This is a genomic window from Labilibacter marinus (assembly GCF_001659685.2).
GTDB classification, from domain to species: domain Bacteria; phylum Bacteroidota; class Bacteroidia; order Bacteroidales; family Marinilabiliaceae; genus Saccharicrinis; species Saccharicrinis marinus.
This window is the reverse complement of the sequence record NZ_LXYE02000024.1, coordinates 57,672-115,342: the sequence shown is the minus strand read 5'-3', so window position 1 is coordinate 115,342 and position 57,671 is coordinate 57,672. Positions and strand designations below refer to the sequence as shown.

Sequence of the window (57,671 nt, the reverse complement as noted above, 5' to 3'; positions counted from 1 at the left end):
TCATTCGACCAAAACGCGGATCACGAACAATATCTGCTTCTGGGGAATGGGTTAAATGCAATCCTCTTAAACGTGCTTCGCGACCTACAGCATCATACACTTGCTTAACCAACTCACGATTATAGGTAGCTGCCATATTTATTGGACGACCAAAACTAGTACATCCTTCTGCATCAACGCCGTTGTAAGACTCAGTTACAAAGAAGGCAGGAATACCTAACCTACTGTTTTCTATAATATGTTTCTGTAACTGATTATTTAATATGGCTGATCGTGTAGGCGTATAATGTTCGCCAGGGTTTTTTATGCCTCCAATTCCCGTTTCTAGTTTTTTAGCTACTTTCTTCGACAGCTCCAACTCATCTTTATCATTCAGTTCAACCCCTAATTGCGCATGAAACATACGCATCTGAGCTACTTTCTCTTCTAAGGTCATCCGTGCCAGCAAATCTTCTACTCTATCCTTAATCTTTGCATCTTTTTGTTTGTAGACATCTCCTTTAGGTGAAGTACTACAAGCGCTCACGATTAGCACCAGTATAAATAATACGATTGAATTTTTGATCATGATTATTAAATTATGTTGTTTTTTAATATGTTTTATATGCACAATTGTTCTTATTTCCCTTCAGTATATTATTGTTATAAATTAGCTCATCTCCTTCACCTATGTACATATTTCTTAATTCTCCTTGGCTATTTTCTGTAATCACAGCAAAGCTTCCTTTAAAAGAGATATTTTTTAAAGAATCTTGGAATACTTCACCCTTTGATTGAGTGATGATATATTGAACTATATCTTCCGTAGGTATAGAGCTTGTAACTTTTAAGCCTTTATAAATACCGTTTTGTTCCAACTTCTCTACTGATTGTATACTTGGATTCTTTTCTTTCTGGTTAAATGGCTCGAATACCACTACAAATGGATTAGTCCAAGCTTCTCCTTCTTTTCGAATAATTAAAGTTGGCGTATCCAAGTTATCGTAAGGAGATGGCGCTTGAAAAGTGTGAGGTGCATTCACCGTTGTATATTCACGATTCTCAAAACCAGGCACAAACAGTTGCATATAAATTGAACCTTGTTTCAATTGTTTCACATTGAATCGAGCTTCTATATCGTGTGCGTATTTATTAGATGTTTTAACATCCTTGAAAAAATGCCAACCAGGATGACGAAATTTATCGCGTTTCCATTCGTCATTTGCATTATCCATATATCTATTGGGCGTTGCCTTAAATTGTAAATCTTGATTCTTTATTGTTAAAGCATCACCAATGTTATGGTATAGATAATCGTGATACTGATTAGGCAGGCTTGACTTAGAGCGAAATACATCTACATAATAACCAGTGGTTGGTGAGGTTCTAATTAATGAAAGAGTACGTTCTTGCGTAGCCTCCGCTTTGTCCCCTTTATCGTCTATAAAACTAGTTTGGGTAAATGAGTAGTTTGGAGAAACCCCTTCATTCCCTACTTGAGGTTCCATTGAAATTAACTCAACCGAATTGATACCTAAGTTAGACCAACCACCTTCTCCTTGAGAACTTCCGTTTACTATCACGGTATTGTGTGCTGCATAAAGACGGGAATAATTTTCATGAATATCCAACCCGTATTTTCCTCGGCCATTATCAACGCCTAATACTTCACCTTCGCCATATAATTCAATATTCATCCCTTCAGCATGGGCATGAACCATATGTGCTCCTCCAACAAAACACATCAATCCATCCTGAACTTTATTAGATGTATTGATATTTCTTTGTAAAAAGACTCCCGCATGATATACACGCTCGGTACGATTTAATGAAAATGACTTTACATCACCCTCTATTTCGTTATCATACCAAAACACAGACTCCATATTTTTACGTTGATATCCTTTCTCCTTCTTGGCACGATTTATCAATGGACCAAAAGTTTCCCTTACCTCTACTAAGCCATTTAATTCAGCCAAAGCATAAGAATCTTCATAACTATAATAAGGCGCACTACCAAAGCGTTTACCATCACCCCATCTGATCAACTCATCATTTGGATAAACCAGAAAATCTAGACATGGCAATGCGTAAAGCACATTAGAATATTTATCTCCTAAGCGTAAGTTTGCATCATATCTATCCAATACGAGCATTAATTTTATAATTATGGATGTTGAGTGATTTAGATATTGTGAAGTTTCTGGCCAGATATCCCCTTTCTCTTTAAAATTGGCGGCCATTACATCTAAGGCATCCTGATGGCGAGGTACACTTTGATATAAGAAGAACCTTAACAAGCTATCACGCTCAGCTTCATCTTCCATCGCTAAGGCGTTATAAACCATATTAGGGGCTTCTAATACGGAATGATTTGAACCGGCATGTCCGTAATTAATGGTAATATCAGCATAAGTTCTAAAAACTTGTTGCGCGTCTTCAATTGAGAAATCAACCTCTTGCTTTTTACCAAAATCATATGCCTTTGCACCATCTTTGATATATTCTGCTACAAAATCGTACACTAAAGGAACTTTATTTCCTAATACCCGCACTTCGCGAAAACCATCATCAGGAAAAAGCCAGCCTCCACGACCATGCCAATCAGAAACCTGATGTTGCTGCACTCCTTGGATATAAGTATGTAAAATATCGACTGCACACTGCGCATATCTCTTATCCTCACTTACAAAATAGGCCATTCCACAATCAACACCTAATTGTAAAAACTTCTCTAGAACAGCAGCAGTAGCCCATTCTTCCTTTGTTGCATTATCTAAATTTTTATGAACACCATCAACAATATGATATACTTGCTTAAATGGTGGAGTTTTTCCGTCTTTGGCTTTCTCCTTATCAAAGGGTAACTTATTTAAAAAAGCATGTGGGTTTTCTTGATGTAATTGTACATCTTTCTCAATTCGATTAATCAAATTAGCATATATCGACTTTGCCCACTCTTGGGTTTCTATTTTTTCAATTACTTGCGCTCTTTCGTTAGAAGTAACCAATATAAAAGGACGTCTTTTTACATTCGTTTTTTGCTTAGCCTCACACGAAAAAAGCAGTATTCCTAACACCAATAAAATGATGATATGAGCACTTACATTGTTTTTAAAAAAGCACGCCTTTAGCATAGATTTCGAATTTAGAATCTAAGTAACTGCAAAAACGAGCGCCTTTATGTTACCCTATCTTCATATTTTTGAACAAATGCTTCATACTTGAACATATACTTCACAATGGTATTATTTTTCAATCAATACCTATTAAATGACACACCAAAAGCATAACTAGCTCGAAGGTTTCGTATATAGAAAAACTTGTTTAAGAGCAGGTGTTACAGAAGATGTATAAGCTAATTAACCTAAACTCCAAGGAACGTTTAAGTATTCTGATGAAGTATTGTTTTATAAATTAACCCTCATTATAAAACAGAGATGAACGCCCTAAATTGATTACCTTTTTTTAATCTTTTATTGAGTAATAGAGTGAAAAGATAGACCATAATCATTAAAAGAAACCATTATGTTTTTACTAAAAAGTTTACTAATCGAAAGAATTATTTCTTAACTAACCTAGTGGTACTTGCTCCTATTTCCAAGAAATAAAATCCGGCGGGATAATTACTTAAGTCTATCATATTTGTCTCATCTGCAGCAATAACTACACCTTCCATATTATAGACCTTAAATTGTACACATTCTGACAATTGAAATACACCATTTTCCGAAGGATTAGGGTAAACCTTAATTTTATTGATTAATAAATCATCATTAACACCTGTAATACTAGTCTCTAACAAGCCTTTCCCATCACTATCTGCATTCAGTGTATTATTTTCATAAGTAAGCTGCTGGCCAGATCCAATATATAAGGTAATGTCTACATTACTTCCCTTCTTTGCTTTTCGTACTATTGCAAACCTTCCTTGAAAACTAATATTATCATTTGTTAAATGAATAGAAGCATCAGCGTCATCATTAGATAAAACATAATCCGTTATCGTTGTATCATCTACCCTAGAAACCACCTTTACGCCTACAACTTTATTATTTAGCTCCAACATTTCCGTTGACCGTATAGTACTTGTATTATTTCCTGATGGCTCATAAATGGCAACAAATGGTTCATCCCAAGCCTCGCCAGATTTACGCATTACAAATATTTGCGTTTTTTTACTGTCATACCCATTACTTACAAAACGTGATTCTGGAGCTAATGCTGTAGAGTACTCTCTACTTAATGAAGCAGGAACATTTACGTGTAAATACTTATTGCTTTCATTTAGGTCAAAACGAGCAATCACACTACCCGACGTTTCTGCAGAAGTCCTGGCATCCGTAAACCAACGCCATCCTGGCTGCTTTCTATCATCACCAATATCATTCTGATACCTGTTAGGTGTAGATGTTAATGATAATTCTAAATTTCCTTCTTTAAGCGTCAAGGCGTCTCCTAATCCATGAAATAGATAATCATGAAAAGAATTGACACCTTTTGACTTAGATCTAAATACATCCACATAATACCCCGAAGTTTCACTCGTTCGAACAATACTATTAGTACGTTGCTGATCGCAATTATTGAAACTATCATCTAAATATTGACTCGAGAAACTAAAGTTTGGCGAAATTGGATTCTCATAAGCTTTAGGTTCGCATGCCTCCAATACTATCTCATCCACTATATTTTGCCAAGTAGAATTACCATCAGTTTTCTCTCCTCTTTTAGAAACTCCATTCACAATAACCGTATTGTGAGCTGCGTGAGATACTGCATATTGCTCATGAATATCTGTACCATAAGTATTACTACCATACTCTGGCCCTATAACATATCCTGCACCATAAAGCTCCATATCGATACCACTTGCGTGCGAATGAACATATGTAGCTCCACCTGTATAATACATTAGGCCATGATCTTCATTATTGCCTTGTACATAATTCCGCTGCATAACCAAACCTGCATATTTTGCTGTGATAGTACTATACAAAGGAATATCCGAAGCATCAACCTCATCAGGAATATCGACACCCCACAATAACTGTAAGGGATTATCCCACTCTAAACTCTGAGTCTCAACCACCGGGTTATATCCTCCTGTTTGGTCATAAAGTTTTTTAAGTGTAGAGAAAGCTTTCTGTTTGTAATCGCTTAAATTTAATCGATCACTAATAGCTAATACCGAACGAATCATAAAATCCGTTTCAGACTCATCTCTATGGCCATCTCCATATGATATTTGTCTACCATTCGGATATTTATAATTTTCGAAAATAAAAATCCCATCTAACAAATGAAGATTTTCTTTTATCACATTTAATTCAGGCTTGTAACGATCAATCACATTGAGGCCTATTAATACCCTATTATGGGTAGCTTTCGCATACCCTACAGATTCAGGCCACATACCCTCTTCTTCAGTAAAATTATCAATCATCCAGGTTATAGCATCTTGCTTAGTATCGCCATTCCATAAACGATTAAAATAACTTTCCCTTTCTGCATTATCTGAAATACATAACACATTATATAAAGCCCCCGTAAGCTCTAATACAGAATGGTTGGATTTTAATCCACCTACTTTCAGCACACTTTCAGATAACATTTTAAATGTCTTTTGAGCGGCTTCAAAATCAAAATCTACGGATGTGATAACTCCACTCTCCAGTTTATTAACTTGGGTACCTTCTTTAACAAGGAATGGTTGAATAAAATCGTAGACTATACCTATTTTGGGATAATGCTCACGAGTAGAAATCATCCAATTAAAATTTGGAGTATAAAATTGTAATGTTAGTGGATCTTCATTCTCGAGCCTTTTCACATAGTGATATAATATGTCTCCAGCTATTTGCGCATAATCCTCGTCTTCGGTTAGGTAATATAAAATAGCACACTCTGCTGCTTTATTCAAAACTTCACGATGCTCTGTTCTATCTCCAGGAATAAGTGGAATATCGGACAATATATTCTGAGGACTTGTGCCATGGCTGTCTTTACTATCTGCCTGACGACTTATAAGCTGAGCATGCATGCTTGTCGCCCAATCGTGGTTGGCAATATTTTCCAGTATTTTTTGTTTGTCAGATGTATTTACCCATATATGAGGATGTGTAAGAACAAACTCAGGTTCTGCTTCTTCGAAATGAGCAGTAATCGTTTTACTACTATTTAATTCAATCCCAACAGGATTTGCAGTAGATTCTCCAATTAACGCTTCATTTTCAGACCAAGAAACAAATTTATATCCTTCTTCAGGTATAGCTTTTAAACTAATCAAGTCGCCCTTAAGGTTACTTCCCCCTCTATTCGGAATTTGCTCCACGACTCCGTTTTGGGCATTTACAGTAAGCGTAACATCTTCAAGGCTTTCCTCTGCAGCAGGTAACTCCCCATCGATTGGAATAAGCTCAAAGTAATCCACAAAATGGCTATTACTTCTATTTATTTTAAACCCGAAAGTATGCCTACCTTCAGTAAGCTCAACTATTTTGGTATCAAAAAAATCTTGCCATTCCGAAACACCAACGGGAAGTGTACTTTGTGCAGCCCTTTTAGATCCTCCCATATAAACCCCGTCGAGCCAATAGCGAATATTACCCAACTCTGTTAGTTTTTTATGGTGATAATTAACCTTGAATTTACCTCCTCCTGCACCAACATAAATATTGTAATTCAGCACTATCTCATTAACCAACTCCGAAACGTAAGTAATATTGTCGCCCGCTGAAATAATAGCAGGTCTAATTGAAGTATCTTCTGTTCCATCATCTGCTATTTTATGTGATTTGGTGACATCAAACCATTCTGCTTCAATTTTACTTGTTTCGTACCTGTTGGTTGATATAAGAATAATATCGCCTGGTGAGTATTGTGCATAGCAGAAAAGATCATTTAATATTACTATCCAAAGCACCAACAATATTTTTTTATTAAAGAATTTCATCAAGCCTATTTTAAGAGATATTTATTACCATCTGCTTTCAGTTCTTAAAATTAGTATTTACACCATTTATACAACTTAAGCTATACACCAATCAGCTGAACCTAAACATCATTTTTGAACACATGTATCAAACTGAACTATTTGATATATTTTTTTTAACCAATCGCGAACAATGCAATATCAAGCAAGCAGTTAATCAAACCAATTCATTTAAGAATTAGTAATGTTCTATTTCAGTAAATAAGTATTAAGTAGATTCGGAAAATTTATGAAATTATCCACCAAAGAGTAGACCTTTCTAACTATAATAACGACAGCTATATATCCATTATCATTACTTCAATTCTTCGCAATAATTATACGGATATATGATTCTATCCATAAAACTCATATTTTCATGAACCTTGTTAGAAACTGAAACGAAGTCAGTTTGATAGATAGATTTTGCAATACCAAAACAAGCTGGTTTCATTTTGTCCTCGATGGCCTGAACAGATCCTCCTCCTTTGATTTGTTTCCAAGTCCATTCTTTATTACACTCTACGTATGGTTTTAAAAAATATAGTGCTTTTTTTATACCTCTCCCATCATCACTTATATAATTCAACAAATCTATACCAACAATACTTCCCATTTCTGCCACCATCATTAAACCACGCATATTCATGGTACAATAGTTTACCGATTTGGTTCTTTTTAACTCATTGGGCAAACTACCATCCATAGCAATCTGCGCTTCTATACGCTTAGTTTTAAATGCCTCCAAGGTTTGTATTGCATCCTTCGTTTTTTCTAAATACAACTGAATACCAATCAGCTGATGATCGTACCAAACCGCATGGTTGTTTTTAGTATTCCCTTCTCTTATTCCAAGTGCACTGTTTTGCAACCAATATAAATAGGAGGTAAACCAATCTTTTACACTTTTTACATAAACATCATCAACTAGGTCGTTTTGCTCCATCATTTCCATGGCAGTAACTACAGCATTAATACCTTCAAACTCAATAATACCAAATTCCCTACCTGTATTTCTACCCGGAACACCTTGCCCATAATTCACATTTGGATTCATCATTGTTTGTTCATCGATAAACCAAACTTGAATTAAACTTTTCACTTTATTCGCATATTGCATATCTTCACTTAAATAGTATGCAAATGATAGATACTTGATATTATTAAACAAGGTTGAGAGCCTTTGTTGGTCGGTATTATTACCTCTAGTTTTGGGGTTAATTAATCCATCTTTTCTAATCCAGGGTAAACCATCCTTTTTGCTTGAGTCAGGCCACCAATAAGGAGCCAAACTTAAATAATCATGTATATCTCCACTTGGAGGCAACTGAGTTTTATTAACAACAGGATTGGCCTTGGCCAAAAGGGCTTTATTCGCATGGGTAATTAAGGAATTATAAGCATTCAAATAATATGGATCTTTAGCTTGAATACGATTTTTCACAAAATCTAATCTAGTTCTATTTTGATAGATAAATTCACCTGCACTTGCAACTACTTGGTGATTCACAGCAAGAAGTACAAACCCCAAAATCAATATTATCATCTTAGTTGAAGATGAAGAAGTATTTTTTTCGACCATAATATAAACATGATTAAATATATAATAAAAAGATCTCTTTAACTTAAAGAAAGGAGTTTTCTATTAAGCTAAAAATTAAAGAAAACGTTAAAAAAAGGAAGACTTCGATAGAAATCTTCCTTTTGCAATAATTGATACATGTAGATTCCTTCACAATTACTTTATCCGCTTTTTAAGTTAAAATTTATTTTTTAATCTTAGTCCTCACATTAAAATTTAAAATCATTAATTACCTAAAAGTAGTTTGTAAAACGCTGAAACTAAATTATATTAAAAGGGCTAAAAAAAGCAGAACTTATTCTTCATTTAGTATAAAAAACACCCTATTCTTGAACTTATAAATCACAATGATTTTTTTCTTATATATATATACATTACAAACAATTAATTATAAAAGCATTGAAAAACAGTTATCGTAAATACCTTTTGGTTTTTGAACAAGATAAAGAATGGGGCTTCTATGTAAATGATTTAGGAAGTACCAAAATTGATAAAGGAGAAGTATATCCCTCTCAAGGCCACCCTGGCAACTATATGTTTACATGGGATGAAGGAAGGACTTTGAATGAATTTCATCTTGTTTTGGTGACGGATGGAGAAGGCATCTTTGAAAGTAAGGAGTCTGGTGTTAAAAAGATAGGAGCTGGTGATGGCTTTTTGTTATTTCCTGGTGTATGGCATCGATATAAACCCCTTAAAAAATCAGGATGGACCGAACGCTGGATTGGATTTTCAGGAAAAATTGCGAAACAATTTATTACGAATGGTTTCTTTAATGCGCAAAACCCGTTGATAAAAAAATGTAATACAACAGTTATATTAAATCACTTTGATGCACTCTATACCTTGTTTGACAATGAGCCCTTTGGTTATCAAAGGTTAGGCTCGGGCATTTGTATTCAACTCATGGCTGAATTATATAATATACAACAAAGCAGTCATAATAACGACCACTTAAATTCTTTGATTTCCAACGCCAAACATCTGATGTATAAAAATATAAATGGCCATATTGACTTAAAACGGATGGCTTCAGAATTAGGTGTTAGTTATTCTAAATTTCGGCTCGACTTCAAAAAGCAAACAGGTATATCGCCACTTCAGTATCACCTATCTATAAAGATAGAAAAGTCCAAAGACTTGCTTTTATCTACTCATAAAACACAAAAGGAAATTGCATTTATACTAGGCTTTGAATCTGATTATTATTTCAATAGAGTATTTAAACAAAAAATGGGCATTACGCCCAAACAATTTAGAAAAACCAAAATACTAAAACCCTAACAGCGCAGAGGAAGCTGTTAGGAAGTATTTCTCTATATTTTAAATTCTTATTTCCAAACTTTTATAGAATCATTCCTATCCCAGTGATATCCCCAAGCTTTCATATATTCAGCACCTTCCAAGAATTCATCGCCACGTTCATCTAACATCTTTTGTAACTTTTCCTCTAAATCAGCTTGCACTTCCTTATATTCTGGGTTACCAACTAAGTTGTTCAGCTGATAAGTATCATTCGGATTATCGTATAACAACCATGGTCCATTTAAATCTTTGGCATAGGTGTATTTTTCCGTCCTAATGCCTCTAAACTCTCTACCTCCTGCCTTATAACTCCATTGATGAAAAGGCACTGGGCAAGTAATAAACGCACCATTAACGTTTAGTTCTTCTTTGCCTAATAGTTGCCCTGTATAATCAATACCCTCAACTGATGTTGGAATAGGTAAATTACATAAACCCAGTAAAGTTGGCATAATATCAGGATAAGAAAACATTTTTCTTAATTGCTCTCCGCCCTTAAATTTTGCAGGATATTTAAGCATAAACGGAACTAAAATAGATTCTTCCCAAGGCTTTTGTTTTTTTGTTTGTGCATGAGAGTGAATCATATCACCATGATCTGAGGTAAAAACAAAGATGGTATTCTCATCCAAACCTAGGCTTTTTATTTCTGTTTGTAACTCAGCCACACAGTAATCCAGAGCAGACATATGTGCATAATACCCTCTCAAAGCATCCTTTGCTTTTTCAGCCTTTTCTTGCGGTACATTTGGGCGTAATCTTATATCCATGTCCTTATACATTTCTTTAAACTTTTTAGGGGCTGAATTATATGGTGCATGAGGAGGACCGTATGACAAGAACAAGATAAATGGATTATCTTTATTGGCTTGCATATATTTTTTTGCATCCATGGTTTGTGCTATAGCATCATACCCATTCCATTTATGCTTATAATCTAGCTCATCAAAATACACTGAGTTGTTATAATTGTGTGTACATTCATGCACTTTCCAATAATCAAAACCTTGACGCCTATCCGATGGTACTGGTAGATTACGACCTACATTATTACTCACACCCGGAGCATGCCCATTTATATGCCATTTACCAATATAAGCTGTTTTATACCCATTTTCTTTATATACCTCGGCAATACATATTTCTTCGGAACGCAGAGGTTTATCATTATAAAACACTCCATGACTTAAAGGATATTTGCCAGTCATTAATGAAGCACGTGCAGGTCCACAAACAGGAATATTTGAAATAGCATTAGTAAACACGATAGCCTCATTTGCTAAAATATCTAAAGCTGGTGTTTTAACTTGATCATTCCCCATAAAACCTAAATCTTGAGCTCTCCACTGATCGGTTAAAACAAATACTACATTAGGTTTCTTTTCTTCTTGACAACTACTTAATGCAATTATGCAAAGCAGTAACATGGCAAGCCATTTATACGTCTTCATTTGTTTAAATTTATTTTTATTTGTCAAATGGAACACCCAAAGAAATTCAATCATTGCCCCGTGTGCCACACATTACTATTACGAAAAAAAAAGCCGCTATGTAAAACATAACGGCTTTGATACTATTTCTTATACATTTTGTATATCTCAGCCCCTGCACTTAGGAAAGCTCCAGTACCATAAACCTCTGTTTTATCCACCCAAGCTTTACCAGGAGCAGCTCCAATGGGCTGTACATATCCCAACATCCCATCTTCGTTTACATAGCTTACCAGCGCACTCCAAGCCTTTTTAACAGCTGGTTCATATTTCTCTTTATCTAATATACCTTGGTTAATTCCCCAAGCTAAACCGAAAGCATAAAATGCAGTACCACTAGTTTCTGGAGTTGGATAAAACTCATCTCCCAATAAACTCATGGCCCAATGTCCTTTTTCAGTTTGAATCTCAAGCAATTTAGCCGACATTTTTTTGAAGATCTTTAGGAAATACTTGTATTCCTTAGATGCAGGATCAAGCTCTTCCATAACATTTACAAGTCCAGCAAGAACCCATCCATTACCACGACCCCAGAAAATTTTCGTTCCGTTATCTAACTTACCCATGTAACTTTGATCTCGGTAGTAAAGTTTTTCTTTCTTGTCAAATAAAAAATCTGTTGTGGCTTTAAACTCTTTCATCATAAAGTCAAGGTACATTTTATCCCCTGTTTCCTTGTACAACTTAGCCCAAACTGGAGGTGACATAAATAAGGCATCACACCAACTCCAACGATCGTGCTTATAATTTTTGTTTCCAACCCAATGTAAGGATGTTTGAGCAGGATGAAATTTGATATATCTTAAAGCCTCTTTTGTAGGAGCAATCATTTTTTTATCTCCATACTTACGATATAACTCAATATACATTTGCCCCACTGTATGATCATCAGCATGGTACATACGCTCATGTAGTTTCCAATCGTTTTCTATAGCTATATTTTTCATCCACTCCCAGTAGGTATCATCATCTGCTAAGTCGGCCCATTTAACCATACCCACATACAAAGCTCCGTTAGTCCAAGCTAAAGGATGATGTGGCTCTTTTCTGCCACTATATGTATCACCAAAATGTTCTATTTGCCAATCGGCAACTCTTTTCATCTCCTTCTTTACTTCCTCGGGCTTAATATCCTGAGCAAAAGATGGTAAGGCAATACATATTGCTATTGCCACCATAATAAATTTCAACATTCTCATTTTATTCCTTTTATAATGAATGATTTATTTTAAAATGACTATTTATTATACTTTATTAAATACTTACCTGAACCAAGTTTCAAAGCTCCATTGACTAAATCAATATTATTTTTCTTTTTATACTCCACCCAATTAATACCATTAATACTTAATGTTTCTAGCTCATTAGCAGTTAGAGTTAATTTTGCCTTAGTATTAAATGGCACTGTTAATTGCATTGAAAATTGAGAGTCATCTATATTCCAATTATTATTAATATTTCCATAAGGTGTTGGAACACTTACTGTCGTTTGTGTAATTTCTTTCTGAAACACAGGATTTACATCAAACTCCTTGTATCCTACTGCTTCATAACTTGTTTTTATACCCCCCAATGATTCGAAGAAATAAGCGGCAAATCCGCTATGCATAGGATGATTTAAGGAATTACTTAAGCCCTCCATATCTTCCCAGAAAAACTGACGCTCAGGCCAGGTAGTAAAACCATAATTCATTACATAGGTTTGACTTGGGAAAGTTGGCGTAGTTAATATCTGATGTGCTAAATCTGCCTTGTCATATTTATTTAATACCGTATATATATAACGATTACCATGTATACCCACAGCGTGATGCACTCCTTTTACCGCAACGATATTATACGATAAACCATCCACCACAGTTTGAATCTTCTCTTTTGGAACCATACCAAACTGTAGTGCCATAACAGTAGCTGTTTGGCTACCATACCAACTATGTGGTGTCATTGGAATTGCTTTTAAATATTCTTTATTAAAAGCTATGAAAAGTTCTTCCTGCTCAGCTTCCATCTTTGCCTCAAATGCTTCATCCTTATTCATTACGGCAAAAGCCTTCATAATACCTAAGATATCATAGAAATAGGCATTTGCAGAAACAACCGGATGGCATTCCATGGCAAGTGGATTTCTTTTTCTATCCCAACGCGGAGGACACCAATCGCCCATACCATTATCTATAATTCCTTTTTCGTTTTTGAAAGTAAGATAGTAGTTGGTCAGTTCCTTCATATCATCATAATACTCTACTACGATACTTGAGTCTCCATAATAGATATAGTTATACCATGGTAAATACATGGTAGCCACACCCCAATCCAACTTGGCAATAGAAGATGTACGTTTACCTGGAGCAATCATGGTTGGAACGCGAAATTTCTCGCCGGACTTATTATTTCCGTTTACTGTTTTAAATTGAGTGCGGATATCTTCCATATACTTTTTATAAAAATTACCTAAGTCGTAATTATATAAAGCATATTCGCAAAAGGCATGAGCATCACCCAACCAACCACATTTTTCACGATGCGGACAATCTTCCGGTATACCATGCAAATTATCTATAATAGTCCATTTACTTATGGTATCCATTTTATTGTATAATGGATCTGAACAGCTAAAACTTCCTGTCTGTTCCACATCGGTAGCAACTAAAACAGCTCTAATCATATCTGCATCAGGTTTTGTAGATACTCCTGTAATTTCGGCATATCGGAAACCATGATAAGAGAATTTTGGCTCCCAACTTTCAAGGCCATTTCCTTTACATATATAAGTATACAACTGAGGCATACCATTGGCACCGCCACCTGTTGAACCCGGGTAAATATCATCACCCAGTTGCGTTAACGCTTCTGTTGGTTTAATGTTAATTACTTTCCCTTTTTTCTCTTTCACATTAATTTTAACCCAGCCAGCAATATTCTGACCAAAATCAACCACCCAATTACCTTTAACTGATTTAAATACCCGCTGTGGTTCAAATTCCTTAAGTTTACGGATAGTAGGCATTTGATTTGCGCTTACCTTATTTAAGTTTGGAGAAATGATTTTTACCGACGTCCATTTTTTATCATTATAATCAACTGTATTCCATCCGTTTATTTCGAATCGAGCGTCATAAGTATCGCCACCATAAACATTATCAAAAACGATAGGACCTGTTGAGTTCTTCCAATTTTCATTAGAATAAAATTCAGCTTCTGTATTATCTTCGTAAGTAAGTTTAATGAGTATACGAGCTGTTGGAGCTCCGTATGAAAGATCTCTTTCTGATTCAGGATCTCTTTTCCATGAAATTGATTGACCGTAGAAACCATTACCCAAAATAACACCGACCGCATTTTCTCCTGTTTTAATTTGATCAGTTACATCGTATGTAATGTAATAGGCTTGTTTGTCGTAATTTGAAGGCGCAGGATCCAATACATGGTCACCCGTTTTCTTACCATTAATATATAATTCGTAATAACCCAATCCGCATATATATGCACGGGCACTCTTTACCTTTTTCTCAGCATTCATCATACCTCTGAAATATCCGACTGCCTGACTCGTTACTTTAACCGATGGCTTATTGTGCCCTGCATTATAATCACGAAATCTATATTCTGAGGTACGGGTATCATTACTCAAAGTTATCCATTTTGAGTTGCCCCAATCTGAATCGACTAATAATCCCATTTCAAAACTATTAACAGGAGACCAGTTTGATTCTATTCCACTTTCATCCCAAATTTTAACTTTCCAATAATACTTTTTCAGGGTATGCAACTTAGCCCCTTGATATCTTACAAAAGCAGATTGCGAACTATTTACTTTACTTGAGTTCCACAAGTCAGCCTCATTTTGTTGCAAAAGCTCTTTTTCAGAAGCAACCAATACTTGATAAGCTGTTTGCGAGCGATTAAAACCTTCGGACTTAACTACCCATGAGAATAACGGAGACTGATTGTCAATGGCAATCGGATTACTTTGCGAATTGCATGTCAAAGATTTAAATTCAAGAGATTGTCCATAGAAAGAAGTACTCAAGAACAATAACAAAAAAGATAAGGTAAAATATCTATACAACATTCCTGCTTTTTTTATTTAATGATTAAAGGCTGAATTATCTGTTTTAAATTCAACACTATTTCCTAAGAACAAAAAAAACAACTTTACTCCTGCATTAAATGAAGTAATGCATCAACCTATTTAAATTATAGTGCATTTATGAAAAATACCTCCATTCTGAAGTATGTGTTCAATTCCGGCACTCACCTATCATTACAAAAAAGTTCATGGATAAACAGAGACGAAGCAATAGTTTGTATTCATTCGCATTACTCTACAACTTCACTAAATTGATTACGAATAAAAATTATACGCCAAATAGAGCGATTTATTTAAAATATAGGATTATATCTTTTTCGTGAAGAAACATCGGTTTATGTCCAAACACAAGCAATACAGTTAAAAAAACTTGCTAAAATATTTTTCTTTTGGGTATTGAGATAAAATCATCTGTCAGTGTCGCAATTACAGCTCCAACATCAACAAAGTTATCGTATTGATTATGAGTAATTGAACAAATAAATCAATATGAAGAGGTTTGTTCAATTTTGGTTAATTTCTTCAATAAAAAGCCCTAGAATTTTAATTTTAAATAAATACACAAAAGTAAGTTTGAAGCACATTTTTAATGCTATTGCACTAATGATTAATCAGCTACACTCCCTTAATAGATCATTAAATATATGCAATGAATCAAAAATGTAAGCGAGAAAATTATTTACTTTTAAAATTAAATCTATGAAAAGAATCAACAAATTTACAATGAAATGGCTTGTCGCAGGAATGCTTACTGTTAACCTTATAAGCTGCACAGAAGCCGTTGAGTTAGATGATGCGAAAGTTACAGATATGTGCCTTGAGGATGAAGGTATATTAAAATCGGTAACGAACAATTCAAAATGCTTTGATAAAAATATACAAAAGTACACCTTCCCTAACGATGTAAATAAGACTAGTGTTACCAAAACAGAGGAGATTGATGATCGAACATGTTTTGCTAACTATTATCAAATTTCGGAAGATAACACGACTAAGGGAGTCTATAAACTTGCTGCGGGTACCAACCATATAGATAATTTACAGCCCAGAATAGAGCGTGCTTCCTATACTGTTAATAGTGCCACCTCGGGTAAGTATGTTAAAATTTCGGGGTATGTTACAATTAAGAGAGCTGGTTATATTTCTGACAGTTATCCAAGGGAGGATATTCGAGATGGAGCTGGTACATATATTATGCAAGCAAAAGGAAAACATGGTCCGGATGCTAATGGAAACAATCAAGGATCAAGTGATCCTGCCATTTGTTTATTAGTTGCAAAACCTATATTTTCTGGGAGTACTCAGGTATCTTTTAATATTTACAGAGAACAGATAATTACCCGCGGGGGTTCTGGATTGGGTGGAAGGAAATTGGTTTATCTAACCAATATACCTGCTAATACCCGTAAATTCGTTAGAATGGAAAATGGCTTTAAGAAAGACAGCCGTGGTAACCTAGTACACTATGTAAATGTAAGAATTGGAGGTACAGACTACAATTGGAATGTACCTAGCCCAGAAAGAGCGCTACAAGCTAAAATTCGTTTTGGAGCATATCGCTGCAAAGGTGGAGAAGCGGAGATATTATGGGATGGTATGAGTCAATCATACAACTAATAAACGTAGTGTTAAGCTGATAAACAATAAGAGGTTGTCTCAAAATCACAAGAGACAACCTCTTTTTATCTGTTAAAAAAAAGATGATTCTATTTGTTAATCATAGAGCACTAATGAGTCGCACCAATGACGTTTACTTTACCAACTTTTTCGCCTCGTGACCTAGCTCTTTGATTTACAAAATAAGGCTGAAAGGTATAAGAAGATAGGGAATCCCACTTGGCATTCGTTTCCGGCAAATACTTCTTTAAGGCTTTAATCATATCTTTACTTTCTGGTTTGCCAGCTATATTATCCCATTCGTTAGGATCTGTACGATGATCATACAACTCTTCGCTGCCATCTTCATAACGTATATATCTATACCCTAAAGCTTTTATACCATGGTTATTTTCGCCAAAAGTACATAATGCAGAGGCATCCTCATCTATAACATCTGACAACATCGTAGACACCAAGCTTTCCCCTTCTACCCTATCATAGGCAGGCAATCCACATAACTCTAATAAAGTTGGGTAAATCGATAACATCTCAGCTGGTGTATCAATCACCTTCCCTTTAGGCAAATTAGGTGCAGAAAACATCAAAGGCGCTTTGGTAGCTGGCTCCCACAAGGCATGTTTCGCAAAAGTACCCTTTTCGCCCATACGGTAACCGTGATCGGACCACAAAACAATAACGGTATTATCGGCATACTCACTATTTTCGAGTGCTTTTAACACGCGCCCAACCTCATAATCGACATAACTTACACATGCTAAATAGGCTTGAATAATTTTTTTCCATTCACCAGTCTCTTTAGCCCATTCGGTTGAAGGCATCATAGGTAAATCATTGATGTGCAGTCCGACCTGAGGCACATCATCTAAATCGTCTGATTTATATGGCGCAAGCTCAATACCGTCAAGCGGATGCAAATCAAACCACTTTTGCGGCACATACAATGGTACATGCGGACGCAAAAAACCAACCCCTAAAAAGAAAGGTTTATCATGCTTTCTATTCAAACGTTCAATGGCCCAATTAGCCGATCCATGATCTGGCATTAAAGAGTCAGCCTCAGGAAAAGCACCCCAATCGGTACTGGTTCTACCATACTTTCCTCGCTCAGCGTTTCCACGTCCATCCCAAACAAAACGTTTTTCTGGTAGTGGCCCAAATCCTTTTACTCGGCCACCCGACTCATCAAAAACTCCTTGAGGAGCATGAATATGAAATAACTTACCTATTCCCATGGTATGGTAACCATGATTCCTAAAGTACTCTGGCAAAAAGATGATATCTTTTGTTGATGGTTTATCATCTCTTCTGATTTTCCCATCGCTAATCATACCGTAAATACCAGTTGAAGAAGGACGCAAGCCTGACATAATGGAAGCTCGTGATGGGCCACAAAGTGGAGCCTGACAATGGGCATTAGAAAATAAAACACCTTGCCCTGCCAACTGATCTAAATGAGGCGTTTTAGAATTAGAATATCCCCCTAAACAACCCAACCACGTATTCAAATCATCTACCGCGATAAACAATACGTTAGGCGGATTTTGAGTAGCATCCTTAACTTCTTCTTTGCCTGCATTGCCACAAGATGAAAGCATCAGTACCAAAGAGGCCAATACAATGTAACTAAACTTCTTCATGATATATCTTTAAATTAAAATCTTACAAAAAAACTACTTCACTTCAATGCCCCATTGCTTAGCCAAATTCATAACGCAACGGTAGTTGTACTTACTCCGTTTTTTCACTTCCATACGTTTGTAGGCATTAAGCACTTCGTCTTTCATTACTTGGCTATCGTCATGCAACAAATAAATGGAATTCATAGCCAAGGTCTGGGCAAACTCCCTATCGGTTCTAATAGCTCTTGTAAATCCCTTATAAGCTGCTTCTTTTTCTCCAAGCTGATACAAAGCCTCTGCAGCCACTATCGATACACTCACTGATGAATCATTAACAGCGGCTTTAAGAGCACTCACTTCCGATTTTGCATGCTCACCCAATATTAACAAGCCGGTAGCTCCCCAATAACGAACAGCGGCATCACCCGATTGAAGAAACTCCACCATCCTCGTTTTGTTAACCACTTTACCATACGAAGCCAGATCCGCAGCATCAATAATACTTTCGATATCCACCTTACCACTTTGAAAATAATCATACAAAGCATCGCCCTTGGCCTGAACAAGACGCTCATCCTCCGACAGAAAGCCTGTATCTTTTATCTTGATTAACCAATTACGATTGGCTTTTCGCATTTCTTTTAAGACATCTGCGTATTCTGGATTCTCTGCAAGATTATTGATTTCCCAAGGATCATTCTCAGTATCGTACAACTCTTCGGTAGGCTTGGTTTCCCAAAACCTACTTTGCACCGAATTACACTCCCCATTTTTATAAGCCTGCTCCCATGATTGCAATGATTTGGCTCGGAACATAAATTCAAGACGTAAACCATATATACGGTGCGGCATGTAATTATGAATGTAACGATATTGCTTGCTTCTTACCGCTCTACTCATGTCGTACCACTCATCCATACGATCACGAAACATGTAAGCATATTTTGGATTCTCACTTAAATCATCTCCAAGAAAAGCCTGCCCCTGCAACGATTCAGGAATATCTTCACCTAAAATATTAAGCAAGGTTGGATACAAATCGGCAAAAGTAATGATTCGATCAACTTTAGAATTGACTTTTTCGGCAGGCCATAAGGATTTATACTTTTCTGGAATACGAACAATAAACGGAACATGGGTACCTGTTTCATAAACAAAGCGCTTACTGCGACCTAAAACACCTCCATGATCACCGTAATAAAACACGATGGTATTATCAGCCTGACCAGAGGCCTCTAACTGCGCAAGTATGTCTCCAACCTGTGCATCCATTTCGCTAACACGCTGATAGTACTGTGCCCAATCATGCTCCATATCTTTAGTACGTGGATGATAAGGTGCAATGGGTGCTTTTTTAGGATCAAGACTTAACTCATCAGCAGGCAATTGCGTATGAATTTTACTCTCGTGCGATATATTTAGATTAAAAATAGCAAACCACGGCTTTCCTTCTGGCGCATTTTTATAATGTGCCATTTTATTACATTGATCCCAAATCTCAGTAGCAACATTCGTATTATAATCTGTTTTATAGGTATTGGTGCAATAATAACCCAGTTCGCGCAATACCTCGGCATGAAAGCGAACACCTGTTCCACGCTTATAAAAACTTCGCATATTGGAATGACCACCTGCGCTTGCCAAAATACCCGAAGCAATGGTATTACGAGCTGGCGCGCATACTGGTGCATTGGCATATGCGTGTGTGTATAAAAAACCCTCGCTAGCTAACTTATCCAGATTGGGCGTGCGAGCATATTCATCCCCATAACAGCCTAATAAAGCACTGTTATCTTCACTTGTAATCCATAAGATGTTTGGACTAAGTTTGGCTTTTTCGGTATGGCACGAATAGCACAATATAACCAGAGTAAATACTAAAAATAATTGAAATGCCTTTTTCATTTTTATTTGAGAATAATATGAGTTAAACAACAAAAGCGTCTTAAGGTAACTTAAGGCACTTCAAAAAGAGAATTTTATTGAATTGCAATACTAATTTTTACCTCTTTTCCAGTTTCCGTAAAATATGCCATAATAGGTACAGCCTCAACTCCTGGAACCATATTAAATGTTCTACTATCAGACATCTCTTTTATCTCCAAAGGAACACTAGATGTAATTTTTACTAATCCTTTAGCTTTTGAAATAGCAATTTCATGAGAAGATATTTGCCTAACCTTTTCATCATTAGGAGAAACAATTGGAAGTACAAATGCAGTCTTTTCTAATACTTCCTGTTCTGTACTAATAATAATTTCAAATTGTTCCTCAGAACAATGATAATTTAATTTGAAATCTGCAGCAGTTCCCTCAACAACCTTTCTAGCATCACTTTTTAACTGAGCATTTGAAGAATATTCTATTATACTATTTCTATCCGAGGAATTAAACTTCGCCTCTAAATCCAATATATTTGTATACCAAACATCGTCTTTATAAGTCTCCACACGTGGTGTCAAGGCAATATCCTCTCCTGATGCCGGCTGCTGGTTATATACTTCTACCATTTTGTATATTGCCATACTTGCTGTACAAAGAAGTCCTACCTTATTATGGTATAAGAGAGACAATGCTCCTCCAGTAGCATGATAACGCAATCCTTTTTTATGATAATACTCCGCATCATAGGCAGTGATCGTTCCTCTCCAGTCTCCACGAGCAAACAAGGACGTATCAATTTCCTTGTAATATTTTAAGCCATCTGCAATTTCTCGGGGTAAAGGTATTTTCTTATTGATTTTTGGCAAATGTTCCCAATGATCAAGCATTGTAGCTAACGGTTTAGCATGTGCAAATGTATGATGAACACAAGGTTTAATTCCCCTAGAAATATAATGAGGTCCTCCATGTAATAATCCATTATTTGTACATTGCTTTAATAACTCCGTATTTTTAAATGCAGCCGTTCCTAAGGCTGGGTTGTAATGAGCCATCATGCCAAATGCAGGCTGTATTCCATCACAAGTTCTACTTCCCCAATAACTCCATTTGTACATACGCGTACCCCATCCGTTATCCCATCCTCCATCAGGCAACATAAACTCAAGGTGAGTATTTAATGACTTATTTACTAATGATAGCAACTCCTCATCATTCTCATGCAAGGCATATAATACAATACTATTTAAAGACTCTTCTACATTGTAACCAAGATCAATACCTGGTAAACCTTTTTTGCTTAATTGACGAGCAGATGGCTTAATCTCCCCAAGTAGAAATGCATTTTCTTCTGTAAAAAAGTGTGTAATTTCGGCTGCTAACTTTCTACTGCGTTGGATATATTGTGAGTTATCCAATATTCTTCCAATAAGGTTTAACGCATACATTGTAGTTGCGCCATAATTAATATTTGTAGCATCAACCTTAGGGAACTTTTTATAAACAAACGAAGCTGCTGCAGCCAAACGACCCATCCACTTTTTGCGTCTGTCTTCATCTAACAAATCACCATGATAATGCAATGCTTCTGCAAGTGCGATTGCACCAAATACAGTAATTCCATCCCATGAATTCGGTTTAAGTTCATTGGTCCAGGCACCATCTTGTCTGGATACATTGTCGCCCCATTCCATTAGCGCTATACCTGCATGCAAATATTTACTATCTCCCGAAGCCTTCGCCATATATAAAAAAGGATAAACCGCATCCATCAAACGGGTGTGAACAATACTACATGAAGGACAATTCAACATGCCATGCACCTTTGGGTCTGAAGGATTAATAACTTGTACATCTATCATCCCGTCACACCAATCCTTCAGCAAATCATAGGTCAATCTTCTATATTCCTTTGAGTGTACTTGCTTATCATTACATCCAATTAATAAATTACTCAATGGCAATGACAAAATAACTCCTCCCATTCCCGATAACTGTAAGAACTTTCTACGATTCATTGTATATTAATTTTTATACAACCTTAACACCTGCAAATAGAAAACATTACTAATTAAGGTTACTATCAAAATTACCTTTGAATAATCTGACCACATATAAAACACTGGTCGTTTTATTGAATTATAGCACCAAAAATGAACACATGTGTCACACTGACATTTATGTTATATAAAAATAACGTTTTTTGCTTTATTTAATTGATCTAATATTTATACTTTTTATAGCAAACATAGGATTCTTTAGCGCCTGATTTGAAGAGATCAGATGTATCTAGAAGTAAAATTATTATCTGATTTAAAAAAGATATTGAGAAACAAAAAGAGGTTAATCAACAAAGATTAACCTCTTTTTTTATTCAATGATATGTCCTAAAAACACTTGAAATCTTTTTCACCTCAAATTATATAGTTTCCTATTACTAATCCAATGATAATGTATTTATAGCCTCATCCAATTGTTCTGCAAGCTTGGCCGTTTCGCTTACATAGTTTGATATTTGCTGAATGGCACTATTAACATTAGCTGCTTCGTAAGACTGACTTTGAGTAGATGACTTAATTTGAGCTATTAAACCAACAATATCTTTAATATACTCCTGAAGATTAACAATCTTATCATTGGCTTCCTGCGATAGCTCCAAACCTGAATCTGATAACTTTTTTATATTAACAGCTACACCTTGAGAGTTTTCAGCTAATTTCTGAACCTCAGCTGCTACAACACCAAAGCTACGTCCATGCACTCCTGCCTTAGCTGCTTCAATAGCCGCGTTAAGAGATAAAAGATTAGTGGTTCTAGCAAATTCCGAAATATATTTTATACTTTTTGATATATCTTCAATCGCACCTACAGCACTTCCTACAATCTCAACACTGCTTGCTGAGTTATCCTCAACGACTTTTGCATTCTCAAACATTTTTTCTGCCCCTGATGCATTTTCATTAATTTCGTTGGCCATTTGATCAATCGAAGCAGATACTTCCTCTATACTTGATGCTTGACTATTCGCTGCTTCTAACAATTTAGTCGCTGTTTTTCCCAGTTTTTTCTTCACATCCTCGATAACTCCTCCAAGTTTAACTTGTGCTTTCTCAAGTTCAGCATTTTTTTTATCTGACTCAGCTGTGGCTTCATTAACCAATGCTTCCAGCTCTATTCTTCTTTCTTTAACCAGTTTAACTCTCCTTTGTACTAAGTAATATATTACTATACCAATTAATAATAATATTATAAACCTAAATAACCAAGTATTCCACCATGCTGGTTTAATAACTAATCTTATAGTAGCAGGTTCTTTACTCCAAACACCATTATTATTAGTTGCTTTTACTTTAAATACATAATCACCAGCCGGAAGATTCGAATAACTTGCTTCACGACGATCGCCCACATAGTTCCAATCTTCTTCTAAACCTTCCATGATGTAGGCATATCTATTTTTTTCTGGTGCATTGTAATTTAAAGCCGAAAATGAAAAAGAAAATACGGATTGTTTATGCGTCAGTGTTATTTCATCCATATACATCACATCCGTGGATAATGGAGAACCTTCCCTACCGACTTCTACTGGCTTATTAAAAAGACTAAAACCACATAAAGTAACTTTGGGTTGAATCGTATTCTTAACCAAATTAGTTGGATCAAAAGAGTTAAATCCATTTCCGCCTCCTAAATAGATAATGCCCTCTTCATCCATACAATAGCTATTATACAGAAAACTATTTCCTTGAAGACCATCACTAACTTCATACGTTTCTAGGTTTTTAATTATATCTGTATTTTTCTTTGCTTTAAGATCTATCGAGAAAGAAGATAAACCTTTATTTGTAGTTATCCATATTTTATTAACTTGATCAACAATAACGTTCTCAACAGCATTATCTGGCAAACCATCCCACTCACGAACACCTAAAAAGTTCAAACTGTCTTCATTAAAAATATTTAATCCTTTATCGGTAGCTAGAAGTATGTTATGATTTTTGTCTTGTGCTATTGACCTTATTGGTTTAGCCAAAAGCGAAGTACTATCTTGTTTATTGACACTAAAATGCTTCCATACTTGAGCAGTATCTTTGTATACCATTAAACCATTATTTGTACTTACCCACATTCGCTTTTTATCATCTTCAAATAAACGACGAGCACTATTTATTTTTTTTATAAAATCAGCATCTTTAAAATGTCCAGATTGATGTTGATTAACATCCACAACAAATAAACCATCATTTGGAGATGCAACCCAAAGCATATTGTTAGAATCTACAAATGCATCCATTACATTGCTCCCTTGTAAATTACCATAAAACTTTTCGGTATTTACATTAAAGAAAAACAAACCGTTTTTTGCTCCCAATACTAGTATATCATCATTCAATTTTCTAATACTATTTACTGAAGAAGGGGGGAGTGATAGATCTTTCGGATCCAACTCAACAAAAAAGTGTTTGTATGTATTTGTTTCTAAATCTAAAACATTTAAACCTCCATCTCTGGTACCTGCATACACTTTATTCTTGTGTTTATAAATACCCCAAACATGCGGAGAGCTCAGGTTTTCATTACTGTTTGCATAGTATTGAAAGTGTTTGAAATTACGACGCTTTACATTAATATGATTTACCCCATTAAGCCATGTTCCACTCCAAAAATCACCATCTCTATCCTCTAATACGGTTAATACACTTGAATTACTTAAACTAAACTTATCATATTTACTTGAAACGAACCTTTGTGATACCGGCGCCTCTTTTGTTTTTTCATCGGGTGAAATAACATACATGCCTTCCGAACTAGTCACCCACAAGTTTCCTTTTTTATCTTCAAAAATATCTCTCACATAAGAGGCATCATCAAGCAACAAACCTTTACTACCATCATTTATTCTAACAAAAGTGTCCTTTCCAATATCGTCTAATCGATACAATCCGTTGTGCCTAGTTCCACACCATATCATTCCATTACTATCTACAAACACAGTATTGATTTGATCTTTCCGAGGGAGAAAATTCCAGGTTTTTAGTACATCCAATGTATAAATGTCAACCAAACTAATTCCACTTTTCATGGATGCAATCAATAAACGGTTTTCATCAACAGATGCCATATCAACCACCCTATGTTTTGACAAAACGTCAACTCGTTGAAAATTATCTTGCTCCGTATTATAGATGCTTAACCCAGGCCAGCTTCCAACCCACATCCTTTCTAGTGGATCTATAATAAAACATTTTACATTAGAGCCCGCGAGACTTGTGGAGTCTTTTTTTTGAGAATTGTAATTTTTGAAGATTTTAGTTTTAGGATCATACTTATCAACTCCACTTCCTGATAATCCAACCCAAATAGCCCCTTTTTTATCTTCACAAAGTGCAGACACACTATTTGATGAAATACACCCCTCTTTATATGGGTTCATTTTATGATGTTCAAAGTTATATCCATCAAAACGATCGAGGCCTCCATTACGAGTTCCAAACCACATAAAACCCTTATTATCTTGTAAAACACATGTTACCGTAGTTTGTGTTAAACCATCAATTTCTTGATATGAATTAACCTTAAAATCTTGTACCTGCGAATAGGAAATATTCAATAATAAAAACAGTAAGATAATCGTAGAATATACTCTTTGAGAATAGTGAAATTTCATAATTTATTTTTCAGATAATTGCCTCATGTATATACCTTACATAGCAATACTTTGTTACGCTTTACTTACACTTTAATTCGAGTTATTCCTTTGTTACAGCATGAAAAAATTGTGTTTTATTTCGCAAAAGAATAAGTTAGTCACAATGCTTTTTGAGCCTTAATTTCGGTTTATAAAATCTTTGTATTTACACTAAAGTATCAAACACGCTTTACTTTAACAATACCTTTCCTGTAGGCATCAAGTAACCTGTTCAGATTATTAATTTGTTCACGTATACCTGTTCCTATATCTGTATCTCCCACACAAATCCGTTTTGTAGCATGTTCAATCATGTTACGAGTAGAAACAATATCCAATTCATCGGTAATCGCTTTTCGTTTGGATTTAAACGGTGTATGCTCGGCAAGTATTAAATTATATGAATCGTAAATTAGGGTATAGCCTGCAATACCTGTTACTTTTTGATAGGGTTTTGACATTCCTCCATCTATTACAAAAAGCTTACCTCCAGCTTTTACAGGACTTTCACCTTTTTTTACTTTTACTGGCACATGTCCGTTTATAATATGAGATATTCCCGGATCAAGCCCAAATTCGTGCAATATCCTACTGCAAGAATCTTTATTATCCCTTAATTTATAATAGGTATTACTTTCTTCTTTCTGAACTTCTTTGTCATACAGAAAGTATCGTTCGAATGTCGCCATTTTCTTTTTTCCGAATAACGGAGAATTAGCGCCACTCCACAAATACCACATATAATCACGATCTTTGCTTGTTCTCTCAGGATGTTCTCTATTAATATAAGCGCGCCTACAAATTAAATCAAACTGTTCACACAAGGCCTTACCTTTATATTTTTTTCCTTGTATCGTAACCTCCTTAAATTCACCTTTATCATTAAGTGGGATACAGCCATGAAATAACAAATTTGAATTATAGGCCAAATAAGTACCTCCTTTGGTAAAGAGGGTTTTTATGTGACTTTGCAGTTTTTCGCAATATAAAAAGGAAAAGCGAAGTTTTTCTGCCAACTCTTTCTCTTCTTCTGTTAAGGCGTATGGATTTTTAGGGTCGATGGTTGGAAATGATTTATCGTTGAGCTCTAATTCACGGCCATCAATCGTTATCGTTCCTTTTTCATAATCAATTTTATCCAACAGCAACCTATCCTCCATTTCCATTTCTGGACAACCCTGAATGATTTCACTGGCGAGCTTCATCTCAATAACCATAATGGCTTTGTGCATTTTACTGGTCAGTTTAATATGGGTAGATCCTACATTTTCGGGAGGGGTATTTTTTGGAATAAAAGCTTCGCATGGATCTCCTTTATAGGCTTTCATAGCAAATGTAGCCAAAGGCATTAAGTTTATCCCATAGGCATCTTCCAAGGTATCTAAGTTATTATACCGAGCACTTAATCTGATAACCGCAGCAATACTTGCTCTAATACCCGTGGCTGCAGCCATCCAAACAATATCATGATTACCCCACTGAATATCTACAGAATGATGTTTTTGTATCGCATCCATCACCTTATCGGCATATGGCCCTCTATCGAATATATCTCCGATGATATGTAAACGATCTATCAGTAATCGTTGAATAAACTTACTAATGGCAACAATAAAATGATTGGCTCTATCTACATCTATAATAGATTGAATAATACAATCGAAGTACATCTCTTTTTTAGCGTTAGGTTCGTTGAGTAATTCATCTATTACGTACTCAAAATCTTCTGACATGGCTTTTCTGACCTTCGACCTAGTATATTTATCAGCAGAAACTCGCGCAACTTCAATCAATCGACGCAGTGTTATGGCATACCAACTTTGTAAATCCTCTTCTTCTTTTGTGATAATTTCCAGTTTCTCCTCTGGATAATATATAAGTGTGGCTAACTGATTTCTAGTTTTTTCTGTCAAGGAGTATTGATAGACCGCATCAATTTTTTTTCGAACCATACCCGAAGCATTTCTTAAAATATGGCTAAAAGTTTCATATTCGCCATGAATATCAGTAAGAAAATGCTCTGTTCCCTTAGGTAAGTTGAGTATAGATTCTAGATTAATAATTTCGGTACATGCAGACTGAACCGTTGGGAATTTTTCTGCCAGCAAGTTTAAGTACCTTAATTCATCATCGCTATAATTATTCTTTAATAAATCTTCTTTCTCGTAATCTAGAACCATCTCTTTAGTATAAAATTATCATATAAATGATAAGCTTGAAAAGCAGCCAAGAACTGCCATAATTACATTTATTTCACTATAAAATAACAAGGCCTAAATAATTAAACTTAGACATTGTTTTATTTTTCAACCTTCTTCTAAAAAACACTCACATCTAAATGTGGATATTTCTGAAAAATATTTTTTAATTTTCCTGCTATCTCCTCAACTCCTCCTACGGTGTTTGACTCAATGTTAATAGGTATAACAGGATCGTGCAATGAAAGCCTTACCAAGAACCAACCATCTTCATTTTTTGATTTACATTGCACCCTTATTCCTTCGTGATTTTCTGATACTTTCTCCCAGCCATCAGCAACTACATGCTCTAAATCAGCAATAAGTTTTTCTCCATAAGCAACAAAGTCCTCAGTATTAATTTTAACTCTGTATTCCTTACTAACTAGAGGTCTTAGTAAAGTATCAATCAATTCTGACAAATCTTTATTTTCTAATCTTAGGTCGGCTAGTTTAATCAATAGTTTGGCTACTAAAAAAGCGCCATCATCTAAAAAGAAATTCTCCTTTAAGGCAGCATGGCCGCTTGTTTCAATAGCCAACCAGCTCTCTTGCCCTGCCTCATTTAATCGAATAGATTCGTTGATAACATTTTTATAACCTCGTTTAAAACGATGATGCACGCCTCCCAAATTATGAATGAACCAAGCTAAACCATCTGATGTTATGGAGTCTGTAACTACAGTACTTTTAGGGTGCTCCTCTAGGATAACTGCAGAAATCAAGGCAATTAATTCGTTTCTATTAATCGGATTTCCATATTTATCCACAATAGCCGATCGATCTACATCCGTATCAAAGATGATTCCTAAATCGGCTTTTTCTCTTTTTACAGCTTCACAAATAGAATGCATGGCCTCTTCATCCTCAGGATTGGGCACATGATTAGGGAAATTTCCATCAGGATCCAGAAACTGACTTCCTGCAACATCTGCACCCAATGGTTTTAACACCTTATCGGCAAAAAAGCCTCCTGCACCGTTACCTGCGTCAACAATTATTTTAAGTCCTTTTAAAGGCTCATTTTTATTTACACCGCTTGCAACTCCAGATTGAATAGTACTTACCAAAGATTGCGCATAAATAGATATATAGTCGAGTTTAGTTATACTGCCTGCATTGTGGAATGGGGTTAAATCACCACTAGCTGCAAATTCTAATATATCAGTAATATCAGCTTTATTGGCTCCACCTTCTGCGGTGAAAAACTTTAGTCCATTTCTATTAAACGGAAGGTGGCTTGCCGTTAGCATAACGCCGGCATCTATCTGGTAGTTTTTATCTACAGTTGTCATAAACATAGCCGGTGTTGATGCAATATCGCAATCAAAAACATCCACTGCCATAGCTGTTAAACCATGCATAAATGCATTTTTAAGTGCTGGCCCTGTAATTCGCGAATCCATACCTACTGCCACAGACAGTTGACTTCCTCTAGTTTTTTTTAGCTTTAACCACTGGGCAAAAGCTTTACCCAATTGCTCCACCACTTCAACCGATAAGTTTATAGCCTCTCCAACAACACCTTGCATAGCCACACCTCTTATGTCGGAGCCATTCTGCAATTTCTTCCAATTTACGTTTAAATTCATACTTACAATTTAAAACATTCTTTACCTTATTGATCTATTAAAAGAATGGAGTATTACAATATTTCAAGCTTTACCAAATCCTGTATATCAAGTACACCAACTGGTTTACCTTGGCTTACTACAACAATATTATCTATCTGTTTCTCTTTGAAGATTTCAACCGCAACATGAAGTTTTTCTTCACTATCAATAGTAATAGGCTTTTTCGAATCAAAATCGCCCATACGTTTTTTTAATATCTGCTCTCCATCAATATTCATTTGTCGACGTAAATCACCATCAGTAAAAACACCTATTAAATTACCTTGATCATCAATGATTGAAACAGCCCCTGTTCCTGATTTAGTCATTTCTACCGTTGCTTCTGTTACTAAACCATCAACTCCAATAAGTGGGTTTTTATTCGTTAAAACTTCTCCAACCTTCAAAGTCATTTGACGTGTATGATTTACAAACTCTTGCGTTCCTACTTCCGTAAAATTATTGTTGTTCAGATTTTTCATAATCTTCCACGGAATAGTAATATTCTGCGCACCTAAGTCAATGGCGTTTCTGATGTGTTCTGGATGACGTACAGATGAAAACATAATTTTAGTGTCGTAATTATATTTATCAACCAGCTTTACACAGTCATCAACGAGCTTAAGTGCATCATAACCTTGATCTTGCATTCTACCTACTAAAACACATACATAATTAGCTCCGGCAGCCATAGCCATATATGCTTGCTGCAGGTTATATACTAAATGGATATTAACCAACATATCTTCATCACGAAGCATTTTACATGCTTTTGCTGCAATCATAGAAGCAGGTATTTTAAATACCGTTTTCTTTTTATCCAAGCCTAAACTTAATAATCGCTTAGCCTCAGCAACCACTTCTTCTGCAGTATCACCCAATGCTTCTATCATTAATTTAGGAACCATTTTAGATAACTTTAAAATAGCTCCATCAATATCCGTTATTCCATGGCGATGCATGAAAGTTGGAGTGGTTGTTAATCCATCAATAAATCCTAAGTCAAAAGCTTCTTCTATTTCTTTAAAATCTGCTGAATCAAGATATAATTCCATAATTGTATTGTTTATTGTGATTGGTATTTGTATTCGCACAACAGGCTACCCTAAATAATGAAAGGTAGCCTGTTGTAATTATATTGTTATTGTAACTTAAACTCTTACCGAAACTAATGGTAAAGCTTGTTTATAAACATTGGCTCCTGTAAAACCAAGCTTTTCATCTAAAATTGTATAAGGTGCTGAATAACCAAACGATTTTAACCCCCAAACTGATCCATTTTCACCTACAAGACCTTCTAAGTTTACTGGTAAACCAGCTGTTAAACCAAAACGAGGGACACCTAAAGGCAATACCGATTGCTGATACTCTTTACTCTGACTTCTGAATAATCCCTCAGAAGGCACAGAAACAACACGCACCTTCACGTTATCTTCTCGCAATAATTTTGCTCCCTCAATAAGCGTTGCAACTTCAGAACCACTGGCTAAAAGAACCACATCTGGCATACCCTGGCAATCCTCAACAACATATGCTCCTTTAATTGACTGTAAAGCAGATTCGTATTTATCCTTAGCTGGTAAATTTGTAATATTCTGGCGCGATAAAATTAAGCCAGTAGGTGTATTGGTATTTTCTAAGGCCATTTTCCATGATACCGTACATTCTTCGCCATCAGCAGGACGAAGCACCAACATAGAATTTTGACCATGATGATTTTCTAGTTTTTCCATTAACCTGATCTGAGCCTCTTGCTCAACAGGTTGATGTGTTGGACCATCCTCCCCTACACGGAAAGCATCATGAGTCCAAACATATATTACTTGCAATCCCATTAAAGCCGATAATCTTACTGCAGGTTTCATGTAATCAGAGAAAACAAAGAAAGTACCACAAACTGGAATGATACCGCCATGTAAGGCCATACCATTCATTACGCAGGCCATGGTAAGTTCGCAAACTCCCGCTTGTAAAAACGATCCTGAAAAATCACCCTTTTTAAATGCATGGGTCTTTTTAAGGAAACCATCTGTTTTATCTGAATTAGAAAGATCGGCAGAAGAAACAACCATATTTTCAACCCCTTCAGCAAAATAAGACAATGCTGTTGATGAAGCTGCGCGGGTAGCACTGTTCTCTTTCTGTTCTATTTTTGTATAATCAAATTCAGGTGCTTTACCCGATAAGAAAGTTTTTAGTTTAGCGGCCAACTCTGGATTAGCAGTCGCCCACTTTTGTTCTTCGTCCTTTTTTGCCGTTGCATAAGCTTTTAATTCTTCCGCTCGTTTAGCATATAATTCAGCTACTTCTGGGAAAATAGCAAACGGATTCTGTGGATCACCACCAAGGCCTTTTACTGTACCATCAAAATCTACACCAGCGGCTGACAATGGCTGACCATGTGTAGAGCATTCTCCTTCGAAACTTTCGCCAGCAGTTGTAATACATCCTTTACCCATTATGGTTTTACCAATAATTAGAGTTGGTTTATCCTTACTACTTTGGGCAAACTTTAAAGCCTCTCTAATTTGCTCAGTGTTATTGCCATCTATAGTAATCACAGACCATCCCCAAGCCTTATACTTTTGAGCTGTATCTTCTTGAGTTACCTCTTCAACTGTAGTTGACAATTGAATATTATTTGAATCGTAAAACATAATTAGATTATTTAAACCTAAATGTCCTGCAATACGTCCAACTCCTTGCGAAATTTCTTCTTGGATACCTCCATCAGAAATAAAAGCATAGGTTTTATGCGCCATCCATTCTCCAAATCGAGCAACTAAAAAACGTTCGGCAATAGCAGCCCCTAGTGCCATAGCATGGCCCTGACCTAATGGTCCTGAAGTATTTTCTACACCACGCATTACATCTACCTCAGGATGACCCGGAGTAATGCTCTCCCATTGTCTAAATCCCTTTAGGTCATCCATACTATAATTACCACCTAATGCCAAAGTTGAATACAACATAGGAGACATATGACCTGGATCTAAAAAGAAACGATCGCGGTTTGCCCATTTCATATCCGATGGGTCGTAATTTAAAAATTCAGTATAAAGGACGTTGATAAAATCAGCTCCGCCCATAGCTCCACCTGGGTGACCTGACTTTGCTTTTTCAACCATAGCTGCAGATAGTATTCGTATATTATCTGCTGCTTTTTGCTGTAATGTTTTTTCTGGCATTGTTTATTTATTTTGTAAATCAAATAGAATTGGGCACCTCATGATTTGGAGATAGATGAGGTGCCTTATCCTATCTGAACCTTAGTTAAAACTCTATATCATATAATCCTTTAGCGTCTTGCTCAAATGTTTGCACACTCATATCGGTCATTGGATGACTTCTTAAACGTTCTAAAATTTCATAACCAATGGTAGCTGCTTGACTTCCCACCATACTAACTCTATGCACCTGATCTACGGTTTTAAAACTGGCTGCTAAAACACCCGTTTTTAATCCATAGCGCTCTATATTCTCTACAATATTTCCTACTACTTCAATACCGTGAGAAGAAATATTGTCAAGTCTATTCACATAAGGAGCAACCCAATCGGCTCCTGCTCTAGATGCAACCAAAGCCTGTTGTTGCGTAAATATGGCAGTTGCAGTTACATTAATCCCTTGTGCTTTTATCAAAGGCATCGCTTTATATCCTTCTTCAGTTACTGGAATTTTGGCAAAATAATTATCTCCTAATCCATATTTCTTTTTATATGCAATGGCTTCTCTTACCATATCTGAGGCCTTATTACTAATCATTTGCACATGCAACATCTTATCCCCAACCAAATCAACCATTTCTGGTAAAATTTTAGAAAGAGACTTACCTTCTGCGGCAATAATTGTTGGGTTGGTAGTAACTCCAGCTATTGGAAAATAATTAAACAGCTTTTCTAATTCTTCAACATTTGCAGTATCCGCTAAATAAATCATAACTTATTTTTTTGAAATTTATAATTCTACTTTTAAGTTTTAAAACATGATACATTTTAAAACTATACAAAAGTAGACCTATCATTTCTGTCATACTATTCTTAATAGTTAAGAACTAATAAAACATTAGTAATTTAAAGAATGAGGGTTGGCGAGCAACATCTCTTCGGCTTCTACACTCCAAAGTCCATTGTTTCTTTCGCAAATGTCAGCAAGTAAGCTGTATGTTCCATTCGTTTTCCCTAACTCTTTAAAATCAGCAATAGCTGTTAAAGGCATTTCAACATGTGGGTAAACTAATTTTTTACCTCCTGGGATATTAGGTAAATCCAAGGTTGCTTCAGGCACTACATTTAAACCTCCAACATGTGTAACTAAACCAGCAGGATCAAGACCTTTGGTCATGATTTCTAAGGCCTCTTTCATATCATAAGTATTTCCTCCTGAAGTACCTACAATATGTGTGTATGCATAATGAACATTATAAAAATTCATTTTAGCTGAAAACTCAGTATTGGATGGCCCTGCAAAGAAATTTAAACATCCATCAAAGCCTAAAATAGCATCCCCTTGTTCAATAACAGGAGCAACAGGAGCAAATACAAATACATCATTATATCCATCTCCTCCAGTAATATCACGTAAACCTGCAACAGCGTCATCCATTTCTGCTGTATTTACATAACGGAGATCGATACCATTTTCCTTAGCAAATTCAACAGTATATAAACTAGCCGCACGATCTAAACGTGTTTGATCAATATCTGTAACAACTAACAAAGATGGCTTTCTATCTTCTCGACGTAAAGCATAATTTATAGCTGCCAATCCCATTGGTCCTACACCTGCTAAAATGGCCATTTTACCACCATCAACAATTTCCATATCGTGCACGTAGCTACCTGCTTTAGTATGGTAATTAGCGTGCATGGCTCCAATAACACAACTCAAAGGTTCTGCCAAAGATGCAGGATAGAATCCAGGTCCATCATAGGCCAACAAGCAATCCTGTACCAATACATCTTTAGGAATGATAACATATGTTGCATCTCCGCCGATATGTTGATAAGAATAACCTGGCGCACTCAATACACCTACCGGTCCATCTTCGTAATAAATAGCCGGTTGAATAGAAAATTTCTGACCTTCTTTAAACTTACTTGTCCAGTTAGCACCTACTTCAACAATCTCGCCAGCAAATTCATGACCAATAATAATTGGATTATCTGCAATATCGTTGGGTACACGCTTATGATCGGAAGCTTGATTAGCCGCCTTATAGCTCGACATACAAAGACTGTCGGTAACCACTTTTGCTAGTACCTCATCCTCTGTAATTTGTGGTAATTCAAACTCTTCTATTCGAAGATCTTTTTTACCGTATAACCGTACAGCTTTTGTTTTCATATTTATTGTTTTTAATTATATAATCTATTATCTCCTGTGGGTGATCAATAACATTAACATTATCACCTCCGAGGCTTGGATTTCCATACCCCCAACTTACTCCCATCGGCACCATACCTGCAGCAATAGCCGTTTGTACATCTACACATGAATCACCAATAAAAAGAACATTTTTAGGGTCGCAATTAATTTGCTTTGCAAAATGTAAGGCTCCTTTGGGATCTGGCTTATGCGGAAAGTGGTTACTATGTCCTATAACGTTTGAAAAAGTCCATTTTTGAAGATATGAACTCACCACTACATCAGTTAGTCGCTGCGGTTTATTCGTATTTATGGCAAACGGTATATTCCTTTCAGCAAGCATATCTAAAATCTTATCTACTTGAGGAAAAAGCTTACTTTTGACATTTATATTTTCTCGATAGTACTGATCGTATTTACTTAAATAAGGCCTAACATCTTGGTTGCGCTTTTGAGGTGGCAACGATGCCTCTACCAAAGTGCGGGCTCCATTTCCAATCCACCCTATATAATTATTTAATGGATGAGTTGGAAAACCATACTCTTGCAACATTTTATTATTTGCATTAGCAATATCCTCAATTGTATTAACCAAGGTTCCGTCCAAATCAAAAATTACTGCATCAACTACCATATTCTTCATCATTTTTTAGACTCTAACTATATATCCTCATTATCTAAGCATCTCCTGACCTCCAGTAACCGGAACTGCCTGACCTGTTTCATACTCTTGCTCCATGATGTAATAAACGGCTCTCATCACATCAATAACTGTACATCCTCTTCCTGCTGGTACCTGAGCTTCGTAAAAGGCTTTCACATCTTCAATACTTTTAGCTCCTTTTACTTTTCCAGCATTCAAGTATTGTACAAACAGTCCTTTTTCAGGATCACTCCAAAGCGGTCCATCGAAGAAATTACCTGGACAAACAGAGTTTACTTTTACACGTGACGGCATTAACTCCATGGCAAAAGACTGGGTTAGTCCAATTCCACCGAATTTACCACCTGCGTAGGCAAAATTTCTATTACTACCTTTTAAACCTGATTTAGAATTTATTTGAATGATATCAGAAAAGTACCCTTCTTTATTTGCGGTTTGCAGTTTTAGTACTGGAGAAGCATATTTGGCACAATTGAAATATCCCGTATAGTTTACTCTAGTCATAAATTCGAAATCTTCGGGTGTCATTTCATCCAGTCCTCCTGCTCTCAACACACCTGCATTTGATATAAACACATCAAAACCGCCAAATTCACAAACTGTATTATAAATAAGTTCTTGAACAGAATCCACATTGGAAACATCAACTTTAGCAAAGAATGCTTTATTGCCACCAGCTTTTTCGTTTAACTCAGCAGCGAATTCTTTTCCTTTAGCTTCATTCAAATCGGCAATTACTACATTACCGCCATCCTTCATCAAAAACTCTACTAATCCACCACCAAAGCCTTGTGCTCCGCCAGTAATAATAGCCGTTTTACCTGAGGCTCTTCCTTTCTCTATCTTACTTGCATCCACAGGAGTTCCTGTTAATAGACAGTCTATTTCGTAAGCTGTATTAGCAACAGCAAGCACCCCTAACCCCACTAAATTAATCAACTGAGGGAATTCTCCCTTAGCTACTTTATAGCGTTCTACTTTGCTTTTAAAGTCCTCTATAACTTCCCCAGAGTTTCCCTCAGCATGTACTACTAATTGAGCAATAGAAGCATCTGTATCTTCACTAATTCTCGCTACTTTAATTGTATCTTCTGACAGAATCATTCTTAACGCTGGAAGAATCTCAACTACTTTTTTATCAATTGCCATATCTATATTTTTAATCTTCAAATATTAACCCAACAGTAAAACTTATGATTGCTTGCTTAAATATTTACTAATTACTGCATGTCCTAATTCTACAAAAGGCTGCAGACTCTCCCCATTTCGCTCTCCATTCTCCTTCACAAAGCCATCCTCACCTTGTGCCACCATATACTGATGAGCAGCCACTACACAAGCACCTTGGTATGATAACTTCTTCATATCGTCATCTAAATCAACATGGCCTCTTGTTTCAACTGTAAGCGGAATTAGCTCGGGCGTATTATGCTCGGTACCAAAAGTTACTAGTATTTCATTATCCCAGAAAAACTGTGCGTATTCCTTGAGTAATTGTAAATCATTTCTGTTTGGAATAAATTCTATTGAGTATACCCCTCTAGCTTTTAATTCCTTTAATAAAACCTCTTTATTTTGTTCAAAATCGGTATACTCTCCTTTGGCATTATCTGCCAAAAGTGGATAAGTAGGTATTCCACCTGCATTAAGAATAATGGATTTTACCTCGCTTACACTCAAAAAAGCTTTTGGATCTTCTTCAACAAAAGCTTTCCCTCCCGCTTTTAATAACATTCCTCGTATTTCATTTTCAATGGAGGAATTATCATTTAAATCGGCAGAAGAAGCCTTTCCTGAATATAGCTTTTCGAAGAAAGCTTTACGGTCGTCATTTGTAGCATACTCTTCGTACACCTTAACTCTTATAATTTTAGCAATATGACGCTCACGAACCTGATCGACTGCATACTTATCTAAAATTTCTTCCATGGTGATTTTAATATCCGAACCAATAGATTCAAAAATATTTTGTGTTTTATTCACCATCGCCTCAACTTGCTTTAATGTTTCGGCTTTTACCGTATTTAGTTGAGATAAAAATGGCTCATCAAGCTTTGCTGGAAACTTTAGGCCTTTACCCGAAAAATAAGTACGCCCAGGATTACCCGGATCATTAACTTTTAAACCTTTTTTTTGGTCCTCTACATTTAGTCCGATGAACTCAATATTGAAAAGAGGAAATACATTGCTTTGGTTAGCTAGTTCGTTAAACTGAACATATCCTTCGGTGGTATAAAAGTCGTTGATACCCAAAACGTGTACATTTTCTTTTTGAGCCAATTCAAATATTTCAGGAATATCTTTAAATGCACTAAACGAAAAGGGCGTATGAATATGTGCATTTACATTAAATATCTGGAGCTTTCTTTGCTCCTTTAGCCAGTTTAACAAGGTTGTTTTTTCAGGGAATGTAGATAGATTTTTCATGAATTGACTTAAAATAATTTTTAGCTAAAAAAAAGAAAGTTCAGGCGCAACAATCTACACCTGAACTTTTTATATTTATTATATTCCTAATTTACTTCTTCTAATGATTTCGGCATTGGTAAAGTTATTTTTAACAACATGATCTTTCAATGGAACAATCTTTTCATGAATCGCATCAATCATCCACTCTTTACATGGGAAGAAATATTCTTCAAGTTCGTACGCTGGAGTAATCCAGTTACGTGAACCTACAACTACCGGAGGTGCATCTAACTCATCAAATGCTAACTCAGTAATACGTTGTGCCATATCTTTAAGGAAAGATCCTCTTTCACTAGCATCACTCGTTAATAAAATACGTCCTGTTTTCTTCAATGAAGCCACTACTGTTTCATAATTAAATGGAACAATTGAACGTGCATCAATTACTTCAGCAGACATACCGTACTTCTCCTCTAATTCTTCAGCCGCTTCTAAAGCTCTATAAACAGTAGCTCCAATAGAAAGAATCGTAATGTCGGTACCTTCTTTCTTAATATCCGCCTCTCCAAAAGGAATCTCGTAATATTCAGCAGGTACACCTTCTGTATGGAATTGCTCACCAATATCATAAATACGTTGACTTTCGAAGAATACAACTGGGTCAGTTCCTTGCAGCGCCGTATTCATTAATCCTTTAGCATCGTATGGCGTTGCTGGGAAACAAACTTTTAAGCCTGGAATATGAGCCACTAGCGAAGACCAATCCTGAGAGTGTTGTGCTCCATATTTAGAACCTACAGATACTCTGATAACAACAGGCATTTTAATTACATTACCTGACATGGCCTGCCATTTTGGTAACTGGTTAAATACCTCATCACCACAACGACCTAAAAAGTCACAGTACATGATTTCAGGAATCACTCTACCACCACACATAGCGTAACCAATGGCAGTACCTATAATAGAAGCCTCTGCAATAGGCGAGTTAAATAAACGATGGTATGGTAAAGCTTCTGTTAAACCACGATATACAGCAAAAGCACCACCCCAATCACGGTTTTCTTCGCCATAAGCCACTAACGTAGGATCCTTATAAAAACGATCTGCAATCGCTTCAAATAATCCATCTCTTAATTGATATTGCTTTAATTTAGAGAACGGTTTACCATCTTTATCAAATGCAAAACGTTCTTTTTTCGCAATTTGCTTCACGCGAAGATTTTCTTCCATTGGGTGATTGACATCCACTGGACGATCTTCCATTTTGTCCACACTACCTTCAGAGAACATCATATCTCCAATGATCTCAGGATTTTTAACTAAATCCATACGAGGAGAAACCTTCTCATCGATAGCCAGTGTCATGGAGTATTTCATCAACTCAGTGATATCAGACTTAATCGCATCTAATTCGTCCTGAGATGCAACACCTGCACTAATTAATTCTTTTCCGTATGCGATGATACAGTCCTGAGCTTCCCATGCTTCAACTTCTTCTTTTGAACGATATGAAGAAGCATCAGAAGGAGAGTGACCGCTATATCTATAGGTTAATACATCTAATAATACCGGACCTTTTTTCTCTTTAAGTAGATCCATTTTGCGTTTGTAAGCATCAATCACGGCTAATGGATTGTATCCATCCACGCGTTCGGCATGCATACTATCACGATTTACACCAGCACCAATACGCGCGGCAACATCATACCCCATGGTTTCTCCACAAGTCTGACCACCCATACCATATTGGTTATTCATGATGTTGAAGATGATAGGCAGGCCTCCTTTATGAGCACCTTCCCATAGTTGCTCAAACTGATCCATGGTAGCAAAAGACAAGCCTTCCCAAACAGGACCACAAGCCATAGAAGCATCACCAATATTAGCGACTACGATACCTTTCTTTTGATTTACTTTTTTGTATAAGGCAGCACCTACAGCAATATCTCCCGATCCACCAACAATGGCATTATTAGGATATACTCCAAAAGGTGTAAAGAAAGCGTGCATTGATCCACCCAAACCTTTATTAAAACCTGTTTCACGGGCAAAAACCTCAGCTAAAGTACCATACACTAAAAACTTACGTGCCAATGATTTCAAATCACCAATGTGACCACCCTTAACAATATTTAAAGTAGAACCCTCGAAAAAGTTCTCCATAATATCTTTTAATCCTGCATCATCTAACTTGTTGATAGCAGACATCCCTTTGGCTAAAATTTCACCATGAGAACGGTGAGATCCAAAAATAAAGTCATCCACATCTAAATGATAAGCCATACCTACAGCAGCAGACTCCTGTCCGATAGAAAGGTGAGCTGGCCCTGGATGGTTATACTCGATACCCTCGTACTCTCCACGAATTTTAATTACATTAATCATCGTTTCGAACTCACGAATTAAGGCCATATCATGGTAGATACCGATTAATTCTTCTTTAGAAAAATTACTTTTTTCTTCCTTAACTGTTTTTTTATACTGATTTACAGGGATATCTTTAAATTGAACTTTTCCTGCTTTTCTGACCTCTTTAGGGTCAATAAATTGCGACTTTGGCATTTCTATAAGATTTTTTTAGATTTTACATTAAATGATTAGAAACGAATTAGTGTCCTAAACTGAACACTGTCTCTTTAAATATCTCAGAAACAGTTGGGTGAGGAAACACTACCTCTTCTAACTCTTTCAGCGTAAGCTCGGCTTCAATAGCCATACATGCTCCATATATCATTTCACTGGAAGGGTTTCCAATCATATGAACACCTAGCACTTCTCCATACTTAGCTCCAACCAACACTTTACAAGCTCCTGAACCGCCTTCGTTTTCAGCGATAAAACGGCCTGCATAAGCCATTGGAAGCTCTGATATTTTATATTCTATTCCTTTGGATTTGGCCACTTCTTCGGTTAACCCAACACCTGCAATTTCGGGGTTAGTATAAACCACACCTGGTATCGCATTATATCTCATACGATCCTCTCTTCCAGTAAGATTATTAACCACAACCTCTCCCTCTCTACTAGCCGTATGCGCCAACAATGAGAATCCAGTAACATCACCTGCTGCATACACATTAGGGATATTTGTTCTCATTTTCTCATCTACTTTAATACCGCCTTTTAATAACTCAACGCCTAGATTTTCCAGTCCAAATCCTGTAGTAACGGCCTTGCGACCTACACTCACAAGTATTTTTTCTCCTTTTATGGTTGTTGCTTTACCATCTTTTTCGAATGTTACTGCATTACCTTTTACCTCGGTAACTTTTGAAGACATATTAAATTCTATACCCTTTTTGGCATACATTTGGCGTAACATAGCGCTTTGTTGCACATCCATACCAGTTAGAATTTCATCCATCATTTCAACCACCGTTACTTTGGTACCTAAGCTGTTGAAAAAACTAGCGAATTCCATTCCTATAACTCCTCCACCAATGACGACTAAAGAGTCTGGCTTTTCGGTCAATTCAAGAATTTCTCTATTGGTCAGGATAACATCTCCCGCCTCAGCTAAACCAGGAATGGGCGGTATAAATGCTTCAGAACCTGTACATATTAACAGGTTCGAAGCAATTATCTCTTCTTCAGCAGTGGCAATTTCAATACCCCGTTGGGTACGACCTTTAATGATTGCTGTATCTTTAATGGTTTTTACTTTAAACATTTTCATTTTGGCTCCAACCCCACTAACTAGCTTTTTTACTACCTTTTGCTTACGACTCATCATTTTCGAAAAGTCAAAAGATACATTGCTAGCTTCTACGCCATATTTACTTCCTGCTCGCGCATTATCATATGTTTTTGCACTATACAATAATGTTTTAGTAGGCATACATCCTTCATTAAGACATACTCCTCCAAGTTCCTTTTTTTCAATCAGAACAACCTTTAATCCTTTGGCTCCAGCTCTTTCTGCAGCTACATATCCTGCAGGACCTCCACCAATTATTGCTAAATCATACATAAGCATGTGTTTATTCCTTGTAATGAGATGAATGTTAAGACAAGGAGAGCCTATTAAATCAACTCCTTATCTTAAACACTCACCTCTAAAAACTACTATATATCAATCTCAAGATTTTCCAATTCTACGGCAATCTGCTTTAAGAATCTGGTAGCCATACCACCATCCAATGCTTGATGATCGTAGGTTAAGCTTAAGCCCATATAAGGGACAAAACCATAAACACCACCACCTAAATCAGCTGGACGTGGCACAATGGTATTAACTCCTAAAATTGCTACCTGTGGTAGATTGATAACTGGCGTAAACATCTCCACTCCATAATTACCTAAATTAGATACCGTAAATGATGCGGATTCTGATGATAATAATTCAGGATCGATACTACCTTGACGACACGATTCTGCTACTTCCTTAAATTGTCGAGATAAACCGCTGATAGATAAATCATCAGCATTTTTAATAACAGGCACCATTAATCCTCTATCGGTATCAACCGCCAATCCTAAATGAACTTTATTGAAATACTTAACGCTATCACCTAAGAAATGTGCATTGGCATCTGGAAACTTTTGAAGCGCCTTGATTACGGCAAAACACACCATATCATTCAGTGTAATATTGGCCGCACCTTCTTTAGCTTTTATTTGCTTTCTTAAATCCAAAATACGACGCGCATCAGCACCAAGATGATGCGTTAATTGGGCAGAGTTTTGAAGCGATGCATGCATGGCCTTCGCAATCAGCTTTCTGATATTTGGTAATTTCTTGATTTCGTAATCCTCTGCATAAACAGGGTTAGAAGCAGACAAATCAGCTGCTTTCACTGTTCCTCCTAAACCAGAACCTTGCTCTACAACTTGTAAGCCCTCTTGTTTGGCAACCTCTTTAGCTAAAGGAGTTAATTTAGGTTTAGAAGCAATGTAAGCCTGAACATCTCTTTCTATTACGCGCCCCTCAGGACCTGTACCTACCAAAGTTTCATATGGCACAGCCTCAGCAATTGCAAGCTTTTTAGCACGTGGCGATATCTTAACATCATCTCCTGCTTCTTGCGTTTTCACTTCTATAACTTCGGCACTAGTAGTAGCCTCTTCAGCTACTTCAGTTTCTGCCTGAACTTCTGCAGTTGGCTCTGAAGCACCTCCCGATTTAAACTCATCGATACTTTCTCCAGGCTGGCCTATAACACCAATATTCTGAAGAACAGGAACCTCATCTCCTTCGTCGCAAAATACGCCTAAAAGCACACCATCTTCGGCGGCTTCTTCTTCAAAAGAAGCTTTATCTGTTTCATAGGCAAACAACATGTCACCTTTTTTAACTTCATCTCCAACTTGCTTAAACCATTCGGTAAAAATACAAGATTCAACTGACTGCCCTTGACGAGGCATTATTACTACTGTAGCCATTTTTCAAAATTTTTATTCAAATTTAAAAAGGACTACTTGTATTTACAAGTTAATCTACACAAATCACCCTAAGAACTGTTTAATAGATATTTAACACTATTTACAAGTGACTTGTATATACATTTTATTATACTTATATTTACACAAAATACATATCATGGCAAAAGCAAAAGAGTTACCAGCATATAAAGTATTATACGAAATGCTTAGAAAGCGTATTACAGATGGAATATATACAAAAGGAGATATTTTACCCTCCGAAAACGAACTATGTACAACGCACCAAGTAACCCGACCTACTGTAAGAAAAGCATTAGATAGACTAGTTCATGAAGGTTACATAAGAAAGAAACAGGGCAAAGGCAGTATTGTACAAGGACAGCCACAAGGAGTAGGAATCCTATCTCTATCAGGAACCACATCTGCTATAGGGAAAGAAAATCTTGAAACCAAAATTATAATAAAACCACACTTAACAAGTTGGGAGGACGGTTTTGGCTTTCCTCTTCAGCCTTTGGAGAAAGAAGTAGGATGTTACCGATTAGAACGCCTGAGAATAGTAAATAAACAACCTGTTTTCTTCGATATCACCCTAATTCCTAATATTAATATTCCGCGTTTTTCAAGCAGAAATTTTGAGAACAGATCTTTATTTGATATTATGCGAACCGCATACCAAATAGAGGTAAGAGGTGGAGAACAAAAACTTATGGCTATTATGGCGGATGAGAAACTGCAAGAATACTTTAACCTGAAAGCAGGACAGCCTATATTAAGGTTAGACAGAAAAATGGAAACCAATAAAGAAGGTTTCTTCTTTTATAGTCAGGTATATTGTAACACCAAAGATTACGGTTTATATGGTACCTTTTAATGCCTAATTAAGCACATTAAAACAAAGAAACCTACTCTCGTACAATTGATACGGAGCAGGTTTCTGAAATATACACGATTTACTCAACTATAACCATATTAGTAGATTCACCCATCAAAAGCTTCGCCAATTTTACGACGAATATATAATTGATCGACAATCCCATTTCCTTTTCGAGTAACTAAAAACTCAACCAATTCAGCAATTTCCTCTGGTTGAATTAACTGTTCTACATCAATATCAGGCCTCATTTCTTGAATCATTTCTGTATTTACACCTCCCGGAGAAATCAGATGAACTTTAATTCCATCTTTCTGCACTTCCTTAGCCAGCACCTTTGTAAACCCAGTTAATGCATGTTTAGATGAAACATAAGCTGCTTGGTTTACATACCCTTTAAAACCCACCACCGAACTAATGTTGATGATAATTGGATTATTGCTCTTCTTTAGGTAAGGAATAGCAGCTTTACTTAAAAAGAAGGGAGCTCGCGCATTTACCGCATGCAATAAATCCCAGGTGGCTATATCCGTATCCTCTATACTACCAGCTTGCGCAAGACCAGCATTATTGATTAAAACATCTATTTCACCAAACTGGAAATAGCTTTCTTTAATGATTTTACCGAAAGAACTCTTATCGGATAAGTCAACTTTAACAGATATACATTCACCTCCTTTTTGCTTTATTTCATCTTCTAAAATAGTTAGCTGCTTTACGTTTCTCCCTACCAATACGACATTAAACTTTAAATCAGTAAGTTTTAAGGCAATAGCTTTCCCTATACCCCTGGTGGCTCCTGTTACAATAACTGTAGACATAACATTTACTTGATATAAAAAAAATAAACTGAAGAAGCGACTAATACTCGCTCTCAAAAACCTATCAAAAGAAAAAGGGCAGCAAAACCTGCCACCCCATTCGCATATAAGATAGGTTATTAACCTAAAAATTTCTCTCTCAATGCTTCTACTTGTTCGTCATTAATTGGAAACAACTTTCCTAATGGAGCACCCATAACCAATGACTTAGCACTAAATTCAGCAACTTCTAACCTATCAAAGGTTTGTAATAATTTATCGCCTGTAACAATAAACGAATCATTCGCAATTAATACAGACGGTACATCATCGCTTAACAACTCAGGAATAGTGTTATTTCCCTCAAAATGTGTTCCGAATGGTACACAAGGTACATCCTGCAAGAAAATCCAACTTTCAGGAATCGTTCTTACATCAAACTTAACGCCTGTAGTACCATAGGCCATAAGATGTGGAGGCTGTGTTAGAATAATGGAATTGATATGTGGATTTAATTCATATATTTTTTGATGAAGTGCAACCGATCGACTAGGCGTTTTTCCTGGTTCAGCTTTACCTCCTTTTATTTGCACAATATCCTCTGGCATAATATCCCATCGTGCAACATCTGTAGGTGTAATCAAAAAGTCATTGTCTTTCCAACGAACAGAAACTGTTCCGTATGAGCTAATCATTAAACCTTGATCGCAAGCTCTTCTAACCATATCACAAATTTCCTGACGTATACCTCTTTCTTCAGGAGGTAAGGAAACTTCTTCATTTTTTGGAATATCATACGGCACTTGCGCTTCAAACTCTTTGATTTGAGCATCCGTTAAATAAACTGGTTCACCAATAGCTTTAGCATTAATAATAGTTCTGGCACAAAACTCTAGAGTTTCAAAGCGAGTATAAGCATCTAACAAATCAGAACCGCCTAATACTGTTCCATGATTTTCCATAATAACAGCCATATTCTCACTGCCTTTAAATTGCGCTGCAATTTTATCGCCCAGCTCTTCACTTCCTGGCATACCATATGGAGCATATCCAATAGAACCACATATTTCTTTAGCCTGAGGAATTACATTCGTATTTGGAATATCTCTAACAATACTAAAAGAAACCAATGCAGGTGGATGCGCATGAATGACCGCCTTAATTTCGGGACGAACATCATAAATGGCCTTGTGAAATGGAAATTCGGAAGAAGGTTTATGATCTCCGATAATTGTTCCATCACTTTTAACACAAATGATATCCTTCTCTGTTAACGTACCCTTATCGATAGCAGATGGAGTTACCCAAATATCACCATTTTCATCCTTAATAGAAATGTTACCACCCGAAGTTGTTGTCATTCCATTTTTATAAATCCTACTAATTACTTTTGTAATCTGCACCTTTGGGTGCATTAAATTCACATCTAACTGTTTCATACCTTAATTTATTCTATAAACGACCCTATAATTATTGTGTTTCTATTTGATCAATACCCAATTGAAAAACACATGATCATTTATAATCAGTCTTAAAAATCCGTTTTCTCTTAAAGTGCTGCTGTATATATTTTCACCGTATCCTCTAGGGTCATTTCCTTAGGATTACCTCCTGCACACACATCTAACAATGCATTTTTCGACATTAATTCAATGTCTTTTTCATCCACACCCAATTCCTTTAATCCACTAGGAATACCTACATCAGCAGACAATTTCTTGATCGCATTAATAGCCGCACTATTAGCATCTTCGATACTCATACCCGTTGTATCTACACCAAGTGCCTCTGCAATATCTTTAAATTTAGTTCCGCATGCATCCGCATTAAACTCCTCTACATAAGGCAATAATACTGCATTACAAACCCCATGAGGTAGATTATAAAAACCTCCCAATTGATGAGCCATAGAGTGAACATACCCTAATCCACAATTTGAAAATGCCTGCCCTGCAATAAATTGTCCCCAAGCCATTTTAGTTCTGGCCTCTACATTTTTACCATCTTTTACAGCATCTCTTAAGCTTTCTCCAATTAACTTAATGGCTTTAATGGCCAAAGCATCCGACCACTCATAAGCACCTAAAGTAACATAAGCTTCAATGGCATGCGTTAAAGCATCCATACCCGTAGCTGCCGTTAAAGCTGCTGGTTTATTAAGCATTAACAAAGGATCGTTAACAGCAATATCTACCAAACAGTTTTTATCTACCATCACCATTTTTACTTTACGCGCTTCGTCGGTAATTACGTAGTTTATCGTAATTTCACTTGCGGTACCAGCCGTAGTGTTTATGGCTATTATAGGTAGCGATTTCTTTTTAGATACATGTATACCTTCATAATCGATAATAGAACCTCCATTGGTAGCTAAAATACCAATAGCTTTACCACAATCCTGTGGAGATCCGCCTCCTAATGTTACAATACAATCGCAACCATTGCTCATAAGCACCTCTAACCCTGCATTTACATTTTCAACCGTAGGATTTTGCTTTACATCACTATAAACCACATAATCTAATTCAGCAGCCTTTATAATATTCTCAACTTGAGCTGCCATACCTATTTCAACCAACATACTATCGGTTACTAATAAGGCTTTTTTAAATCCTCTTGACTTAAACTCTTCTTCTAATTCTTTTAATGAATCTGGCCCTACAATACTCAAAGGCGGCAGATAAATTCTTCTTGATACGTTCATTCTATATTGTTTATTATTCTAGGCTATACTAATCCTGTGTTAATGCTATCTGGCTCATATCAAAACCTCCTAACTGATCAGCAATAACTAATGCAGCACCTAAAGCGCTAGCATTATCGATCTCTGACGTGAACACTTTTTTATTTGAAAAATGCTTTGTTAATAGGTTTATATATATTGGATTTCTGGCAAAACCTCCAGATACATACAACACTTCTGTTTGATCATTTTTAGGAATAATTAAATTAATTGAAGCAATACATAAAGTGGTTAATTCCATCACCATACGCGTATAGGCTTCGTCAAAAGTTGTGAAGCTAGATAGATCAATTTTCTCTAAACCATTATCAAACTCAGTTATTCCAAGTGGAAAGAAAACCTTACTATCTCCATGCTTCCCTTCTAAAGCTTTCGTTAATTCCTCTTGATAAGGAACCGTTTTAAAATAGTTCGCATCTATACCAAAATGCGCATTTAATTTCTCCACCAATTTCTCATGAAAATGCCCCATAAACAAGCGCGACGATTTAACTTGCTGCTTTTTAGGCGTTAAAAAACACAAACAATCACTATTTAATTGTTCGCTCGTGAGTGGTTCATCATTATATGGGTTCATACTAATACACCACGTACCGGTAGAAATCAAAATAAATTTTTCTTTCGAATTTTCTAGGTAAGGAACCAACGATGCAGAACTATCATGAATACCTACACCTGTTTTTATTTCTTTCCCATCGATTACTGCATTATAAACCGTATCGTTATTCACAGGTTCAGGAAGGTTAACTCCTTCGTCTTTTACCCATGGATGATATTGCATGTGATCAAAATCCCACATAAAAGTATGACACCCTATTGAAGTGGGCTCTGACGCAACCTGCCCTGTTAAAACGTATGATAAGTACTGCGGAAAGTGAAGCACATCTTGTACTTCATTCCATATATCTTTTTTCTCTTTCTTTAACCATAGTGCCTGTATGCCTGAATTCAACAACAATCCTAAGGCAGGACTTGCCGTTTGACGACAACACTCATTCACACCTCCATACTTTGAAAATAGTTTTTCCTGAATTTCAGGATCTACCTCTTTCAAGTAATTATAGATAGGGGTTAATAATTCGCCATCTTTATTCAAAAAAGCCAATGATGCACCATAGGTAGAAAAATTGACACCTTGTATATCATATTTACCTTCTTTAACAATGGAACTTAAAGTATCCACCATCCAGTCTTGAATAAGCTTAATATCATCACACTCAAATCCATCTTCATCAACTGAAGTGGCAAATTTTTGCTCATGCTGATAAGCTACTTTAAGATTCTGATCAAATAGCAAAATCTTTTTATTTGTTTTACCGATATCAAATACGGCTATTACTTTTGAAGTATCCATTATTTAGTTTGTTTTGACATTTGTCGTCTGTAATTCTCCACCTCCCAATTATCTATAAAGTCAATCTGCTCTTGTGTCATGGCTCTTGGTCCACCAAAAGATTCAGATAAATAACTCACCTTCATCATATCCTTAAATACATCTAATACTATTTTGGCCGACTTTTCACTCTCTTCGATACATACCAATCCTTTACCCTCAAAAGCAATTACTTTGGGGTAATAACCATTATCGTTTAAGAAGGCTTCTATTTGCGCATTCACATCATCATCAACACGGTTATATAAATATTTAGATTTGCAGTAAACGATATTATCTGGTGTAAAAGGAATGGCAACCTTTGAGAAAGCCTTTTCATCTTCAACAAAAAACTTAACTAACTCACTATTGTCGCAAATGCTATAAATAGCATCATTATTTCCTTTAATTTTTATTTGATGGGCAAGCGTTAAAAGCGCTTGGTTTTCTTGTGTATTTATGTCTGAAAGACAAGTAGGCGTTTTCTCTGTTAACTTACGGTCAATGGTAACATAGATTTCGTCAATCTCTTCACAAGTATCTGCTCCAACAAATACGCCGTGATTTTCAAGAAATATAATTTGTGCCTCTTTTTTAAATTCTTCTTTATAATCCTGCAGAGCAGCAACTACCTTTTTAAACAAAACATAACCTGGATCAGTGTATGGTACGTATACCGCATCATCTCCAAACAGTTCTGTTATCATTTTTTTTGATTCATTTGCACACAACAAACCGTTTACTAAGGTTGGGTGAGTATGCATAATAAATTTATATTGAATAACCTCGTGCATACTAGCCTCTACTGAGGGTCTTTTACCTTTTGGTTCTAGAATGGCTGACTGTAGGTCTTTTTTAACTTCTTCTTCTCTTAAACTGGCGTCTTTACTATAATTTCTTCTAGATAAAACTTGCATTAATTTACGATCGAGACAAACGAAACCATCTTCATCAATATCCGCCATTGATGTTCCACTTGCCTTTACCCACATTGCATAGTTGTTTTTATACGAACTATTTCCTCCTCCTGCAAGAATAAATTCGGGATTCTTTCCAAATTTATGTGATAAGCTTACTAATTTTTCGAGACTATTTTCCATTTTTTATAATACTTAGATACAGCGATTTTTTAAGGGAATAGCAAACATGATGGTACGTATTACATCATGAATTACTGATAAAAAAAGGCAGATAAAGAGTGGCTTGGGGCAAACAAGCACTACTCTTTTATCTACCTTCTATATTAATTATCTTTTAGATAATACTTCTTTCTCATAAGCTTGTATTTCAGAAATATAATCCTCACCTACAGCAACACCTTCTTGTAAACAGTAGTAATCCCAAACAGCACCAAATGGCTTAGTTTTTAATTCCTCAAGAAGAGCTAAACGCTCAAAGTTTTGCTCGTTTTCTTCGTACTTAACTAAAGTAGAAGTTGGCTCTAACATAGCAATCATAAATGCTTTTTGTGCAGCTCGAGTACCTACTACGTAAGCACCTATACGATTGATAGAAGCATCAAAGAAATCAAGACCTACATTTACACGATCAATAAAGTCGTTACGTACAATCTCAGAAGCAATCAATTGCACTTCTTCGTTTAATGTTACAACGTGGTCAGAATCCCAACGGATTGGACGCGTAACGTGTAATAATACTTCATCAACAAACTGAAGACAAGAAGAAATCTTATCTCCTACCACCTCTGTTGGATGGAAGTGACCATTATCCAAACAGATCATTTTGTTGTTCTTGATTGCATATCCTAAGTAGTAATCGTGAGAACCTACAGTCATAGACTCAGCACCGATACCAAATACTTTACTTTCAACAGCATCTTTCATGTGCTCTTTTGGAAAATCTTGCGCTAAACCTTCGTCTAAAGACTTAGTTAACTGAGCACGCATTCCGTTACGATCGATAGGTGTGTCTTTTGATCCATCAGGAATCCAAGTATTCAATACACAAGGAGTACCTAACTGCTTACCTACTTCAGCAGCAATCTCACGAGAGCGTTTCAAGTGCTCTACCCAGAATTTACGAATTTCTTCGTCTTTAGAAGATAAAGTGAATCCGCTATCCGCTTTTGGGTGAGAGAAAAATGAACCATTGAAGTCCATACCAATACCTTGTTCCTTACACCAATCAATCCAACCTTGAAACTGCTTAATGCTAATTTCATCACGATCAGCCATACCTTCAGAGAAATCACCATATAAAGCATGTACATTAACACGTTGCTTACCTGGTAACATTGACATTACTTTCTCTAAGTCAGCCATAATCTCCGCTGCATTACGCGCTTTTCCAGGATAATTACCTGTAGCTTGAATACCACCAGAAAGTTGTCCGTCAGGGTTTTCAGTACCCGATACATCATCTGTTTGCCAACAATGAAGACTTATCTTAATTTCGTTAATTTTTTTTAATACTGCTTCTGTATCTACTCCTAGTGCAGCATACTGCTCTTTGGCCAATTCATAGGCCTTTGTAATCATTTCTTTACTTGCCATAATTGATAAAACTTTATCTCTAAAAACTAATTTTAACTATTTCTATCACTGCAAAAGCAGTCGAATTACTCACTCAAAGATTATTTTAACCTTATCCTAAATTCACCACAAAAGTGGATAGTATAAGCACTACAATTCCTACTACTAAAAACACCATTGTTTTTTTGCTAACACCTTTCCATTCGCCCAAAGCGATACCCCATATATTTCCAATAGCAATATTCAATGCCATTAAAATACTCCATGCAAAAGGTGCAATATCAGCAGGCAACTGACTTTTTCCCATTCCATAAAAATGAAATTGCAAAAACCATAGAAACCCTGCTAAAAAGGTAAAAAAGACGTTATTAAGAAATATAGAAGGTGAAGAGGTAGTATAATCTTTATAGGTCTTATTTTTAATATTTAAGTAAACACAATAAACTAAGTTGGTAATAAATCCTCCACCTAGAATAAAAATTAAAGTTGGATTACTTTGGTATAATGGATTAATACCATGCTTAAGCGCTACCGCATCAATTGGTTTTCCTACTTCAAAACCATAACTAAAAGCAGCACTCATTAAACCAGCTAAAAATGCAATAATTAGTCCTTTCTTAAGGGCAAATTCTTTAATTGCCTCCTTACGTTCTTCTTCACTTAAGCCTTGATTTTTAAGGGCTCCTGCATATCCAATCAATGCAATACCTGCAATACATACAGAAACGCCTACAACCATTAAAATACCTACAGTAGAACTAAAAAGGTTTTCTCCTGCTACAATAGGTGGTATTAGAGTTCCAAAGGCCGCACAAAAACCTAGTGCAATACTTTGTCCCATGGCTATACCTAGGTAGCGAATACTTAATCCAAAGGTTAAACCACCTACACCCCATAATACTCCAAAAAATGCAGATAACCACTTAGATGATTCTGGCGCCTCAGCAATAATGGTAAATAAACTACCATCAGGCACAGTAAAAAAAGCGAATAACCATGGTGCTAATAACCATGCCGCTACTCCTTGCACAATCCAATACGATTCCCAAGCCCAATCCTTTACTTTTTTGAAAGGAACGTAAAAACTTGCAGCTCCTAAACTACCGATGGCTATCATGCCAATTGCACTCATTGCATTCATATATATTATAGATTTATTAGATGATTTATTAGCATCATTGTTATTTTTACACTTATTTTACCTTACAAACTTACTTGTAATAACAAGTTGCATCAATGCACAAAATGGGGTTTGATTTGCACTTTTTGGACTAACATGAAAGATTTTTTCAAATATGTAACTGCTAGTAATGAAGATAAAGATTGGGGACTGTATGTAAATGCCGCCGGCAAATCCATTATCCCCAAAGCCATAACCTACCCACCAACCGAACACCCTAGCGGCTACTATTTTACATGGAACAATGGACGTATTTTAGATGAGTATCAAATAAATTTCATTACAGAAGGTAATGGAATTCTTGAAAATAAACGTGGCAAATTCGCTGTAAAACCAGGCTCTTTAATGATTATACGCAAAGGAGAATGGCACAGATACAGACCTAATAAAGGAACAGGCTGGGTGGAGCATTATATTGGTTTTGATGGTATGTTAGCTGATCACTTTCTACAAAAAAATCAGGTATTGCTCGGACAGTCAATTATACATTGTGGCGTGAGGGAAGACTTCATAGATAGCTATTATAAAATCTTTGAGTTAGTTCAAAACGAAGATCCAGGCAATCAACATATCGCTTCAGGACTGGTGATTAAACTACTTGGTTATATTGTAGCTTGGCAAAAGCAACGTAATTTCTCAGGTAAACCGATTGAAAAACTTATTCAAGAAGCTAGGTTTCACATACGTGAGAATATTGAAGGCGAAGTTGACTTACAAAAATTGGCGGAAGATAATTGCATAGCCTATTCCTATTTTCGTAAGATGTTTAAAAAATATACTGGTATATCACCTCATCAATATCATCTCGAATTAAAACTTTTGCGAGCGAAGGCACTTATTCTTACAACAGATAAACACCTCAAAGAAATTAGTTACGAATTAGGATTTCAAAGCATTCATTATTTTAGTCGTCTGTTTAAGAAAAAAGTAGGGCAAAATCCTTCAGAATTGAGATCGACGGTCAAAAAATGATCTCTAATAAACCATTCTCAGCTTCAATAAATACAAAAACATATGAAGCGCTATATTTATATATACAGGCATATACATAATATGATATCATTGGTAAAGTCTAGCTAATATTATACACATGCCTAGTACTAGCATCTACTAATTTGTTTGAAAAAGTATACTCTTTTGTACAAACAAGATGTGCTAAAAACTATTTATTGGTATCTTCGATGATCATTTTGGTTACTAATTTCAACAAATGAAACTTTATGCAATTATTGCTTCATAATATGAAATATATACTTTCAAATTTGTATCTATTTCTCCTTTTTATCTCTTTAAACCTATACAGTTCTCCTTCAGAAATAAAATTTCGCCACCTTGATTATAGTCAAGGACTATCCAATAATCAGGTTCATTCCATATGTAAGGATCATAAAGGTTTTTTATGGATTGGCACTATGTCTGGCTTAAACAGGTTTGATGGCTACGATTTTAAAGTTTATAAACACGAACCTGAAAATCCAGAATCATTAAGCGACAATTTTGTTTTAAAAGTGTTAGAAGATGAAGAAAACTATTTATGGGTGCTTTCACGAAATAGTAATTTGTGTTTTTATAATCCTACCAAAGAGTTATTTGAAGTAGATCGCCCGCTAATGAAAAAAAACATACCTATACCTAGAAATTACATTTCGGATATAAGTAAAGATAGTAAGGGAAGAATTTGGGTTACTAACGATTTTTTTGGCATATACATCTATAACTTCACTGCTGATTCGGTTACTTATTTAAAAAAAGACCCCAACAAAAAGACTAGTATATCTTCAAATAATATATGCTCTGTCGCAGAAGATTCAAAGGGGGATTTTTGGGTGGTCAATCAGCAAGGAATTATAGAGAAACTAAATGGTAAATCATTTAAGGTAGAAGAGCGAGTTGCTGTATTTGAAAATGAAATTGATAAAAATGAAAATTTTAGAATATTTGTTGATAATGATGATGATGTCTGGGTGTATGTAGAAAGTAAAGGGTTAGGATTAAAACGGTATTCAACCAAGCTAAAAAGCATCAAGTATTATACCAATTCCTCCATCAATTATCGCATTAACAACAATGTGATTAAATCAATTGTACAAGATAAAAATAACCTTATTTATGTTGGCTTAGATCATGGTGGTATCAATATAATAAACAAAGCAGAAAGCTCAATTCATTCGCTTGTAAATGAAAAAGGAAATGCCAATTCGCTGCCAGACAATAGTATAACAACCCTTTATTGTGACAATACAGATATTATCTGGGTTGGAACTTATAAAAACGGAATAGCATATCATCATCCTGATTACTTTAAGTTTACTAATTATACGAACAACCCATTTCAGCCTAAAAGCTTGCCATATAATGACATCAACTGTTTTGCTGAAAACGATAAAGGAGAAATTTATATTGGAACAAACGGAGATGGCTTAATCACTTATAACCCTAACACAAACCACTTTAACGACATTCAGCATAAAATACCTCCCTCTGCTGATTCAAATACTGATGTCATTTTAAGTCTATTGTATGATTCCAATAACAGATTATGGATTGGCACATACTTAAATGGTTTAAAAATGATTGATGGTAATGCTATCAATCATTACAAACACGAACTTAATAATTCACATAGCATTTCTAACGATAGGATTTGGCAAATATTTGAAGATTCAAGAAATAATATATGGGTAGGAACTTTAGGAGGAGGTGTTGATTTATGGAATTCTTCCACGAATAACTTTAAGCATTACAATGTAAATATTAATCAGTCCATTGGAAGTGATTTCATTTATTCGATTGAAGAAGATAAGGAAGGAAATATCTGGTTTGGAACAATATATGGCGTTTATATTTTAAATTGGAAAACTCAACAATTCACCAAGCATTTAAACATACCCAACCAAGCAAAAACAATTAGTAATAACAAAATCTTGGTTGTAAAATGCGATTCTAGAGGTTGGTGCTGGGTAGGTACGAGTGATGGTCTTAACCTATATGATAACAAAACAAAAACATATCGGTGTTTTAGAAGACCTGAAGGATTACCTGACAATACTATATTAAGTATAGAAGAAGATGAGCAAAGCAACTTATGGGTAAGCACGCCTAAAGGTTTATCAAACATTAAAATTAATAACGTATTGGATGTATGGAACTTTAATTTTGATATTCATAACTATAATGAATCGGATGGCCTACAGTATGGTAGCTTTAATGAAAGAGCATCTTTTAAAACAAAAGATGGAGATTTATTATTTGGCCATACAAATGGCTTTAGTTCTTTTCATCCGCAAGCCATTGCAAACCTTAGTATTCCTAAAAACCTCTGCCTATTAAAATTTGAACTTTTTAATAAGCTAATTGAGCCCGGTGATGAAGTCAACGGAAGAGAAATTTTGAATAAAACCATCTCCGAATTAAAGGAGTTAAACTTAAAACATGACGAGAACTTCTTTTCTATATCTTTTACTGCATTAGATTTCTTTCATCCTGAAAAATTAATGTACCAATACCGTCTGGATGGCTTCAATAACACTTGGTTTGACGCCGACCCAATCAGTAGGAAAGCTACGTTTACAAACTTAAATCATGGCACTTATAAGTTTAAAGTAAGAGTATCTGAAGACGGAAAAAATTGGAGCAAAAAGGAAGCTTCATTAGTGATAAATATTCTACCCCCATTATGGGCAACACAATGGGCCATTATATTCTATATACTCATATTTTTAATCACCTTATTAGTGTTAAGAAAAATTGTGTTAGGGCGAGAAAGACTGTTACATCATAGAGAAAATGAAAAAAAGGAGCTTCGTCGTCAAGAGGAATTAAATCAACTGAAAATAAAATTCTTTACCAATATTAGTCATGAATTTAGAACCCCGCTTACCTTAATACTTTCTCCTTTAAAAGGGATTATTAAAAATACTTCAAATATAAATCAGCAAAATCAGTTAAAGTTGGTGGAGCGGAATGCGAACCGTTTACTTTCCTTAGTTAATCAGTTATTAGATTTTCGAAAAATGGAGGTAAATAAGTTAACTATTAATACTTCTATAGGCGATATAGTTTACTTTTTTAAGGATAAAACAGAAACGTTCAACTATTACTCTCAGGAAAAAAATATAGCTCTCATTTTTAAGTCAGAAATAGAGTCGCTACAATGCCATTTTGATCACGATAAGCTCGAAAAGGTAATCTTTAATCTACTCTCAAATGCTTTTAAATTTACTCCGGAACACGGTACAATTAGCGTTGAAATTAGTATCAATAAAACAAACCAAACTAAGAACCTTATTTTACAGGTAAAAGATAGT

General features: G+C 35.8%; 35 protein-coding genes (2 of these 35 cut by a window edge). 5 read left to right on the top strand and 30 right to left on the bottom strand.

Going from position 1 to position 57,671, the window contains the following annotated elements:
• The 4 genes from A8L32_RS11370 to A8L32_RS11355 form a co-directional block, all read right to left on the bottom strand.
• Nucleotides 1–568, bottom strand: partial view of a glycoside hydrolase family 3 N-terminal domain-containing protein gene (locus tag A8L32_RS11370; RefSeq protein WP_066630896.1) — the 5' portion only. It extends 1,694 nt beyond the left edge of the window; 568 of the gene's 2,262 nt are visible here — the first part of the coding sequence; it begins with the start codon at nt 566–568; its stop codon lies beyond the left edge, outside the window.
• A gap of 22 nt (nt 569–590) precedes the next feature.
• On the bottom strand, nt 591–3,116 hold the full coding sequence (locus tag A8L32_RS11365; RefSeq protein ID WP_066630691.1) for a heparinase II/III domain-containing protein: 2,526 nt from the start codon (nt 3,114–3,116) through the stop codon (nt 591–593).
• 425 nt (nt 3,117–3,541) lie between these two features.
• Entirely contained in the window at nt 3,542–6,934 is a 3,393-nt protein-coding gene (locus tag A8L32_RS11360) for an InlB B-repeat-containing protein (RefSeq protein WP_066630690.1), read from the bottom strand.
• A gap of 334 nt (nt 6,935–7,268) precedes the next feature.
• Nucleotides 7,269–8,534 carry an alginate lyase family protein gene (locus tag A8L32_RS11355; RefSeq protein WP_066630689.1) on the bottom strand — a complete coding sequence of 422 codons (1,266 nt, stop codon included), beginning with the start codon at nt 8,532–8,534 and terminating at the stop codon, nt 7,269–7,271.
• A 399-nt stretch (nt 8,535–8,933) separates the two neighbouring features.
• Between A8L32_RS11355 and A8L32_RS11350 the strand changes: the two genes are divergently transcribed.
• A complete protein-coding gene (locus A8L32_RS11350) occupies nt 8,934–9,818 on the top strand; it encodes an AraC family transcriptional regulator (RefSeq protein WP_066630685.1) in 885 nt (294 codons plus the stop codon).
• Nucleotides 9,819–9,865: 47 nt separating this feature from the next.
• Here A8L32_RS11350 and A8L32_RS11345 read toward each other — a convergent pair whose 3' ends face one another.
• The 3 genes from A8L32_RS11345 to A8L32_RS11335 all read right to left on the bottom strand — a co-directional run bounded on the left by A8L32_RS11345 (nt 9,866) and on the right by A8L32_RS11335 (nt 15,401).
• A complete protein-coding gene (locus A8L32_RS11345) occupies nt 9,866–11,290 on the bottom strand; it encodes a sulfatase family protein (protein ID WP_066630683.1) in 1,425 nt (474 codons plus the stop codon).
• 122 nt (nt 11,291–11,412) lie between these two features.
• Complete coding sequence (locus tag A8L32_RS11340) at nt 11,413–12,528, bottom strand: glycoside hydrolase family 88/105 protein (RefSeq protein WP_083631284.1); 1,116 nt, start codon at nt 12,526–12,528, stop codon at nt 11,413–11,415.
• A 38-nt stretch (nt 12,529–12,566) separates the two neighbouring features.
• Nucleotides 12,567–15,401, bottom strand: a complete 2,835-nt coding sequence (locus tag A8L32_RS11335; RefSeq protein ID WP_066630680.1) for a family 78 glycoside hydrolase catalytic domain — start codon at nt 15,399–15,401, stop codon at nt 12,567–12,569.
• Nucleotides 15,402–16,118: 717 nt separating this feature from the next.
• Here A8L32_RS11335 and A8L32_RS11330 point away from each other — a divergent pair.
• Nucleotides 16,119–17,036 (top strand): hypothetical protein, encoded by a 918-nt coding sequence (locus tag A8L32_RS11330; RefSeq protein WP_075590580.1) that lies wholly within the window; start codon nt 16,119–16,121, stop codon nt 17,034–17,036.
• 110 nt (nt 17,037–17,146) lie between these two features.
• Here A8L32_RS11330 and A8L32_RS11325 read toward each other — a convergent pair whose 3' ends face one another.
• From A8L32_RS11325 to A8L32_RS11250, 16 genes are all read right to left on the bottom strand, one after another.
• Nucleotides 17,147–18,676 (bottom strand): sulfatase, encoded by a 1,530-nt coding sequence (locus A8L32_RS11325; protein WP_066630677.1) that lies wholly within the window; start codon nt 18,674–18,676, stop codon nt 17,147–17,149.
• A gap of 33 nt (nt 18,677–18,709) precedes the next feature.
• Nucleotides 18,710–20,563 (bottom strand): sulfatase family protein, encoded by a 1,854-nt coding sequence (locus A8L32_RS11320; RefSeq protein ID WP_066630676.1) that lies wholly within the window; start codon nt 20,561–20,563, stop codon nt 18,710–18,712.
• Nucleotides 20,564–20,637: 74 nt separating this feature from the next.
• A complete protein-coding gene (locus A8L32_RS11315; RefSeq protein WP_066630675.1) occupies nt 20,638–22,557 on the bottom strand; it encodes a hypothetical protein in 1,920 nt (639 codons plus the stop codon).
• A 419-nt stretch (nt 22,558–22,976) separates the two neighbouring features.
• A complete protein-coding gene (locus A8L32_RS11310; RefSeq protein WP_066630672.1) occupies nt 22,977–26,207 on the bottom strand; it encodes a ligand-binding sensor domain-containing protein in 3,231 nt (1,076 codons plus the stop codon).
• A 200-nt stretch (nt 26,208–26,407) separates the two neighbouring features.
• Nucleotides 26,408–28,408, bottom strand: coding sequence for a fructose-bisphosphatase class III (locus A8L32_RS11305; RefSeq protein ID WP_066630669.1), 2,001 nt, complete (start codon nt 28,406–28,408; stop codon nt 26,408–26,410).
• Between the two features lie 137 nt (nt 28,409–28,545).
• Nucleotides 28,546–30,057 carry a phosphohexomutase domain-containing protein gene (locus A8L32_RS11300; protein WP_066630666.1) on the bottom strand — a complete coding sequence of 504 codons (1,512 nt, stop codon included), beginning with the start codon at nt 30,055–30,057 and terminating at the stop codon, nt 28,546–28,548.
• 53 nt (nt 30,058–30,110) lie between these two features.
• Nucleotides 30,111–31,133, bottom strand: a complete 1,023-nt coding sequence (locus A8L32_RS11295; protein ID WP_066630664.1) for a transaldolase family protein — start codon at nt 31,131–31,133, stop codon at nt 30,111–30,113.
• Nucleotides 31,134–31,229: 96 nt separating this feature from the next.
• A complete protein-coding gene (locus tag A8L32_RS11290; protein WP_066630662.1) occupies nt 31,230–33,266 on the bottom strand; it encodes a transketolase family protein in 2,037 nt (678 codons plus the stop codon).
• 85 nt (nt 33,267–33,351) lie between these two features.
• Nucleotides 33,352–34,017 (bottom strand): transaldolase family protein, encoded by a 666-nt coding sequence (locus A8L32_RS11285; protein ID WP_066630660.1) that lies wholly within the window; start codon nt 34,015–34,017, stop codon nt 33,352–33,354.
• A 126-nt stretch (nt 34,018–34,143) separates the two neighbouring features.
• Nucleotides 34,144–35,424 (bottom strand): zinc-binding dehydrogenase, encoded by a 1,281-nt coding sequence (locus tag A8L32_RS11280; RefSeq protein ID WP_066630658.1) that lies wholly within the window; start codon nt 35,422–35,424, stop codon nt 34,144–34,146.
• Nucleotides 35,393–36,091 (bottom strand): HAD family hydrolase, encoded by a 699-nt coding sequence (locus A8L32_RS11275; protein WP_083631283.1) that lies wholly within the window; start codon nt 36,089–36,091, stop codon nt 35,393–35,395. Before A8L32_RS11275 ends, A8L32_RS11280 begins: the two co-directional genes overlap by 32 nt.
• Before the next feature lie 27 nt (nt 36,092–36,118).
• Complete coding sequence (locus A8L32_RS11270) at nt 36,119–37,258, bottom strand: SDR family NAD(P)-dependent oxidoreductase (RefSeq protein ID WP_066630654.1); 1,140 nt, start codon at nt 37,256–37,258, stop codon at nt 36,119–36,121.
• 42 nt (nt 37,259–37,300) lie between these two features.
• On the bottom strand, nt 37,301–38,536 hold the full coding sequence (locus tag A8L32_RS11265; protein ID WP_066630652.1) for a PHP domain-containing protein: 1,236 nt from the start codon (nt 38,534–38,536) through the stop codon (nt 37,301–37,303).
• Between the two features lie 78 nt (nt 38,537–38,614).
• Nucleotides 38,615–41,083 (bottom strand): alpha-ketoacid dehydrogenase subunit alpha/beta, encoded by a 2,469-nt coding sequence (locus A8L32_RS11260; RefSeq protein ID WP_066630647.1) that lies wholly within the window; start codon nt 41,081–41,083, stop codon nt 38,615–38,617.
• 46 nt (nt 41,084–41,129) lie between these two features.
• Entirely contained in the window at nt 41,130–42,491 is a 1,362-nt protein-coding gene (gene lpdA / locus A8L32_RS11255; protein WP_083631282.1) for a dihydrolipoyl dehydrogenase, read from the bottom strand.
• Nucleotides 42,492–42,586: 95 nt separating this feature from the next.
• Nucleotides 42,587–43,903 (bottom strand): dihydrolipoamide acetyltransferase family protein, encoded by a 1,317-nt coding sequence (locus A8L32_RS11250; protein ID WP_066630641.1) that lies wholly within the window; start codon nt 43,901–43,903, stop codon nt 42,587–42,589.
• 157 nt (nt 43,904–44,060) lie between these two features.
• Between A8L32_RS11250 and A8L32_RS11245 the strand changes: the two genes are divergently transcribed.
• Entirely contained in the window at nt 44,061–44,777 is a 717-nt protein-coding gene (locus tag A8L32_RS11245) for a GntR family transcriptional regulator (protein ID WP_066630639.1), read from the top strand.
• Between the two features lie 107 nt (nt 44,778–44,884).
• Here A8L32_RS11245 and A8L32_RS11240 read toward each other — a convergent pair whose 3' ends face one another.
• The 7 genes from A8L32_RS11240 to A8L32_RS11210 form a co-directional block, all read right to left on the bottom strand.
• On the bottom strand, nt 44,885–45,598 hold the full coding sequence (locus tag A8L32_RS11240; RefSeq protein WP_066630637.1) for an SDR family NAD(P)-dependent oxidoreductase: 714 nt from the start codon (nt 45,596–45,598) through the stop codon (nt 44,885–44,887).
• Nucleotides 45,599–45,717: 119 nt separating this feature from the next.
• Nucleotides 45,718–47,016, bottom strand: coding sequence for a class II aldolase/adducin family protein (locus tag A8L32_RS11235; RefSeq protein WP_066630635.1), 1,299 nt, complete (start codon nt 47,014–47,016; stop codon nt 45,718–45,720).
• 110 nt (nt 47,017–47,126) lie between these two features.
• A complete protein-coding gene (locus A8L32_RS11230) occupies nt 47,127–48,281 on the bottom strand; it encodes an iron-containing alcohol dehydrogenase (protein ID WP_066630633.1) in 1,155 nt (384 codons plus the stop codon).
• 28 nt (nt 48,282–48,309) lie between these two features.
• A complete protein-coding gene (locus A8L32_RS11225) occupies nt 48,310–49,674 on the bottom strand; it encodes an FGGY-family carbohydrate kinase (RefSeq protein WP_066630631.1) in 1,365 nt (454 codons plus the stop codon).
• Nucleotides 49,674–50,792: a class II aldolase/adducin family protein gene (locus A8L32_RS11220; protein ID WP_066630629.1), complete on the bottom strand. Its 1,119-nt coding sequence runs from the start codon at nt 50,790–50,792 to the stop codon at nt 49,674–49,676. Before A8L32_RS11220 ends, A8L32_RS11225 begins: the two co-directional genes overlap by 1 nt.
• 147 nt (nt 50,793–50,939) lie before the next feature.
• Nucleotides 50,940–52,205 carry an L-rhamnose isomerase gene (locus A8L32_RS11215; protein WP_066630627.1) on the bottom strand — a complete coding sequence of 422 codons (1,266 nt, stop codon included), beginning with the start codon at nt 52,203–52,205 and terminating at the stop codon, nt 50,940–50,942.
• A 91-nt stretch (nt 52,206–52,296) separates the two neighbouring features.
• Entirely contained in the window at nt 52,297–53,325 is a 1,029-nt protein-coding gene (locus A8L32_RS11210) for an L-rhamnose/proton symporter RhaT (RefSeq protein ID WP_066630625.1), read from the bottom strand.
• A gap of 135 nt (nt 53,326–53,460) precedes the next feature.
• Here A8L32_RS11210 and A8L32_RS11205 point away from each other — a divergent pair, with 135 nt between their 5' ends.
• Nucleotides 53,461–54,336: an AraC family transcriptional regulator gene (locus tag A8L32_RS11205; RefSeq protein WP_066630623.1), complete on the top strand. Its 876-nt coding sequence runs from the start codon at nt 53,461–53,463 to the stop codon at nt 54,334–54,336.
• Nucleotides 54,337–54,605: 269 nt separating this feature from the next.
• On the top strand, nt 54,606–57,671 hold the 5' portion of the coding sequence (locus A8L32_RS11200) for a hybrid sensor histidine kinase/response regulator transcription factor (protein WP_066630621.1). Its footprint extends 1,053 nt past the window's final position; the window shows 3,066 of its 4,119 coding nt (coding positions 1–3,066); it begins with the start codon at nt 54,606–54,608; its stop codon lies off the right edge, out of view.

Coding starts and splice junctions, on each gene's coding strand:
- A8L32_RS11365 (WP_066630691.1), bottom strand. CDS start 3,116: ATGCTAAAGGCGTGCTTTTTTAAAAACAATGTAAGTGCTCATATCATC.
- A8L32_RS11360 (WP_066630690.1), bottom strand. CDS start 6,934: ATGAAATTCTTTAATAAAAAAATATTGTTGGTGCTTTGGATAGTAATA.
- A8L32_RS11355 (WP_066630689.1), bottom strand. CDS start 8,534: ATGGTCGAAAAAAATACTTCTTCATCTTCAACTAAGATGATAATATTG.
- A8L32_RS11345 (WP_066630683.1), bottom strand. CDS start 11,290: ATGAAGACGTATAAATGGCTTGCCATGTTACTGCTTTGCATAATTGCA.
- A8L32_RS11340 (WP_083631284.1), bottom strand. CDS start 12,528: ATGAGAATGTTGAAATTTATTATGGTGGCAATAGCAATATGTATTGCC.
- A8L32_RS11335 (WP_066630680.1), bottom strand. CDS start 15,401: ATGTTGTATAGATATTTTACCTTATCTTTTTTGTTATTGTTCTTGAGT.
- A8L32_RS11330 (WP_075590580.1), top strand. CDS start 16,119: ATGAAAAGAATCAACAAATTTACAATGAAATGGCTTGTCGCAGGAATG.
- A8L32_RS11325 (WP_066630677.1), bottom strand. CDS start 18,676: ATGAAGAAGTTTAGTTACATTGTATTGGCCTCTTTGGTACTGATGCTT.
- A8L32_RS11320 (WP_066630676.1), bottom strand. CDS start 20,563: ATGAAAAAGGCATTTCAATTATTTTTAGTATTTACTCTGGTTATATTG.
- A8L32_RS11315 (WP_066630675.1), bottom strand. CDS start 22,557: ATGAATCGTAGAAAGTTCTTACAGTTATCGGGAATGGGAGGAGTTATT.
- A8L32_RS11310 (WP_066630672.1), bottom strand. CDS start 26,207: ATGAAATTTCACTATTCTCAAAGAGTATATTCTACGATTATCTTACTG.
- A8L32_RS11305 (WP_066630669.1), bottom strand. CDS start 28,408: ATGGTTCTAGATTACGAGAAAGAAGATTTATTAAAGAATAATTATAGC.
- A8L32_RS11300 (WP_066630666.1), bottom strand. CDS start 30,057: ATGAATTTAAACGTAAATTGGAAGAAATTGCAGAATGGCTCCGACATA.
- A8L32_RS11295 (WP_066630664.1), bottom strand. CDS start 31,133: ATGGAATTATATCTTGATTCAGCAGATTTTAAAGAAATAGAAGAAGCT.
- A8L32_RS11290 (WP_066630662.1), bottom strand. CDS start 33,266: ATGCCAGAAAAAACATTACAGCAAAAAGCAGCAGATAATATACGAATA.
- A8L32_RS11285 (WP_066630660.1), bottom strand. CDS start 34,017: ATGATTTATTTAGCGGATACTGCAAATGTTGAAGAATTAGAAAAGCTG.
- A8L32_RS11280 (WP_066630658.1), bottom strand. CDS start 35,424: ATGAAAACAAAAGCTGTACGGTTATACGGTAAAAAAGATCTTCGAATA.
- A8L32_RS11275 (WP_083631283.1), bottom strand. CDS start 36,091: ATGATGAAGAATATGGTAGTTGATGCAGTAATTTTTGATTTGGACGGA.
- A8L32_RS11270 (WP_066630654.1), bottom strand. CDS start 37,258: ATGGCAATTGATAAAAAAGTAGTTGAGATTCTTCCAGCGTTAAGAATG.
- A8L32_RS11265 (WP_066630652.1), bottom strand. CDS start 38,536: ATGAAAAATCTATCTACATTCCCTGAAAAAACAACCTTGTTAAACTGG.
- A8L32_RS11260 (WP_066630647.1), bottom strand. CDS start 41,083: ATGCCAAAGTCGCAATTTATTGACCCTAAAGAGGTCAGAAAAGCAGGA.
- lpdA (WP_083631282.1), bottom strand. CDS start 42,491: ATGTATGATTTAGCAATAATTGGTGGAGGTCCTGCAGGATATGTAGCT.
- A8L32_RS11250 (WP_066630641.1), bottom strand. CDS start 43,903: ATGGCTACAGTAGTAATAATGCCTCGTCAAGGGCAGTCAGTTGAATCT.
- A8L32_RS11245 (WP_066630639.1), top strand. CDS start 44,061: ATGGCAAAAGCAAAAGAGTTACCAGCATATAAAGTATTATACGAAATG.
- A8L32_RS11240 (WP_066630637.1), bottom strand. CDS start 45,598: ATGTCTACAGTTATTGTAACAGGAGCCACCAGGGGTATAGGGAAAGCT.
- A8L32_RS11235 (WP_066630635.1), bottom strand. CDS start 47,016: ATGAAACAGTTAGATGTGAATTTAATGCACCCAAAGGTGCAGATTACA.
- A8L32_RS11230 (WP_066630633.1), bottom strand. CDS start 48,281: ATGAACGTATCAAGAAGAATTTATCTGCCGCCTTTGAGTATTGTAGGG.
- A8L32_RS11225 (WP_066630631.1), bottom strand. CDS start 49,674: ATGGATACTTCAAAAGTAATAGCCGTATTTGATATCGGTAAAACAAAT.
- A8L32_RS11220 (WP_066630629.1), bottom strand. CDS start 50,792: ATGGAAAATAGTCTCGAAAAATTAGTAAGCTTATCACATAAATTTGGA.
- A8L32_RS11215 (WP_066630627.1), bottom strand. CDS start 52,205: ATGGCAAGTAAAGAAATGATTACAAAGGCCTATGAATTGGCCAAAGAG.
- A8L32_RS11210 (WP_066630625.1), bottom strand. CDS start 53,325: ATGAATGCAATGAGTGCAATTGGCATGATAGCCATCGGTAGTTTAGGA.
- A8L32_RS11205 (WP_066630623.1), top strand. CDS start 53,461: ATGAAAGATTTTTTCAAATATGTAACTGCTAGTAATGAAGATAAAGAT.